This window comes from Methylobacterium sp. J-092 (assembly GCF_022829325.1).
In the GTDB taxonomy this organism is placed as follows: Bacteria; Pseudomonadota; Alphaproteobacteria; order Rhizobiales; family Beijerinckiaceae; genus Methylobacterium.
Genome location: NZ_JAKSXU010000170.1, coordinates 1 through 40,588, shown reverse-complemented (window position 1 = coordinate 40,588; position 40,588 = coordinate 1). Strand labels below are relative to the sequence as shown.

The following is a 40,588-nucleotide window of genomic DNA, read 5'->3' as shown; positions in this document are numbered from 1 at the left end:
AGCGCACCCATGCCTGGTTCAACCGTTTCCGACGCCTGCCCGTACGCTACGAGCGCCGCGCCGACATCTACGAGGCCTTCACCAACCTCGCCGCCAGTCTCATCACCCTCAACCAAATCAGGCGGTTCTGTTAGGCGCTCTAAGCCTAGATGGTGCGCTCGCCATTATGGTCAGCAAACTCGATATGGTTCTCAGGCGGCTGCCTTCTCGACCGTCTCGGCGAGCTGACTGGCGAGTTCGTCACCCTTGTAGATTTCGTCCACGGCCCGCTTCAGCTTGGCTGCGTCATCAGTGCGGCCGAGGGCTTTGGCGTAGGCGGCCGCAGAGCCGAAACCGGCGAGGCCATAATGCGACATGCGCTGATATTGGGCGATGATCTGAACATCACGCAGCTTGCCGTCGCTCGGCGCCTCCTTGATGCCGTGCTTCAGGGCCTCGGCCACGAGGCCCTCCATGCCCTTACAGTGCTCGGGCTTGGTCTCACCCCCGTTGGCTTGGATCAGGCTCTTGAGCACGTCGGTGTGCTTCTGGATGCCGCCTACCGATTTCTCCAGCATTTGCTTGAGCTTCGGATCACTCGCCTGACCGGTGAGCTGCTGTGCGGCCCGGACCATCTGATCGTTGGCTGACCACAGGTCCTGCATCTCGTCGAGATAGACTTCTTTCAGACTGTTGGGTGCCGACATCGTTTCCTCCATTTGGTTCTCAGTGCCTTGCAAACCAAAGGCACGTCACGACGTTCCGGCCGTCGGCATAGGCGCGTCGTTCCGTCTGAGGTCAAAGAGGGCGATGCAGCCGGAAACTCTCGACTGCCATCGAAGATTTTCCTTCAAGCCGCTGTCGTTCGCATCAAAATTTTCCACGCGTTCGAACGTTGGTGTTCGGTGAGGAGATACGCCGATGATCGATGAGGCTGGCCACATGCAGATGCGGCAGATCGTGGCCGGCCTGTCCGAAGGTGTGATCCTGATCGAGCCGGATCAGACGATCTCCTACGCGAACGCCGCCGCCGTGCTGATGCATGGGGTTGCCGATGCCGACGATCTCGGCGCCACCGTGTCGGAGTATCGCGCGAACTTTAAGTTGCACTACCGCAATCACCGGGAGATCGGCCCGCTACAGCATCCCCTCGACCGGGTGCTCGCCGGCGAGGTGTTCCGGGACGTCGTGGTGGAGTTGGTGCCGACCCGGGATCCATTACACAGGTGGATGCACCGCATTCGTAGCTTGGTGACCACCGATGTGGATGGCGCGCCGACGGGTCTTGCCCTGGTGATGCAGGATGTAAGTGAACGCTATCAGGCCGAAGCCCGGTTCGAGCGCATGTTCAACGCCAACCCGGCCCCGGCGATCATCTGCCGAATTGCCGATCTGCGCTTCGTGCGGGTCAACCATGGTTTCCTCGACCTCACCGGCTACCATCGTGACGACGTGCTTGGGCGGACCTTCTGCGAGATCGATCTTCTGCGCGAGGCCGAGCGGCGCGAGATGGCGATCCATCGCCTGCATGCAGGTCACACCATCCCGCAGATGGAAGCGCAGCTCGCCACCCCTTGCGGGAGAGGGCGCTACGTGATCGTGGCCGGGCACGCCATCGAGATGCCGGGGCCGGGCGGCATCGAGCCATGCATGCTGTTCACCTTCGCCGACCTGGAGGATCGCCGGAAGGCCGAGATGTCATTGCGCCATAGCGAGGAGCGCTTTGCTAAGGCGTTCGACCTCTCGCCGGTGCCAGGGGCGCTGATGAGCGCGGACGGGTTGGAAATCACCAGCGTCAACCAGGCCTTCGTGACCGCGTTCAGATACGCCTCCGAGGTTTTGGGCGGACGGTCGCTCGCCGATCTCGCGCTCTGGGTCGACCGTGCGGAGCAGCGCAAGTTCTCACGCGATCTCAAGCGGCTTGGCAGCGTCCGAAGCTTCGAGGCCGCGTTACAGGATGGGGCGGGCACCGAGATCGATTGCCTGATCTCGGCGGAGCGGGTGATCATCAACAACGAGGCCTGCGTGCTGTGCGTCCTGCAGGACATCACCGACCGCAAGCGCTCGGAGCGCGAGCTGATCACCGCGATCGAGGCGGTGATGGCCGACGCGTCGTGGTTCAGCCATGGGGTGATCGACAAGCTCGCAACGCTACGCAACCCCGCCCGCTCCGGCCGGCCATTGGTCACGGTCGAGAACTTAACGATCCGCGAGCGGGACATGCTCACGCGGATCTGTCAGGGGGCCACCGATCAGGAGATCGGGGCCGAGCTGAAGCTGTCGCCGAACACGGTGCGCAATCACGTCTCGGCGCTCTATCGCAAGCTCGGGGTCAACCGCCGCAGCGCCGTGGTGGTGTGGGCGCAGGAGCGTGGGATCGGCCCGAACACCCGGCACCTACGCTGAAGCGGGGAAAACCGTGACGGAACTACCAGTTCGGCTTGGTACAAATGTACTTTATGTAAATCGTCGGAACTTCGATCAGGACGCGTGATTACGCAGGGGTAGCTCTGCTCATGCGAGCATCTCGGAAGATCATCCCCTTGGGTTGATGTGAGGAGATCCGCTTGGCTGGGCGTCGGAAGGTGCTCTCGCCCGAACATATCCGAGCGCTAATCAAGGAAGCTATCGGTATCATCGAGGGCGACCACGCGATCCAGGCTGAAGCCGCCGCCGAGATCGCCGCCATCAAAGCTGCTCACACGTCGTCGACCCCTGAGCCAAGATCGAAGCGCCCGGCCCGCAGGTGATCCAGGGTCGCAAGCGAACGCACGCCGCAACCGGTGCTGCCAAGACCGGTCAAGACCGACACCACTAACCAAGACGAAAGAGTTTTTACGATGGCGTTATCCCCCGATACCACCCGTCGGACCTACGACCGCGACCTGCCCACCACGAGCCTGGCCACCCCGGCCGAGGACATGCGCACGATGGCGCTGCACTCCGTCTCTTGGGGAGCGGTCATCGCCGGTGCGGTGATTGCGCTCGTCGCCCAGGTCATCCTGAACATGGTCGGGCTCGGCATCGGACTGTCGACCGTCGACCCGGCCGGCAACGGCACGCCCACCGCCGGGTCGCTCTCGTCCGGCGCCGGCATCTGGTTCGTGATCTCCGGTATTCTCGCAGCCACCGCTGGCGGCTGGCTCGCCGGGCGCCTCTCGGGGAAGCCCGCCAACACCACCACCGCCTACCACGGGCTGCTCGCCTGGGCGGTCTCGACGCTGGTCGTCGTGTACCTGTTGTCCTCGGCCGTCGGCGGCATCCTCAGTGGCGCATCGAGCGCGGTGTCGAGCACGCTTGGCGGCGCCGGCAACCTCGTCGGTGGCTCGGTGAAGACTGCAGCGCAGGCTGCTGCCCCGTCGCTGCCGGGCATGGACAACCCGTTCTCGAACATCGAGGGCCAGATCCGCGGCACGACCGGCAACGATCCGGAGGCCCTGAAGAATGCCGCCGTCAGCGCCATGCGCGCCGCCGTGACCGGTGACGCCGCCCAGCAGAAGGACGCACAGGAGAAGGCCGCCCAGGCACTGTCCAAGGCTCAGGGCATCCCGGTCGATCAGGCCCGGACACAGGTCGCCCAGTACGTGAAGCAGTTCAACGACACGGTCGCGAAGACCAAGGAGCAGGCCAAGCAGGCGGCCGATGCCGCGGCGCGAGCCGGCTCACAGGGTGCGCTCTACGGCGCCCTGGCGTTGGTTCTCGGTGCGCTGTCGGCCTTCTTTGCCGGGCGTGGTGCCGCGGTCGACCCGGTGCTCACCCGAACCACCGTTGCCACCACGACTGAGCGTCGGGTCTGAGGATGAGCGACCCCGCCGCCATCGAGCCGCGTCTCCTCGGGACGCAGGACAAGCTGGCGGCGGAGGTCGCCGTCGGCGAGAGCGTGACGCTTCCGCTGATTGAGGAAACCGCCCGCATCGAAAAGCGGGCGGTGGAGACTGGCCGGGTGCGGGTCTCGACCCGAACCGAGACGGTTGACGAGGTCCTGCGCGAGACCCTGCGCAGCGACATGGTTGGCGTCACTCGGGTGCCAATCAACCGGACCCTGGCTGAGGGCGAAACGCCCCCGGTCGTCCGCGAGGAGAACGGGGTGACCATCGTCCCGGTCCTGGAAGAGATCCTCGTCGTCGAGAAGCGCCTCGTCCTGAAGGAGGAGGTGCACGTCCGCCAGACCACGACGGTCGAGGACGTCGAGGTCCCGGTGATGCTGCGCCGGCAGCACGCCGAGGTCGAACGCGTGGATCCGGAAGGCCACGCCAGCGAGCCGATCAATCCCCTACCAGCCCAGGAGCAAACACCATGACTCAGACAATCACCGCGCTGTTCGATCGCCCGGCCGAGGCGCAGGCTGCTCAAGCCAAGCTTCTCGCCGCTGGTATCCCGCAATCGGCGATCAAGCTGGTGCAGGGAGCGCAGACAGCCCGCACGAGTGGCTCGTACGACTACCGCAAGGACGAGGGCGGGTTCTGGGGTTCACTGAAGGACTTCTTCATGCCCGAGGAGGATCGCTACGCCTACAGCGAGGGTCTGAGCCGAGGCGGCACGCTGCTGACCGTGAGCGTCGAGTCGACCCAGACCGACACGGTCTACGACATCCTGGAGCAGAACGGTTCGATCGACCTCGATCAGCGCGAGAGCGCTTGGCGCCAGGAAGGCTGGAGCGGCTACTCGGCCGGTGGTGCAACAGCAGCCAGCTCGACCACGGGTACGACGGCGACCGGAACGTCGGCTACGGGCGCCGCGGCCCTCAAGGGAGCCAGCACGACCGCGGGCGAGACGGATTACATTCCGGTCGTCGAGGAGCGGCTCAACGTCGGCAAGCGCATGGTCGACAGCGGCCGGGTGCGGGTTCGTTCCTACGCGGTCGAGAAGGCTGTGAGCGAGAACGTAACGCTGCACGACGAGACCGTGCACGTCGATCGCCGCGTAGTCGACCGAGCGGTGACCCCGGGCGACGAAGCCCTGTTTGCCGAGAAGGTCATCGAGGCCACCGAGATGCGCGAGCAGGCGGTGGTGTCGAAGGAAGCCCGCGTCGTTGGCGAGGTCGGCATCCGTAAGGAGGCGACCCAGCACACGGAAACGGTGACCGACAAGGTCCGTCACACCGAAGTCGAGGTCGAGGACGAGCGCGGCAACGTCAGCCGCACCGGCACGACCGGCACCGCGACAACCGGGACCACTTCCGGCACCCGTAAGCCGGTCTGACCCACCTGAAGGCGCTGCCTGGAGCTTGGACGCACCAGGCAGTGCATCCTGCCGAGGGCCGACTTCATAGCGGCCCGTCCCCTTACCGCCCCCCATCAAACAGGCGTCGCCATGTCCTTGAGTCGCTCGTTCCTTCTTGTGTTGCCGTTGCTCGCGGCAGCACCTGCATTGGCGCAGACAACCGTCACCGGTCAGCCCGCGACGGGTGGTGCCTCCAGCGCGACCTCCGGTGGCCAGAACGCCGTGACGCGGCCGAACACCGATCATGTACACGACAACAAGGCAGCGGGCGTCGGCACGGGGACGAACGTCAAGCTGGAGCGGGGCGCCAACAGCTTCACGGAGAATGAGGCTCGCCGCCGTCTTGAGAAGGCTGGCTACCACGAGGTCAAGGACCTCAAGAAGGACGGCGACGGCATCTGGCGCGCCACTGCGACGGTGGATGGCAAGCCGGCCAGCGTCGGCCTCGACTTCAAGGGCAACGTCGCGGCCCAGTAGCTGGTCCCCTCGCTCGATCCGCCCCACTCAAACGTCCCGGAGCCATCCTATGACCACGCAGACCCTCTCAGCCCTGTACGACCGCTATGATGACGCTGCTGCAGCGGTAGCAAAGTTGGAGGCGGCCGGCGTGCCGCACTCCGACATCAGCCTCGTCGGCAACAACACGGAGACCAGCACCACTGGAACGAGCGATCCGGTGGACCATACTGCCAACGGCGCAGGGACGGGTGCCACGCTCGGCACGATCCTGGGCGGCGGCGCCGGCCTCCTCGCCGGCCTCGGACTGATGGCCATTCCAGGCGTTGGCCCTGTCGTGGCTGCAGGCTGGCTCGTGGCAACACTGACCGGTGCAGGCCTCGGTGCCGCAGCGGGCGGTTTGACCGGCTCGTTGACCGGCGCGGGCGTGAGCGAGACCGATGCGCATGCCTACGCCGAAGGCGTGCGTCGTGGCGGCTCACTGCTCACCGTGCGGGCTGATGAGGCCCACGCCGACGTGGCCTCGCGCATCCTGGAGGAGCATGGCGCCGTCGATCTCGATGCGCGTGCTCAGGGTTGGGAGAGCGAGGGCTGGCGCAGCAAGACGGCTGGCGAGCCGCGAAGCGATACCTCGACTCTGATCGGCTCGGATGCTGCCGCAGGCTCGATCGTGCGCGAGAATGATGCGGTCGGCACACCTACGGTCGGTACGGACACGCGGACGTCCGGCGCGCGTCGGGTGCGCGTCTACAATCACCCCGTCTGATCACCGAGATCCGTGCGTTTGCGCAGCCTCGAGTTCGACCAATCCGATCAACCCGGTCGAAAGGCCGCTTCAGGAGTTCAGGTCATGGGCCTACTCGACAGCATCATCGGCAGTGTGGTTGGCGGTAACGCCAATCAGCAGCAGGGCGCCGGCGCCAATCCCCTCGTGAGCGTCCTGATGAGCCTCTTGGCCGCACGGGCCGGAGGCGGCGGTCTCGGCGGCATGCTGGGCAACGCAGGCGGCAGCGGTCTCGGTGGCGGCCAGGGTGGCCTCGGGGGTCTGCTCGGAGGCGGCGGAGCTGGCGGACTTGGTGCCCTCGTCGAGCAGTTTACCCAGGCCGGCCATGGCGGTGCGATCAACTCATGGATCGGCCAAGGTCAAAACCAGCCGATCGCGCCGCACGATCTCGGAGCGGCACTCGGTCCAGAAACGGTTGGGCAGCTCTCGCAGCAGACCGGCATGGGCAGTTCCGACCTGCTGTCGCAACTCTCTCACCTGCTCCCGGGTGTGATCGATCAGCTCACCCCACAGGGCCGGATGCCGACCGAGCAGGAACACGCACACTGGTAGCCTGCGTTGCGCGGCGCCTACGAAAAAAGACGGGCGTTGCCTTCCAAACTGGGCCGCCGCAGCCGTGCTCGTCGATTGGTGAAGGCTCGCCTTGCCGACAGCCGGTGGCGCCAGCAGACCGCCTCGACGCTGCGACCGGCCTGAATGAGCTTGACGCTCTTTCGCTGCGGGTCGTCCCTCATAGGCTTTTCCTAGCTCTCACAGAGCTTCCCTCGCCGGCGGACCGTGATCCCGCCGGGGCAGGTTTCCCGCTCAGTGCCGCGGGCGGACCCGAGGACACTCCGCACGCCAGGTGAGACCTGATCCCATCTGGACGCGCCGGTCGACCCGACCGCAACAAGCACCGCGACGGTGCTGAACAAGGAACACAGCCATGGCCCAGAACGCACACCACGAGGCGGCCAAGCACCACGAGGCGGCTGCCAAATCTCACAAGACAGCGGCCGAGCATCACGAGAAGGGCGACGAGACCACCGCGGCCAAGCACTCGAAGGAGGCGCACGGCCATTCCGAGAAGGCACACGAGAGCTCGACGAAGGCGCACGGTAAAAGCAGCGCCAAGAAATAAACGGCGTTGAGCCACGGCTGGGCGCGCGGTCTCCGGGCGCCCAGCCACTCTCACTCAAGAAGCCGTTTTTGCCAGCGACAGCATAACATGCGGTGGGTTTGAAAATGGATGCGACGGTGAACGAAATCGAGCAGGAGATTGAGGCTGGGCGGGCGCGGCTCGAAGGCGTGCTCAACCAGCTCCAGGATCGCCTTCACCCCGTTGCGTTTGTCGAGGACGTGCTTGGGGCAGCAAGGCGCAACAGTGCCGGCGGCGATCTATATGATCTGTCCCTGGATGCTGTGCGGCGTCACCCAATACCGGTGCTGTTGATCTGTGCGGGTGTAAGTATGCTTTTGGCGCGGGTCAAACGACCTGCGAAGTTAACAGATGGCAGTCTGTCATCGACCTTAGCGCAGCGAGAAGGGCGGCTCCAACAACGCAGACGCGCGAGGATCTACTCGGGACCAAACTGAATTCGGGAGGAAGTCGCGACCGCTGATGGCTGATACCACTGATCGGTGGTTGCCACAGAAAAGGGGCATCTCCCTATTCGAGCCGTTGAACGCGCCAAGCAAATGCTTCGACGTTTTTTAAGTCAGATGCAGTGTAGGGCATGACCACGTTTCACAGCCAAAATCGTCGATGCAAAGGTATCGCGAAAACCGTGGTTTGAGCGACATATCTAGGGTCTACTTTCGGCTCGACTACCCCATTCGCAGTGAAGTTTGCCCTGTTCGGAAGCCGTCGTTCGAATCTTAGTTGCTCCAGCTACAGTGTGCCCGCAACAGCCGTTTTCAAGCCTTGATTAGCTTGCTTGCGGTCGGAGTACGGCGATGGCTGTGCGAACGCCGATAACTAGCAGGATGGCTGATCCACGCGCGGACAACGAAGCACACCAAAACTTGGTTAAGGAGCGCGTGCACCAGGCTCTGCGCCGCGCGTGCCGAAAGTCCGGATACCGGTCGGTCGAGTAGATCGTGCAGCGAGTGGAGCTTCTAGGCACGCTATACGTCCGCTACCGCTGGAATTGTTGGCTCGCCGCGGCCGAGCGTGGCCTTCGCGTAGGCGGCGTCGAGGTGACGCGTTAGCAGGGCTTGGCATGCGGCGGCTTTCATACCCCGTGGCATGATGCCGACGACCACGGTGTGCTGCTTTGCGAAGGGGCGTACCCGCTTGATGGCGCCTGTCCGGCGCGGAAGCGCGGCCTGCGGGTGCAGCGTGAAGGTCAGCGTCGGCGAGTACCCCACCCCGAAATCGATCGACTGAACGGCGAGCCACGGCACCAGCCGATCGAGCCCGGGCGAGGAGAAGCCCTCGGCGTCAAGGATCAGGAACGGCGTTCGGTAGCCGCGGAACGTTCGTACCGACCACAGGACCGCGAAGCCGAGACCGACAAGGCCGCCGGCGACGCAGGCTACCATCAGCTGCGCGGTCGGACGATCGAGAACCTCGTCGCGCAATGCGAGAACACCGGCGACCGTGAAAAACACCGAGAAGGTCGCCACGAGGCCAATGCCAGCTGCGACGCGGCCGTTCGATGGGTAGAGCACCTGCGCATCAGACCCAATCGCGTCTGCGGTCGCTCGGAGCCGACGCTGGTGCGCAGCTGCTCTGCTCTCCGCGGCCGTGCGGACGAGAGCGGTGATGTCGCCGCTGAGAGCGACCCAGTCGGCGAAGAGCGACCGGATCGCATGAAACTCCCCAGCCGCCACCGGCCGCGCGGCGCCGGCGAGGAGGGCGGCATCGGGTGTGATGCCCACCGCCTCAAGCCTCTGACGCGTGGTCGGATGAGTGTCGGTCGGGTGGGACAGGTGGTCGCCGAGATGGGGTGTCGGGTCGCCGAGCCCCTCGTGGCTGCGGACGATCATCGCGGCTGAGAGGTCGGGCGGCGCCGTCTCAGGCCGCGCGGCGATGCGGACGAGTTCAGCCCGGAGTTGCGCGCCGACCAACCCGTCGCGGATGAGTGAGGTGGCGAGCGCATTGGGCGAGCCGGCTTCTATCCCGGCCCGATCAGCCTCGAACTCACGCTGACGACTCCAGCCCTTCACGACGCCATCGAAGCGGTCGCGCGCATAAGCCGCAAGCGTCGCGTGGGGCATCACAGAGCGGGCGAGCTGCCGGTCAACCCAGCTTGAGCCGAAATCGACCGTCGAAGCGGTCGCCTGGACGTTCCGGCCGAGCGCAACGGCGACCGGTAAGAACTGCTCCGTGTAGGCAGTGTCCTCGCCGGAGAAATGCGCGAGTTCGTGGCCTAGCACGGTGCGGAGTTCGCCGAGGCTGAAGGTCGCGACGATCGGTAGCGGCAGATGCAACACCCGGCCGCGCGTCGTGTGCCCAGACGGTTCGAGCCGCCACGGAAAGGAGGTGACGAAGAACCCGTGTGCTGCGCTTGCGACGACAAGATCGGGCATCGCAGCCTGCTGGTCACACGCGAGCTCGCGGAGCAGCGCGAAAAGTCCAGGCGCCTCCTCCTCTGCGACCAGTCGCGCTTGGAGCGGCGCCGGGATGGGTGTGAACAGGGCGACCGTCCCGCGTAGGTTCCGCACCGTCTTGTATGCACCCCAGAGTGCGACCCCCATGTAAAGGATGCCTGCGAGCACAGCCTTGCCGTCGTTGGTATCGACGGTCTGGACGAAGCGGAGGCCGCCGAGTTCGAACAGGATCGAGCCGACGAGCCCGAGCGCGATCGCCACCGCCAATACCCCAAGCGCCGCCGGCAGCCCCCGCCGCACGGTCGCGAAGGTGGACACCAGCGCCGGCCGTGACGCGGTTCCCCGCCGCGCCGCCCGCTCCACGAGCCCGAGCCCGGCGAGCCCGGCCGCAGTCCCGACGATGCCGCACATCACCGTGACCCAGGCCAGCGGCATCCGCATCCGCGCCGTGAACAGCTCCTCGGCGAGTTCCTGGATATCCCCCTGCGCTGCGTGATCTAGCAGGGCTTGGTGCTCTGCAACCGTTCCTTGCCCGCGCCATACCTCCCAACTACCGACGCCAAAGAGAAGGAGCGGCAGAAGGACGATGACGAGCGGGAGACTGGGAGTGAGGTGAGCGGACGTAGGGCTGGGGCGTGCCGTCATGGTAGTGGCTCGGCGGACAGTTGCCGTCTTCGGCTAGCATTGTCTTCGAGCGGTGTCCGCAACCTGCGTGGCACATTCGCGTCTGGCCGAGCGTGCGGAAGGCCAGCCGTCACAATCAAAGATGTTCGAGAGTGGAGACCACAAATCAAGCGTCATCCGTCTTTCGGATGATCCGCTTCGGACGCTGCGCAGCCCAATCTCGCCCCGGGGGATGTTGAATGGCGGCGAGAGGTGTGATCCTACGACTTCGGCGAACTCATAGCTGGGAGAGCGAAATGGCAGCCGATGTGGAGGTTCAGGAACGCTCCTTCCCCTGGAGCGCGGGCATACTCATTGGCCTCGGATTGGGTGGTTTCTTCGACGGCATCGTTCTGCACCAAATGCTGCAATGGCATCACATGCTGAGCAATTGGTACCCAATTAAGTCACTTCAAAATCTTGAACTCAACACGCGCTGGGATGGGTACTTCCACAGTGCGACCTATGTCTTAGTGGCTGTTGGCATCTTCGTTCTATGGCGCCGCGCTCGCCTTCGCCATTTGTACTGGTCAAGTAAGCTTTTGGTCGGAAACCTCCTCATGGGCTGGGGCTTGTTCAACCTTGCCGAAGGCCTGATTGATCACGAAGTGCTTGGAGTGCACCATGTCAATGAGCTTGTGGCCCGAGAGTATTGGATCTACTGGGACATCGGCTTTCTAGCCTGGGGTGCTGGCATGTTCGCAGGTGGTTGGCTGCTCGTGAAAGCCGGGCAGGTTAACCAACTTGCGGCACCGGACGTCTCGGCGTGATCCCATGAGCACTCGGTACAATCGCATCCGGGTCATGCTTAGGCCCAGCCTGCCTTGGCTCGGCTTCGCCACAGCCTTAATTTTCGCCGCCATGCCTACGTGGCGACCCATAGTTTTCGGTATCAACTTCACAATCGATGATTTGCTGAGCATCCGCTGCTCCCCTTGGTAGCGTACGCCCGGCAGATATCGAATTCGCCACTGAACCGCTCGACGAAGCCGCAGAGCACGCCGGCGGGTGTCGACCCAATGCGGACGCTTACGCCAGCTTGTCACTACTCCCAACAGGGGACACAGCTTTACCTCCACGCGGAGTGATTGCGACCGCACCCGCCGTCCGAGGCCTTGCGAACGATAGATCGCGGTGTTGCGGGCTGGGATGGCGCACCTTCGAGACACGCCCTTCCGAACGCATCCGCTCCGCCGCCTCGTCCCAAGTTGGGATGTCTTCGGCCTCCTGGGTCCAGTGAGCGACGCTGGCTTCATCACACCAACCCAGGAGTTTCGGCATTGCTTTGCGATGAGCGCCGCTGATCATGTAGCGGCGCATGTCAGATTGGTCGGTCCAAAGCGTCAGCGTCCAAAACGTTCGCTTTCGATCTGCCAGGAGAGATCCACCGATGAAGCCAGGGGCTGCCTTCGTTTGAGACAACGATCGCAGCGTATCGACGACGAAGGGCGGCATGAAGCGCCACGAGCGGATGCGAAGTCGTGTGATGCTGATGAACGCCATGAGAACGCTTCCTGCGAACCAAGCCCAGCGATACCATAATTTAGAAATGTCAGGTTCGGCGCTTGCTACCCTCAAAGTGAGAGCTGGCGGCTGTGCAGTCCCGAGGTGAGTTGGGTTGGATCGTATTTGAAGCGGTCTGGATCGTCTGCCCAGGCCCGGCAGGTCGCTTCGTATGGCGTAAGGCCGCGTAGGGTCTTGAGCCGCCGAGCGAAATTGTAGGCATCCAGGAAAGTGGCGAGGTGTTCCCGCAGTTGATCGTGGCTGTCGTAATGGTACCGCTTGACCGTCGCCTCCTTGAGGGTCCGGTTCATGCGCTCGACTTGGCCATTAGTCCACGGGTGGTTTGGCTTGGTGAGCCGATGCTCAATGTCGTGTGCCCGGCAGATCTGGTCGAAGCGGTTGACGCGGTACAGGGCGGTCGGGCCGCGACGGTTCTTGGGCAGCTCGGCGAACTGGATGCCGTTGTCGGTCAGGATGATGTGCAGGCGGTAAGGGCAGGCTTCGATGAGTGCCTCCAGGAAAGCGCAGGCCACGGGCCGATCAGCGCGTTCGTGCAGCTGGGCAAAGGCGTATTTGGACGTCCTGTCGATGGCCACCCAAAGGTACAGCTTGCCTTCGCCGGTGCGAACCTCCGCGATGTCGATGTGGAAGAAGCCGATCGGGTAGGCCTTGAACGCTTGCTTGCCGGGCTTGTCGCCGCCGACCTCAGGTAACCGGCTGATCCCATGGCGCTGCAAGCAGCGAGGCAGCGATGATCGAGTCAGATGCGGGAGGGTGGCCTGGAGCGCGTAGAGGCAGTCGTCGAGCGGCAAGAGGGTGTGCCGGCGGAAGGCGACGATCACCGCCTCTTCCTCGCTCGTGAGCACGGTAGAGTGCGGTGTCTTCGGTCCCATCGTCGCGTCATGAACGAAGGCCCGCTTACGCCACTTCGCGACTGTCTTAGGGTTCAGTCCGTGCTGGGCGGCAAGATCTTTGAGCGGAGCTTTCGATCGCTGTAGCGCCGCTCTGACCGCGTGCGTGGTCGTGGCGCAGCCGTGAAGAACCTGTCCCATAACGCCTCCCAGAATGCAGCGACCTCAGCGAAACTGATGTCACCACACCGCGGGACTGCACAGCCTAGGGCGCGGCCGGCACCATCGATCCAGAAGAGAACAGCGGGCGCCGCGCTCAGCACGACCAGCCTCGGTAAACCGCAATTGCGGGTTGGCATTGACGCATTCCACGTACGGCGTACATGAGAAGGCATGAGGAACAACGCAGCCCGTCCCGCTCAGCAGCGTACGCGCGTCGGCAGCTTCGTCGCCGGCCTCAGCACCCTCGCGTCCATTTGGCCGGCGGTCTCACCAAACACGCGCGCCCCATCCCGCACGGATCTGGAAGCCTTGCGAGGCGATAGCGTGCGGATCGGAGACGACATGCGCCGTGTGATTGATCGCGAGCGTGCGCGTGTCGAGACGGCCCAAGGGTAACCCTCCGGCGCGGCAGCAGCCGTCCCAGGATCAGCAGCCTACAGTCATCGAGCGCAATGAGTTCTGGCAGGGGCCTTTGCCGCCGCCGATCGTGCTCGATCAGTTCCGGCAGCTCGTACCCGATGCCCCTGAGCGCATCTTCGCGATGTGGGAGCAAGAGGCGCAGCATCGCCGAGAGCTGGAAAAGGCCTCGCTCAATGGCAATCTCCGGACTGTTCGGCTCGGCCAATGGGCGGCTATCGCCTTCTCCCTGTCCGCCCTTGCTGTTGCTGCTCTTGCTCTTGCCCTGGGTTATCCTTCCGCGGCGATGGTCATCGGCGCCCTGGACATTGCGGCCGTCGTTGGCGCCTTCCTCTACGTCCGCACGAAGAACGGACAATAGCTCCTAGCGATGCATGAGAGCTTGAACCGGAGCGTGCCGGGGAACTGTGCCATTCCCCAGGAACATCTGGCCGCCGCAGGCCTTCGCCTAGCAGGTAGGACGGTGGAGAGCGCGATGGTTCAGGACAACGCAGAGATAACGGAGGCCACCGGCACCTTGCCTCCCGGTCACCCGCTCGATCCGGCCAAGGCGCCGGCGCCTCCGGCCGAAAGCGCCGGCCCCACCTCTCCCGGGCTGCCTAATCCAAAGCCGGGTCGTGCGCCCGAGAGCGGCGGCTACGATGGGAAGCCGCCGTCGACCGGCTCTAGCAACTCGAAGGGCGGCTACGGGGCAGGTTGAGCCACCCCCAAAGCCCGCCGCGGCCTAACGGCGGGCTCTGTGGTCCCCTCAAGCGGCCATGCGGCGAGGCCGATCTAGGCCGAGCTCGCGCGCCAGGGCTGATCGTTTTTCGGAGTAGCTCGCTGCGGTCATGGGGTAGTCGGCCGGCAGGCCGAAGCGTTTGCGGTAGCTGTGCGGGCCGAGCCCGTGACCGTTCAGGTGCCGCTTTAGGGTCTTGTACCGCTTGCCATCGAGGAACGAGATCAGCGCGTCTGGTGTGACCGACTTGCGGATCTCTGCCGGCGTCGGCAGCGCGACTTCCTCGTCCGAGGCGTTGGCACCATCGGTAACTGTCCCGCTGGCGATACTGTTGAGCGCCGAATGAACGGTGCTGATCAATCCCGGAAGCTCCACCGCCGGCATGTGATTGTTGGAGACGTAGGCCATCACAAGTTTGCTTACCAGCGCAGCCGTATCGGCGCTTTGCGATTGATTTTTATGCATCATCTGATTGTTCTTTCAGCTTTGATGCAAAGTATGATCGCTTGATATAAAATCCAATACAAGTCTCGCGCGTCAATAAACCGCACGAATCATTTGTGTTATGCATTCATACCACAAAGATCGAACAGCTTTGGTAATCGCAGTGGGAGGTAGGAGCCGGAGCGTCCCACCAAGGCGTCCTCGGCTACTTCCGCATCGCTCCGCGGCAGCGATGGCATCAGGCGGGATGCACTTGGCTGATGCCGGCATCTGCGCGGGTTTTTTAAGATCAACTCCTAGTTCGGCTCAAGGTAGAGATCTATGGCGGCGTTAAACACGCCTATATCCTGGCGCGGCGACTATAATTTACAAAGTTTGTGCACGCGGAACGGAGAAAACGAAGGTTCCGTGCACAAAACGTGTAAACTGAGGAAGTGACAATTCCGGAACGCCTATACCTCAACGGACCAACTCACTCAAAATTAGTTCGAAGATCCGGCTTGCATTATTGACCGACCCGAATCATGATTCATCGTCCCTGGTTCGCCGCGTGGGAGCCTTCTCCGCTTCCGTGCCAGAGCCAGGATGCTTGTGCGCGCCCGCTCGCCGGCTCCCTCATGCTTTAAATGGAAGGACGCGCCATGTCACAGGAACGCGAAGGTACAATCCCGTCTAAAAACGTTTCTGACATCCAAGAAGTCGAAGCGAGGCTCCGTCGACACAGCGATGCACAGAAAGTTCGAGAAATTACAAATGATGTTGAGGAACACAGCAGATTGCTCTATGTGTTCAATGACATATATCGCGATCTGGTTAATGTAAGAGCGAGCGATCTATTTGGGTGTAGATTAAATTCATCCGTACTAAAAAAAGATGATGAGTGATTTCCAAGAAGACGACTATCTAGATCACTTCATCGAAAATGAAGCTGACGCCTATGAGGCTGTGGCGATGTCAGTCGTACGGGATTTGTTGCAACTCGATCGGCCATCCGCAGAGCCGAGCCTCCGGCCGTCCAAGAGAGCCGAAGCTCGGGGGTGTACCAGCTCTACTGATGCGACCGCCCGCTCAGCGATGATGGCGGCGCTGTGTGAGAAGCCCCGGCCGCTCAAGCGGTCCGGGGCTCTCTGCTCGACCATGCAGATCGAGACTACCTGATGCTCAGCGGTGATGCCGGCGGTGATGTCGCCGCATCATCCGCATGCCACCCATCCGTCGGTTCATTATGCTGCCGGACCGAGCGCCGGCGTGCATTCCGCCCATACGACCGTTGCCGGTTGCCGCAGCGTCGCGATCGAGACCGTCGCCTGGGGCTGCGATGCTGGCCGTGTTCGCGCTGAGCAGGAGGCCGAGGGTCAGGGTCGCGCCGAGAATAAGCTTGTTCATGGAGAAGGGCCTTCTACGCTGTCATACGTAGGACCGGAACAGAGACCGTCACGCTAAGTTCCTGCGTGAACCTGCTTTGGGGGTGTTCTCACGGATTTATGAGGACACCCGATCGGCTTCAGTACTTTCCGCCCAGCTATGACTTGACGATCCGGCAAACCGCGTAGAGCGATAGGTCTCTTTCCGGGGAGGAGACTGCCGTGGACGAACAAGCCGAAGCTCAACCGACCGATTTTATCGAACTCGCTGCGGAGCTTGTCGCGGCCTACGTCTCGAACAACAACGTACCGGTGTCCGAGCTGCCGAACGTGATCGCTTCGGTTCACGCAGCATTTACCGGCCTTGCCAACGGAGCCCCAGCCGAGCCCGCCGGCCCGGAGAAGCCGACCCCGGCGCAGATTAAGAAGTCGATCACGCCGGACGCGCTGATCAGCTTCATCGACGGGAAGCGCTACAAGACACTCAAGCGACACGTGACCGTGGCCGGCCTGACGATGGATGAGTACCGGGCGCGCTACGGCCTGCCGTCGGACTACCCGTCGACTGCGGCGAGCTACTCCGCTCAGCGGTCCGAGCTGGCACGCTCCCTCGGCCTTGGGCAGCAGCGTCGCAAGGCATCTCCCAAGGCCACCACAGCGGACGAGACGGTCTCTGAGGCGCCCAAGTTCTCCAAGAGTAAGCCGAAGGCCGCAAAGGCGCCCCAGGCAGCCCCGAAGGCCAGCGGGCGCAAGAAGGTCGCCGAGACGGCCTGAAGCTGCTCAGCGCCTCGTCGTGGCGCGTTCTGACACTCGTTGCCGTGCGTCGGCTGCCGCTCGGAACACCCGAGCGGCAGAGAGGTTAGATCAGCAACACTGCCGGGCCTTGATCCCCCATCTTGCCTCCCGGCAATGTCGACTACGGCTCATCTCCCCGTGGTCGAGCGCGAATGTTCGTCAGAAACATTCGGACAAGAAAACGCGACAATGCGTCAGGATCCTGCGCGGATCGCATAGACGGGTGGTCGCGTTGCTCTAGCAGATTGCGTGAATAGGAGATGATCCTGATGAAACGTCTTGCACTCGCATCGACCGCGCTTGTTGCTGCTCTCGCTTTCATGCCCGCGAGCGCTGATGCCCGTGGCTTCGGCGGTGGCGGCGGCTTCCGAGGCGGCGGTGGTGGCTTCGGCGGTGGCGGCTTCCGGGGCGGTGGCTTTGGTCGTGGCGGGTTCGGCGGGGGGTTCCGCGGAGCTGGGTTCCGGGGTGGATACGGCGGCGGCTATGGCCGGGGCTTTTACGGTCGTGGATACGGTGGCCGGGGTTACGGTTATGGCCTTGGTGGCCTCGGTCTCGGGGTGGGGCTCGGCCTTGCAGCGGGCGGCCTTTATGGCGGATACGGCGGCTACGGTTACGGCTATGACGACGGCTACTACGGCGGTGGATACGCCCCTGTAGGCTACGGTGGTTACGGCTATGGCTATCGTCGTCCGCTCTATCGTTACGGCTACGGACCCTACGGTTACGGCTACTAAGCCGCGGCCTGCATAGAACCTGCGAATAAGATCAGGCTCGGCCGCTGCAAAGCGGCCGGGCGTTTTACTGATTACCCGCCTTGCAAGTTTCGAGTGATATGGTCTGAACCAGCATGAACGTTCAGATCGTTGCAGTTGGCACCCATGGCGACGTTCTTCCCATGGTAGCAATCGGCGTCGAGCTGGCGAGCCGCGGCCATGCGGTGACGCTCGCCGCGCCTGCTCCGTTTGCGGCCTCGACCGCGCGGGCAGGGCTCGTATTTCATGCGCTGTGCACCGAAGCCGAGTACGATCGCCTCATCGGTACACCGAACCTGTGGCGACCCTGGCGCGGCGTCCAAGCGATGTTCGAAGCTGTCGCCACGCTAGCTGAGCCGACGTATCGTTGGCTTATTACCGAACAGGCGATGGGCGGGGGCGTCGTGGTCGCTTCCACCCTCAGTCTCGGCGCCCCTGTGGCGCAGGACATGCTCGCGCTACCCGTCGTGGTAATCCACGTGACGCCGTTCCTAATGGAAAGCCGTTATGCGCCGCCGCACCTACCCGGCCTGCCGTTGCCGCGCCTCCTGCCGGCGAGGCTCCGCCATTGGATCGGCAGGGGGGCTGACCGCTACGTGATTGGCCCCGCAGCGCTCCCCACTCTGAACGCCTTCCGGGGCACCCTCAGCCTTCTGCCGGTGCGGCGGCTACGCCACTGGTGGAACCTCGCGCCGACCCTCATCCTGATGTTTCCCGGCTGGTACGCGCCGTCGCAGCCGGATTGGCCAGCACACGCCCTTCAGGTCGGGTTCCCGACTGCCGATCGATTTGGCGACACCCCGAAGCTTCCGGAGGAGCTTGTCGCCTTCCTGCGCGCCGGGTCGGCGCCGCTGGTCTTTACCTACGGTTCGGGCATGCGGCAGGGGCGCTCGTTCTTTGAGACAGCCCTGCGGATCTGCCGGCAGATGGGCCGCCGGGGCGTATTCCTGGCGCCTCAGACTGGGCAGGTCCCGCCAGACCTCTCGCCGGACGTGATCCACGTGCCCTATGCTCCTCTCACGGCCCTGCTGCCGCACGCTGCCGCCTTGATCCACCACGGCGGCATCGGCACCGTAGCATTGGGGCTCCGAGCTGGCGTGCCGCAGCTCGTCGTGCCGGTGGCGTTCAACCATTTCGATGAGGCGCACCGGCTCAAGGCGCTTGGTGTGGGCGCCGGTCTGTCACGGAGTCGCTTCACCCCTGCCCGCGGGGCGCGGGTGCTCGACCATCTACTTACGAGCCGCCATGTCGCTGCGGCATGCTGGTCGCTGCACATGCAGGCTGCGGCCGACGACGGCATTAGCGACGCCTGCGACGCGATCGAGCGTGCAGGCGGTTTTCGAGCTGCGAAGCGCTGACTTGCGGGGTGTGCCCCGATCCAGCTGTCCTATAGGCAGAGAGTACGTGGAGCATGAAGTTCGAGATGCGGACGCCGCGCTACACGACCTAAGTCAGCGAGCTGCTGACAGCGTACGAGTAGCCTATTAGCTCTTGATGGGGCAGATCAAATCGATTGAATCTTTATCGATCTGATCTCGGAATATCTCGTTCGTTCGCCAGTATCTTCCCTGGGGGTCTTTCTTCAGTAGATACTCACCGCAAGATTGCGTTCTACCATCAGGCGACGGGCATTTAATCGGACCGCATGGTCTAACAACTACCCACCCTTCATCGTAGCGGCCGGTATCCCTACCCCGGTTCATTACGAGAATGAACAGTGCGAGTAAGGCGAGGCCAATCAAGGGGTACCGAACGGATCGACCCTCCGCAGTGCCAAGCCAGCGGAAAAACGCGTTCATAAATTACGATCTCCTGCGACGGCTCGAAACCAGCCAGCGGAGAAGAGGCGGTGCGGTGAGCACACTCCGCGGGCGCATGGTACCGCTGGGAACAGCCACTCGTATCACCAGGTTGCCCGCGGCATACTAGGGAGTGACGAGATGCTGACGGGTGGCTTGCTGTGGCTGATTGGGGTTCCGATCCCGGTCATTCTCCTGGCGTGGTTCTTCTTTTTCCGTGGCCGGTAGCTGGTAGGATTAGGGACGAGGCGAACCCGGAGACGCACGCTCCCCTCCAAGGGGAGCGTGCGCGATCCTCAATAGGCGCGCGACCGGGGCGGCGGAGGCGGACCATCATCGTCGTCATCGTCCGGCGGAGGCGGTCCGCGGTGATGCGGAGGAGGCGGGGGCCTGTCGTCATCGAAGTCCGGCGGGGGCGGCCGGTAGCGGTGGGGTGGCGGCGGTGGCCTGTCAAAGTCCTCGTCCGGCGGGGGTGGAGGGCGCCGATCGTCGTAGGGCTGTGCCGAAGCGCCGGCCGCTGCGAGGACGAACAGAGCAGCGCCGGCAAGAAGTGCGCGCATGAGATCTCCATAGAACGGGCGCCTGGGAGCGCCGTCGCGGATGAACGATCAGCCAGGCCTCTAGGTTCGCTCAGAAGGCGCCCTCAGCCGTGAGATCGTGCTGTGGCTGACGTTGTAGCTCCGGCCGATCTCCGCGCAGCTCTCACCTGCCTCGCGCCGTGCCAGGGCTTCCCGCTGCTGATGCAGCGTGAGCTTGTGCTTCGGACCCGAGCGGATGCCGCGTTCCCGTGCCCGCTTCAGTCCCTCCCCTGTCCGTGCCCGGATCAGCTCGCGTTCGAACTCGGCTAGGCCGCCGAGGATCGTGACCATGAGGCGACCGTGTGCCGTAGTCGTATCGGCCCAGGCATCCGCTAAGGAGCGGAAGCCTGCGCCGCGCCGCGTGATCTCCTCTAGGACGTTCAGGAGGTCACGGGTGGACCGGGCAAGGCGATCCAGGCGGGTGACGATCAGCACGTCGCCCTCGGCAAGGCGGCCGATCGCGCGCTTGAGCGCGGCTCGGTCCGCACGCGACCCGCTGGCGGTCTCCTGAAAAACCTTGGAGCAGCCTTCGGCGGTCAGCCGCTCGACCTGTGCGGCGAGGCTCTGGTGGTCTGTCGAGACGCGTGCGTAGCCGTAGATCATGCCTCAGTCGTGCACAGGGATCGTGCACGAAAAATGAAGCGCGATCTCAGGGGCTTGGCTTTCGTGCACAATCCTTCAGTTTCGCACCACGAGTCCGCTTGCGACCCAACCCAGTCATTCCGGTTCTTTCAGGCGATGCCCGGAAGCGGACATTGAGCGGGCCAGCTTCGTACGGCTGGAGTTGGCCGAAAGTCGTCTAGCTGGTTTCAGTAGCGCGATGCTTTAAACCGGACACGCAAGCATCGCCGCTAGACCGTCAGAGGCGCACGTTTGCCCGACGTTTGAATAGCCGACACGGTTTACCGACAGAGCTGCAGCCATTTTTCGCCAGCAAACTGCTTTTTAATCGATCGCCGGAAAACGGTCGGATACCGGACACCTCTAAGCTATGCACTCTGCGCAGATGTCGCCTCCGCGAGGCGCGCCGGTTAAGGGTGCAGCTTGGAATGACCGGGTTGAGTGGATTTCTTCTGGTCCGCTCTCGGGTAGCCATGCATAACAGCGGACGCTACTGGTGCGCCCGCTCACGACCCGAGGCAGACCCTCGTTGACTCGATGGCAACATACTATCGGGACGCGCAGCAGGACTGGGCCTAGGATGGAAGCGTGATCCTGGTCTGTTACCGGCTACGCAACCCATTCAGCTTCATCGACTTCAGTTCGAGATGGGTCTGCTGGATGCCTCACCATCCTGTCAGCCTGCCGATTGCCAACCGAGGACCAGACACACCGCGCAGAGCATGGCGGGCGCGCCAGCATCACACAGGATCAGGCCGATGACGGATACACCCAATGTCGTGCCGATCCATGACCCGCTCGCAGCGAAGCTGAGTGGTGCAGATGATCGCATCCTGTTGAGCCATTGGCTGCCGCCACAGCAAGGCATCGTGCCTCGCATCCGCGTCGGACGGCGCTGGGTCAGCACTTTGTGGGCCTTGCCACTCGGCTTCGCCGCTCTCGTCCTCGTGGTCGCCCTTGCACAGAGCCTGCGAGAGTATCCGGACGTGAAGGCGTTCATCGTACGCCATCCCGGCATCGCGCAGAGTGCGCCTTCGGTGAACTCCGGCTTTCCCTGGTGGCTGCGGCTACAGCATTTTCTGAACATGCTGTTCATGATGTTCATCATCCGCGCCGGCATCCAAATCCTGGCAGACCACCCCCGGCTATACTGGAAACGAGATTGCACGCCAGGCACGGACTGGTTCCGCTTCCAGCGCCCGGTGCCGACCGGGCGGATCTGGACCGCCAAAGACGACTCCGTGACGCTGCCGAAGTGGCTCGGCATTCCAGGGTTGCGCCACTCCATCGGGTTGGCCCGCTGGTGGCATTTCTCCACTAACCTGCTTTGGACGGTGAACGGCGTCGTCTTCTACGTGATGCTGTTCGCCACCGATCAGTGGCGCCGCCTGGTGCCGCTGACTTGGGACGTGTTCCCAAGCGCGATCTCGACGGCGATCCAGTACGGGTCGCTGAACTTTCCGGTGGACCAGGGCTGGACCCGCTACAATGCTCTGCAGCAGCTGGCCTATTTCGCCACCGTGTTCATCGCAGCCCCTGTCTCCATTGCCACCGGCCTGCTGCAGAGCCCGGCGATCTCCAACCGCCTTGGCTGGACCGGGCGGGTGCTGAACCGGCAAGTGGCGCGGTCCATCCACTTTCTCTCCTTCTCGTGGTTCGTGCTGTTCATCCTGGCGCACGGCGTCATGGTGTTCGTCACCAGCCTGCGCGAGAACACCAACCACATGTTCGCCGGCGTGCAGAACGCCTCGTGGTCGGGTTTCCTGCCTTTCATGCTGGCGATGTCGGTGGTTGCCGGGGCTTGGGCGGCTGCCTCGCCGGTAACGATCCGCTACGCGCGGCAAGTGCAGCACGTCGGTAAGTTCATGATCGGCTGGATTAAGGGCCTGGCCGAGTGGTGGGACCCACGGTCCGAACTCACCGAGGCGGACATATCGCCTTATTTCTGGCCGAACGGCACCATGCCCGCCTCCGCCGAGTTCGACGCTCAGGTCGCCGGCAATTTTGCGGATTATCGGTTGCGGGTGGACGGGCTGGTCGATCGACCACAGGAGTTCTCGCTCGCGGACCTCAGGGCGATGCCGAAGCAGGAGCAGATCACCACGCATTTCTGCATCCAGGGATGGTCGGGTGTCGCCAAGTGGGGCGGCGTGCCGATGCAGCACATCCTTGATCTCGTGCAGCCCAGTTCCGAGGCCCGTTATGCCGTGTTCTACTCGTTCGCCGAGGGTGGCGAAGGGGGGCGTTACTACGACGCGCACCGGATGCACAACATGCACCACGCGCTGACCATCCTGGCCTACGAGATGAACGGTGCTCCGGTCAGTGTGCTGCACGGTGCGCCGCTGCGCCTGCGCTGCGAGAACGAGCTGGGCTTTAAGATGGTGAAATGGATCACCGCGATCGAATTCGTCCACGACTTCGCCGATCTTGGCGCTGGGCAGGGCGGTTACAACGAGGACCACGAGTTCTACGGCTATCGGATGCCGATCTGACAACAGGCTATTCCCTGGAAGTCACATGGGATGCCTGAGCGCTCGCTTCCCCGACATACGGGGAGCAGTTAGCCGTTAAAAGGATCGTGTGGTGGTCCAGCCAATGGCCGCTCACCACCCCGAGCCGAAGTTGCCGGACGGCCGAAGAATGGCTGCTTTCAGGAAGCGCCAATGGCCCACGGTACGTCTGTGTTGGGTCGCAAGCCGAATGGCCGCTTGGGGTGGGGAGCGGACCTTAGGCCCTGGTCCAAAAGCAGACGCTCAGCTTCCGATCCTTTGCGGACCTCGGATGCATACGGAGGCAAATCGCATAAGCACCTGAGTAGGGCCGGTCAGCCCTCCTTCGGCTTGAAGTCCATTCGCGGCGCAATGTCGGATCGCAGCGACCAGATGATGGCTCCCGAGGGGCCGGACAGCGACTCGGACAAAAGCTCCATGGTCGGGTTGGGGGCAGCATAGAGCTTCGCGAGTGCGATGGCATCGTCGGGGCTCTTGGCCTGGATTTCGCGACCGTCGATCGCGCAGCCCGCGCGGCCGTCCAGAAAGCGTAGAATGCATTTCAGGCGGTAGATTGGCACGTCAGTCTTCGGCGAGATGGCGGTGGAAGATGCCACCGTAAGTCATGCTCACGGCTGCAAGCTCACCCTGTAGCTCAAAAGCACGGACCCGATGACTTCGCGCCACAGCAGCGAGACCCTTGGCAATCAGTTCGTCGCCCAGGGCGCTCGCCTCCGCAGAGATAGCCCCAAGCTGGTCGGCACAAGCCTCCTCAGTCTCGATACCGCTCGCCAGAATGCACATCAGTTCAAGGGCGGCTTCATGCATCGCGGCGAGATAGGGCGTCTGCTCACGCGAGGGGAGAGGGTAAGCTACGTTGCACCGTTTTATGGCCGCAAGGCCCGCTTCCGAGCGAAGCAGACAATGCAGCCTTCTACCGCTTCGCCTCGATCATCGAACGGATGCGCGCGGCCATGGTCTCGATGGGGAATGGCTTGGTCAGTACCGCCATCCCCGGCGCGAGTGCCCATTGCTGAGTAGCGCGTTCTCGGCGTAACCGGTGACGAACAGCACCTTGAGGTCCGGATGCCGTCGAAGACCGCGCGCAGGAGCCGGCGCCATGGGCGGCCTGTGCTGGATGGCGCAGGCAGAAGCGGCGCAAGCACAGCCCACTCGGCATCGCTGAGGCTGGTTGCGTAAGGCAGGCTCTCGCGCGCAAGCTCAGCGCGGGCGGCGGGCGTCCACATCGGGGTTCCTGGGTGAGCGTCAGACACTCTCCCAACGCCCGCGATGCTCGCCGCTTACCCAAAAGCTAAGCTGTTCTGCCTTTTATGAAACGGGGTCTCCGTAGTGAACAACCGGACGCTAAACGCTCAGCCGCGCTCTCTGGTTTGTCGTTGTGAATGGCTTCGCAACAGCCCATCCCTTGCGCTATCTGTCATAGCTTTTCAAAGCTTCGCCTGAGTGCCTGTCCTTAATCGAAATATTTTATTAAATATACCGCGAACCAGCGCCAAAAAAATTTATACAAAAGCGGCGTAAGCTTTTTCGGCCTACTCACGAAGCAACAAGAACGAAGCTTGGGAGTATCCATCTATGGCCCTGCCGCGCCGCCTCGCGCGACGTCTGCGCTCCTCCCGCACCTGGATCGCCCTTGGCATCCTCGCCCCCGTCGGCATGGTGATCGTGTCGGGCCTGATGCTACTCGACCTACGACGCGACGCCTGGGCCATGGCGGAACAGACCTCGAAGAACCTGCTGAAGGTCATCGAACGTGACATCGCCCGCAACGTCGAGATCATCGACCTTTCCCTGAGGGCCGTTGTCGACAACCTCAAGGCGCCGGGCGTCACCGAGGCCACCCCCGAACTGCGCCAACTCATCCTATTCGACCGGGCCTCGACGGCACAGGACCTCGGCGTGATGCTCGTCCTCGACGAGAACGGCGACAGCGTCATCGACGCGTCGTCGGTGCCCCCGCGCAAGCTCAACAACGCTGACCGCGACTATTTTCGGGCACACAAGGCTGCCCCCAAGTTGGGGCTTGTCATCAGCAGGCCACTGGTTTCGCGCCTGACGGGGGCTCGTATCGTCGTGCTGAGCCGCCGCATCGACAAACCGGACGGATCGTTCGGCGGCATCGTGCTTGCTAGCCTGAATTTGTCTTACTTTAGCCGCCTCTTTGATCAGATTGGCCTTGGCAAGGGCGGCGCGATCAACCTGTATCTGCGCGATGGTACACGTCTGATGCGTCATCCATTCGTTGAAGAAGACATCGCCGCAAATATCGACGGCACGCCCAACTTCGACCGCTTCGTGCGCGAGCGCAGCGGCGCCTTCGTTGGGTCGTCCGTGCGCGACGGCATCGAGCGCCACTATGTTTTCACGAAAGTCGGCGAGTGGCCGCTGGTACTGAACGTCGCCCTCTCCACCTATGAGATCGAAGCTGCGTGGGGTGCCAAGGCGCTCGTCATTAGCGTCGTCGTGCTGTCCCTGTGCGGCCTGACCGTATTCCTGTCGCTTCTGTACGGGCGGGACCTACGCCGCCGGGCTGCGCTGCAGGCTGAACTCGCCGAACTGTCGCGCACCGACGCTTTGACTGGGCTTCCGAACCGGCGTCGGTTCGAGGAAACTTTTGAGCGCGTGTGGGTGGGCGCACAGCGAACCCGCCGGCCGTTCTCCCTGCTCGTCGTCGATGCAGATCACTTCAAGCGCTACAATGACCGTTATGGCCACGCGGTTGGAGATGAGGTCCTCAAGGGGCTCGCAGCCTGCCTGGGGGCCAGCGTGCATCGACCAGACGATCTCGTCGCGCGGGTCGGAGGCGAGGAGTTCGTAATTCTGCTGCCCGAAACCGATGTGGAAGGTGCCTTGCGCATCGCCGGCAAGCTTCACGCGGCCGTCTCGTTACTGGCGGTCCCGTCGGCCGGCATTGGCGCGGGAGCGGTAACCGTGAGCGTTGGCCTCGCCGTCGGACCGGCTGACGCCGCGTCACCGAACGACCTCTACCGAAAGGCGGACGCCGCTCTCTACGCCGCTAAGGAAGGGGGGCGCAATCAGACCCAATGCGCACCTGGGGCTCCAGAAGATACGGGTGCGGTCATCGCGCTCCGCTCGGTTCGCGCCTGATCCAGGTTGCCCTGGGGCATGCCGGGCTCAGGACGCATCACAAGAAACGTTCGGGCATTCGGCCAACGTCCGGTTCTGAGAACGCTGCGAACCTGCCTGTTCGGCGAAGTTGGGTCGACACCGGGTGGTCGGGTTCACGTTTCAGGAGGGCTCGCCAGCAGACGTTCAATGTCGGAAATACCGTCGTTTACTTGGCGTGGAAAATCCAAACGCGTTTGCTCTCGACGTGCACTTCGTGAGAGCGTTCCAGTCCGGCGACGTTGCGGGCTCACCTAAGCTGCTAGTGCTCTAAGGGGGATCGTTCGGGCTATTGAACGTGCAGGGTGAGCTTCATCTTTGGATGGATGCCGCACTGAATGATGAAGTTGCCCGGCTCTTTGAGCGTGAGCGTGGCCTGCTTGCCGGGCTCTTGATCCCCAGCATCGAATGCGAACCGATCGGCCTCGATGAAGGCGTGATGGATCGTGCTGTCGTCACCATTGACGAGGGTGATGGTGTCACCTCGACGCAGGAACAGATCGGTAGGATCATAGTGACGGCCCTTCTGAAGCACAATCCTGATGGCACTGGACAGTTCTGCGTGAGCCGCTCCGACCGCGGCGAGCGCGGTGGTCAAGGCGAGGACGGACATAGCGGTTCTGTAAGCGTGCATATCTCACCTCGTACTGCGGCAGGACGCATGCACGCAAGATGGTAAGAGAGCGGCCGTAGAATGCATAAAATTCAACTTATCTCCGCTGTAGCAGGTCTCGTTTGAGCAAAGCGTTAAGCAGGCGTCCTTATGAACGGGCGCGCAATCATCAGCGCTTGGTGAGAAGACTCTGTGCCCTTATTCAATGCCGATCTGCGCTCGCTCATGGCGGCAATCGACAGGTCCAGGGCTCGGATCGAATTCGCCCCCGACGGTACGGTTCTAGCCGCCAACGTGCTGTTCCTCGACCTGATGGGGTACGCCCTCGCCGAGGTGAAGGGACAACATCATACGCTTTTTGTCTCCCCTGGTGAGAGCGATGGCGACGCTTACCGCGTGTTTTGGGAGGGGCTGCGCCGTGGTGAAGCGCAGACCTGCGAGTTCAAGCGCATCGCCAAGGGTGGTCGTCAGGTCTGGATCCAAGCGACCTACAATCCTGTGCTGGATCGCGCGGGACGTGTCACCCGGATCGTCAAGTTCGCGACCGACATCACTGCGCAGGTGCTTCGTAACATCGACCACGATGGCCAGCTCGATGCTCTGCACCGCTCCCAAGCCGTGATCGAGTTCGCCCTCGACGGCACGATCCTGACTGCCAACCAGAACTTTCTTGATGCGGTGGGCTACAGCCTCGACGAAATTCAGGGCCGCCACCACGGGCTGTTCGTGGATCCCTCCGAGCGAGAGGGCGGGGCCTACCGTGAATTCTGGGCGAAGCTCGCCCGCGGTGAGTTCGCAGCCGGTGAGTTCCGGCGAATCGCCAAGGGCGGCCGCGAGATCTGGATCCAGGCCACGTACAATTCGATCTGTGATCGAGACGGCAAGCCGATCAAGGTGGTGAAGTTCGCTACCGACATCACTGCGCAGAAGTTGCAGACAACTGATGCGGCGGGTCAGCTGGCGGCGGTCAACCGGTCCCAGGCGGTGATCGAATTCGCCCCCGATGGTACGGTGCTGGATGCCAACGCAAACTTCCTCGCGACGGTCGGTTATCGGATCGAGGAGATCCGTGGGCAGCACCACGCCATGTTCGTCGAACCCGGCTACGCGCAGACTCCGGAATATTCAGCCTTCTGGGATCGCCTGCGCGGCGGCGACTTCTCCTCCGGCATGTTCCAGCGCTTCGGCAATGGCGGCCGCCCAGTGTGGATCCAGGCAAGCTACAACCCGATCTTCGACCCCAATGGCCGGCTGACCAAGGTCGTTAAGTACGCCACTGACGTCACAGCTAACATGGCAGCGCGTTCCGTCGCGGTGCAGGCGGCCGAGCGAACCCTCGACAACGTGCAGGTGGTGACTGACGCCGCTGAGACCATGAACGCCGCCGCGCAAGAGATCTCGCGCAGCATGACGCAGTCCAAGACGGCTGTAGATGACATCCACGGGCGAACTGGTGAAGCGGACGCTGCGACCGAGCGGTTGCGTGCGGCGGCGAGCGCGATGGGTGGCGTCGCCGCCGCGATCGCGGGTATCGCCCAACAGATCAACCTACTGGCACTGAATGCTACCATCGAGGCGGCGCGAGCGGGAGCTGCCGGACGCGGCTTCGCAGTTGTGGCGGCCGAGGTGAAGGATCTGGCCGGTCAGGCCGCTGCGGCCACGAACCGGATCAGCGGCGAGGTCACCGGCATGCAGACCGTGTCGGCGGAGGTCGCGACGACGCTGGCATCGATCACCGCGGCGATTGGAACGATCAGCGCGCATGTCGACGGCGTGAGCGCATCGATGGACGAGCAGACCCGGGCAACCGGGGAGATCCTCGCTAGCATGCGGCATGCGGCCGAAGGCGTATCGAGCATCAGTACGAGTCTGGATAACTGGACGGTGGGGATGGAAGAGCGGCGCAACGAGCGTCGGACCCGTGTCCTGCTACCAGCCAGCATCCATGTGCCTGGCAGCTGTATCGCCTGCTCGATCCGCGATTTGTCTGACGGTGGTGCGCGATTGCATATTCGGATGCACGCGCAAGTCCCCGAGCGGTTTGAGCTGACTGTTGATAGCGACGGACGTAAGTTCAGCTGCGAAGTCCGACAGCGGTCTGGCGCCAGCGTGAACGTACAGTTCCTGCAGACCGTAGAAGCTAGGATCTTACGTGTGGCTTTGTAAGGGCGCGGAGCGTGCGGCGGACTAGCTGTACAGTCCCGCGGTGAGGTGGCATCGGTTTAGCTGAAGCCGCTGCATGCCGGGAGGCATTATGGGACAGGTTCTTCACGGCTGCGCCACGACCACGCACGCAATCAGAGCAGCGCTACAGCAATCGAAAGCTTCCCCCAAAGATCTTGCCGCACAGCATGGGCTGAACCCCAAGACGGTCGCGAAGTGGCGCAAGCGTGCCTTCGTGCATGACGCGGTGATGGGACCGAAAACGCTGCGCCCGACCGTGCTCACGACCTAGCGGAGCGGATCATCGTTGCCTTCCACCGACACACCTTCTTGCCGATCGACGAGATCTCTACACGCTTCAAGCCCCATCCCGCACCTGACCCACTCGTCGCTGCATCGTTGTCTGCAGCGCCACGGGATCAGCGGTTACCTGAGGTCGGCGGCGACAAGCCTAGCAAGCAAGCCTTCAAGGCTTATCTGATCGACATCTTCCACATCGACATCACAGAAGTTCCCACCGGCGAAGGCAAGATATACCTCTGGGTGGCCATCGACAGAACATCCAACCACACGAGCACCGCGCGCAAGGATTGCTCCTCCGCAGTTGGAATGGATGATCGGCTCACCGACACAGAACTCATCCTCGGTTATTCGCGACCTCCCCCTTTTAACAAGCCACGAAGGAGGGCGGAACAACTGAGAGTATTTCTCGATCAGAACTAGTACTTCTAATAACTGTGTTAGTGTATAGAAATATTTTCCGTAACACCACATAGTCTGCATAATTGATAAAACATTATTCATTATGTACAATAGAAATGTATAATAGTTTAGGTATTATAATAGTTCGACAAGAATGAGGCGGATCCAACAAATGATGTCATAGCACGATTATTCAGAAAAGTACTTTTTATTAAAAATGATATATTCCTATTGACTTTAAAGATTTTTATGTCATTATGTATACGCAACAAAAAATTATATGCGGTAGATTTGATGCTGCGTATGTGCAATCGAGCAAAGCTTGATGGGGATGCCGAGCCCGAAAAATAAAAGGTTTACACATGTCGGCCATGGGACAATCGACTGTCCGCAATCGTTTGCTCAAGATAATAGATCCTAGCGACTTCGCGCTTCTGGCTCCACATCTCCGTGCAAGACCAATGACCTTCCGCCAAGTGCTCGTCGCTCCGGACGAGCGGATCGCTACCCTCTTCTTTCCGGAGGTCGGCATCGCCTCGATCACGTTCGAGGGGGTCGAAGTTGGGGTCGTCGGCCGCGAGGGTTTGGTTGGGGGGACGGTCGTACTCCTCGGTAGCGATACCAGCCCCTACAGCCACGTCGTCCAAGTGCCCGGCGCGATGCTCACCATTGATACCGAAGCGCTCCGTGGAGCGATCGCTGCGAGCCCTAGCCTCGGTCGCATGTTCCTTCACTTCGTGCGCGCGTATGTCATTCAAACATCTCATACAGCCTACGCGAACGCGAGCTACGGGATCGAAGCGCGCCTCGCGCGCTGGCTGCTAATGTGCCACGACCGCGTGGACGGTGACGAGATCCGGATCACGCATGAATATCTTGGGCAGATGCTGGGCATGCACCGGACTGGCGTGACGATGGCGCTTCAATCGCTGCAGGCTAATGGTCTCGTACGTGCGCAACGCGGAGGCGTCGTCATCCTGAGACACGCCGGCCTCGTAGCATTGGCCGGGGACAGCTACGGCGTGCCGGAAGCGTCGTACGCGCGGCTTCTCGGGAACGCCTGATGCCGCGCTACTTCCTGAACGTCCGCCATGGCATGCAAGCCGTAATCGTCGACCCGGAAGGCGATGAGGCGATCGACCTCGACGCGATTCATGCCCATGCCCTACGCGTTGGCCGTGACCTTATCCTACGCGCGCATTCCGTTGTCGTGCGCGATTGGTTCACCTGCACGTTCGAGATCACGAACGCGGAGGGCAGGCTCTTACTAACCGTTCCTTTTGGCGCGGACTTCGTCAACGCGCCCGAAGCCGCTGAGCGCTGACGGGCACGACGCCGCATGCCTCCCTTAGGGTGCGCCACACGCCTCGGCGGCCGTCTGGTCGTAGCGCCGCGGCTCGGCGACGAACCATTCCATCGCCGCCCGCGAGGCCTCCGCCAGCGGCATGGGCCGGCCCATGAGATATCCCTGGACCCGTGTCGTACCGAGTTCGCAAAGCATCGCGTACTCGGCCGCCGTCTCCACACCTTCCGCGATGACCTCGCAGCCGATGTCGCAACTGTAGGCGGTGATGGCAGCCGCAAGCGCACGCCGCGATGTGCACACGTCGATGTCGCGGATCAAGCTCTTGTCGAGCTTGATGAACTCCGGGGCAAGGTCGACGACGTGTCGAAACGATGAATGGCCGGCTCCGACATCATCGATCGCAAGCCGTAGTCCTCGCTGACGCAGGGGCGCGAGGGCTTTCCTCAGTGGCTCGTACTCCTCGATGACGGCGTTCTCCGTGAGTTCCAGCACGACTCGTTCGAGCGGGTACCTCGCCAAGGCCTGTGGAAGGTGCGGGCTCGTAACATGTTCCGGCGACAGATTGATCGTCAGGTTGATCGCAGGATCGAGCACGTCAAGCGCGACGAGGGCCTTGCTTATGGCAAGCAGTTCGAGATCTTCGCCCAGGCCAACGCCTGCCGCCTCCGCGAACCAAGCGTTCGGCGGCCGATGGGGTTCGAGGGCAAACCGTGCGAGGGCCTCGAAGGCGACGAGGCGACTGTCAGCAGTGCGATAAATAGGTTGGTAGACGATGTCGAATGCCTGGCGTTCAATGACGTCGGCGATCCGCACGCGACACTGTCTCGCGCTTACGTTGTCCTCGCGGCTCCTGTGCAATACCGCCTCGATGATTTCCCCGCAGAAGCGCAGCACCCCGAGGTCGTGCGATGTCAGGCCATGGCCAGGCCTGTAACTGAAGCAACACAGTGTGCCGTACACGGTGCCATCCCGATCCCGCAGGGGAACGCTAAGATGGGCGCCGATAGGGAAGGCGTGGGTGGCGGTCAGGCCCACCGTAACTGGATGCTCGGCGGCATCAGGCAGGAGACCCGGCACCAAGCCGCGCGCGACGTAATGGCAGAAGCTCGTCCCCAAAGGATCGCCGCCACCGGTCCGGATGCGCGAATCCTCGCCATCGATGTATCGGAAGACTCGGTCGCCCGCGACGAATTCGGATACGAAGCCAACGTCCATCGCGAGATGGCGGCGCACCGCTCGCAGGATGCTCTGCACTTGTTCCCCCACGCCGCCAGCACCGACGGGGATGAGCGCCGCCAACGGCATCTCGCGTACTCCTGATCAATCGCTATGGAAGTCGCTCGCGCAGGTCGCGCAGCCTTCAAAGAGGCGGGAACGAACCCCTGAGCCCCGAGGATGCCCTCTGTCCGCGTGGCGGGGCCGAGGCCCTCGGCGGCGCCGAGTCCCTGGGGAGATCCTTCCGCTTCAGGTCGTCAAGCTTCTGATCCGTGGACGCGAGGCTGCGCTTCATGACCTCGATTTCCAGACGTCGTCGTTCGAGTTCCAGCTCGTAGAGTTTGTTGCAGTCCATCCGGCTCGGGGACGCGTCGAGGGACATCGAGAAGCGGGCGTAGACTCCGCCGTTCTTCTGCGTTGGCTGCTTGGTGGCGGTGGTGGATCCATACGGGTAACTGTAGCTGTAGGCAGACCCGTAGAGGTTGTCGCCGCCGGCGCCATACGAACCGACCTCCATCCGCTTCATCCCGTCCATCGTCGTGCGGCAGCTTGTGCCGTCTGCCGCGTGGAACTCGTCCTGTCCCGCGCTCGTCGGTGACGAAGGTAGATAGAAGCCCGCCTGCGCCTGCGCGACCGTGCACCCGGCGACGATGAGGGCCAGGGAGGCTAGCACTCGAACGATCATTGCAGCCTCCGGACGATGAGCTTCGAGCACACGCGGGTGTTGACCGAGGTCGAAGCCGCGCGAAACGGGTCGCGGCGCGCGACCGATTTTGTGCACACGCGGACGATGCGCTCCGGCTTCCCGTCGAGGTCGACCATGACGGTGATGCGCCTCGGCGCTACGCCGGTAAATGCGTTCGCCGCCGACGGGACCGTGACACGGTCCGGGGATGCGACCGCGTAGCGCGTCGGCATCCAGGTCCCAAAATCAAACAGCTCGACGACGTATTCGGACACGTCCTTCCGGTCGTTGACGGCCTGAAAGTAGGCGATCCCGCGCTCACCGGCCGTCAGCACGACCTGCTGACCGGGGAACAAGGCGTGAGCGTCGGCGATCTGCGCCGGGAGGAGGACTGCGGCAAGCGCGATCAATTGACGGCGCATGTCACCGTCGCCTGTACCGTGTAGGAGCCGCTTTTGAACGTGTCCGTGCCCTGTGCGGTGAGATAGACAGAGACGACCGAGCTACCGAGAAGCGAAAGCGTGCCCGAAGCAGCGCCCGAGGTGCCGGTAAGGTTCAGGACGTTCGCGCCCGTAAGATTCGCTGTCATGGAGAAGGTCGTTGCCGGCACGTTGGCTGGGGATGCGGTCCAGCTCGTCGGCTTGGTGACCGTCAGCGTCGCCGGGGCGGTGTTGATGGCGGTGATCGTCGCGGGCGTGGTCGTCGTCCAGTTCTGCAGGTTCGACGAGAGCGAAAGCGTGCCATCGGTTGGCAAGCTCAGTGTGCATGCCGAAACGGCGATGCCGCGAAAGTTAAGCGTATCCGCACGGACTGTTGATACAAAAACAACGCCGAATCCTAAAAACAATACTAAGCCTATAAGCGTATAGATACTATCAAAAACGAATGAATTTTGATGACAAGAGCTATCGTACGTCTTGTCGATACTTGTAATGAGCTTGCATCTGCACATCGAGATTGCTCATAAAGACCAGGTTGTAACCGCCCCCTTGTTCACCTTCTGATGGTTAATGATAGAATAAAAAATGATGGAAATGGCCAGTTTTAGCAACCTAATGTATGCTGCCTTGCAGCATGGAACGCCCACGTGATGGGGCACAGCGCCCTTATGTCTTGAAATAGACCAACCTCAGGTCTGGTTTCAGACAAACACATTGCGGCAGGGGTTTGAACGAATCGCCATCCTGCAATGATGGGCGCGCCCAGGCTGAAGCCCGGTGAGGGGCGGGCCATCCACAAAGGGGGGCGGTGACTGGTTCGAACCCAACCGACCGAGGCAAGCCGGGAACGAAGCGCCACCTCGTCGTCGATGCCCGCGGCACGCCGCTCGGCATTGTCCAGACCGGGGCCAACACTTACGACAGCACCCAACTCGTTGCTACGCTCGACGCGATCCCGCCAGTGCGCTCGGGCCGCCGTGGACGCCCACGCCGCAGGCCCGGCAAGCTGCACGCCAACAAAGCCTACGATCACCGCTGTTGCGGCCGGGAATGCCGGGCCCGCGGGATCGGGCCGCGTATCGCGTGCCGGGGGGGGCGAGAGCAGTCAGCGCCTGGGCCGCCACCGGTTGGGTGGTCCAGCGCACGCTGGCGGGGCTCGCCCGCTTCCGCCGTCTGGCCATCCGTTATGAGCGCCGTGCCGACATCCACCTCGCCTTCACCACCCTGGCCTGTGCCCTCGTGACCCTCAATCAATGCAGGTGATTCTGTTAGACGCTCTAAAACCGAGTCTGTACGCGCGAACGGTATAATCGCTAAGTGGTTTAGGCTGCGTGGGGCGCAGGCGACCTCGCTTCCTGCATCGTTCCTCGCTGCGGCCGCGATGCACAATCTGACGATTTATTTTATTATGTCTCAACCATGGTGTGAACTCGGTCCGGTTGCAAAACAGTCGTTAGTAAGCCTGCGTTAAATTCTGAAATTGACGGCCGCACGCTGACCTTTCGACTGAGCTGACCATGATCCGCGTTCTTGACTGCGTCGCGCAGCAGCACGACCTGCGCCTTGTCGCGTTATCGGCTGTGATCTGCGCCCTTGGGTGCTTCGCCACCGTCACCCTGATGGCGCGAACCGACGCCCGGGGACGCGTGCTCGTGCGTACCCTGCTACCAGCTGCGATCATCTTCGGCGGCAGCATTTGGGCGCTGCATTTCGTGGCCATGCTGGCATTCCGGCCCAGTGCTCATGTCGCCTACGACCTTGGATACACCGCCGCCTCGATCGTTGTGGCTATCGTAGGGACCCTAGCTGCCCTAACGCTATGGTCGCGCTTGTCCGCCGCCCCGCTCGGGATCGCACTTGCTGGGATCCTTCTTGGGCTGGCAATTACCAGCATGCACTATCTCGGCGTCGGCGCAATGCGCGCCTCCAGCCTGGTCATGCTCGACCCCAACTATGTCGTCGCCTCGATCCTGATCAGCGTCGCGTTCTCCGCTCTGGCCTTGGCGCGTGCGGGTGCGCTGACGAGCCTTGGTCGCCGCGTCGAGGTCACCGGCTGGCTCGCGCTCGCAATCTGCGGCTTGCACTTCACCGGCATGACGGCCGTGACCGTCGCGCCTATCAGGCTGCAAGACGGCGAAAGCTATGTGCTTGGCTCGACCCTGCTAGCGCTCGCCGTCGCCGCCATCAGCCTCACCGTGCTCATCGCCGGCCTCGTGGCGCTGGCGATGCAGCAGCACCTGTCCCAGCGGGCGTTGCGTGAGCTCGACCGCATGCGCCTGCTCAGCAACCTCGCGCACGAGGTGCTGTTCATCCATCGCGACGGCCATGTCGTGGAGGTCAACCAAGCAGGCACGCGCCTGTTCGCGATGCCGGCCGAGCAGATCATCGGCAAGCCCATGCTCGCCCTGTTCGCGGAGGCCGACGCCCCGGGGTTATTGCGGCGCACCCGTTGCCGCTCCGAGGAGCTGCGCCCCGAGGAGTTTGAGATCCGCACCGCCATCGGCACCCATGTGCCGGTCGAGCTGTCCTGTCGTACGATCGAGTTCGGCGGAAGGCCTGCTACCGCCGTTGCCCTGCGCGACCTCACCGACCGCAGGCGCGACGAAGCGCGTATCCGCCACCTCGCCCTGCACGACGCCCTGACCGACCTGCCCAACCGCTACCTGTTAGAGCAGCGCCTCGGCCCAGCTCTCGACGCCGCCGCCTTGGACGGAACCGGCGTCGCAGTGATCTACCTCGACCTCGACCGGTTCAAGGCTGTCAACGACCGGCACGGTCACGCCGCCGGCGACGCGCTCCTGGTCCAGGCGGCTAAGCGCATGCTGACCGAGCTGCGCCCGACCGACACTCTGGCCCGGGTCGGCGGCGACGAGTTCGTGGTGGTGCTCTCTGGCACGCGTGCGCCCCAGCAGGTTGCGGAGGTTGGCAGCCGACTAATCGCAAGCCTGCGCCGGCCGTTTCAGCTCGATGACCATCGCGTCGAGATCGGCGCCTCAGCCGGCGTCGCGCTCTACCCGGGTGACGGCAGCACTGCCGAGACCCTGCTGCGCGCCGCCGATACCGCCCTGTACCAGGTCAAGGACGAGGGCCGGGGTGTGGTACGGTTCTTCGAGGCGGCGATGGACGCGCAGCTGCAGGCGCGACGGCAGCTCGAACACGAGCTTGGTGGCGCTATCACCCGCGACGAACTGCAACTGTTCTACCAGCCAATTGTCAACGCCCGCACCGGCGAGATCGAGACGTTTGAGGCGCTGATCCGCTGGCAGCACCCGGAGCGTGGCTTCATCTCCCCGGGCGAGTTCATCCCGGTGGCGGAACAGGCCAACCTCATTGGGCAAATCGGGGAATGGGTGATCGACACTGCCTGCGCGGCGGCGGTGGCTTGGGCGCAGGCGTGGCGCGTGTCGGTCAACGTCTCGCCGACCCAGTTCCGGCAATCCGACGTGCCTGCGATCGTCGCGGCGGCACTGGCGCGGCACGGGCTCGACCCAGCGCGGCTGGTGGTCGAGATCACCGAGAGCGTGTTCATCCAGGATGCAACGAAGGCCGTGCAGGTCCTGACCGACCTGCGCGGGCTTGGCGTCCGTTTGGCCCTCGACGATTTCGGGACCGGCTATTCCTCGTTAAGCTACCTGCAGCAGTTCCGGTTCGACAAGATCAAGGTCGATCAGTCGTTCGTGCGCCGCCTCGGGCAGAACGTGGACACGCTCGCGATCGTGCGGGCGATCGTCAACCTCGGGCACAACCTTGGCCTGCAAGTCACGGTCGAGGGGGTCGAGACGATCGAGCAGCTGGCGATCCTGCGTGATCTGCGCTGCGAACAGATGCAGGGCTACCTGTTCGCGCGTCCAACTCCGGTGCTGGCGACGACCGAGCTGGATCGGGCACGGCTACGGGCGCTGTTTGCTGCCCCGTCGATCAAGGCGCACGCTTGAGACTGCGACGAGCCCCCGAGGCGCATCGCCATGGCCGCTCCGGGGCCCACCTCAGCGTAATGCCCAATCGGCCTCACCCGGTCGTGGAGGATGCCGCGACACCGCTGGGTTCGGCCTCAGCGCTGTGTCGGACAGGAGCGATCCGGGCCATCGACTGCACGAGCTGGATGCTGCGTTGACGGGCCACCCTGTCGCCGATCGCAAAGTAGGCTTGCACCAGTGCCATCACGGCCAATGCTTCCTCCCCGGGGGCATCCGCCGGGCCACGCAAGCGATACGAGGTGTAGAGCTCGGTGATCGGCACGCCGAGTTGATCGGCGATACGCGCGAGCAGACGTGACCGGTCCATTATGTCTTGACGGTGATCATCAGCCATCGGGCGAGCCTAAAGCGACCTAGAAGTTGCATGGTTTACCCATAAAACACAACCTATAAGGGAAGTCACCTCGCTTTAGGGTTGTCTCCTTCTCATCGTGCGCGTGATGCTTCGAGGCCACACCGATCCGGTGTCCGTAGGTGAGACGGAGCCATTTCTGGCTAGGTTTGAGTGGCGCCTCAATGCGAAGGAGAGCCTTATCGTGATCGGACAGCGCTTGAAGCCGTCTGGGACGTCGAGCCGAAGGAGAGCCACCGGTACTCGCTCGGGGACAACCCATAGTGGCCACGGAAGCGGCGACTGAAGTGCGATTGGGTGGCAAAGCCGCAGCCGTACGCTAGCGCTCCAATCGTCAGATGGGCATGGCCGGGATCCATGAGCCGCTGCGCCGCGACTTCCAGACGTCGGCGCCAGATCCAATCGGCGACGTTGCGGTCGTGCTGGCGAAACAGTTGCTGCAGGTAGCGTAACGACACGCCTACGGCAGCTGCAAGGGTGGGCGGATCCAGGTTCGGATCGCCGAAGTGGCCCTCGATGTAAGCCATGGCACGCTGGACGATGAGCGTGCCTTGCAGGTCTTTGGGCGTTTCACGGGCAAGACGCTCCGCAAGGCTGGCAATGAGAAGATCGACCCCGATCGAAGCCATCCGTGCCGTCGTATCCAACGGGAGTCGTGCGTAGGTGCGAACCAGTTCCTGGAAGAAGGTGGTGACCAACGAGGTGCTGGCTTGATCCATCCCAAGGGTCAGCGCCGTGTAACGACGTGTCGATCCAAGCGCCTGTTCCAAACGTTCACGAGGCAGCTCGACAAACAATGTCCGGCTGTCGGCGTCGGTGGCCATGACGGTCGGGCGCCGATCCAGCACCACAATCTCACCGGGATGCTGGACTGAGGTGCGATCATCCTGCGCGCTGAACACTACACCGTGCAGCGCAATTGCGACGTTGAGCGTATCGTGCTTGCCGTGCCGGCGGATCGTATCCGCCGTCGCCTCGGTCCTGATCGCGCTTTGCGTCAGGCGGGTGATCACCAATGGACCGACGTCGGCAGCCTCCATCGTACCCTAGAATGCCCCAGCATCGGCGGGCGTCAGTTCGACCGGGACAATCCGCTCGAAGACCGTTTCGCGCCAGCGCCGAAATCCATTCTTGGGCTCTTCGTCTGCGGTCGAGAACAAAGTCCTCATGATTTGACCAAACGAATGCTTCTATACACACGTGAAAATAAGCACCGATGCGCGCTCATGCAAACCGTAGCACGCTCTCAGGCAAGCGCAATGCGGCGTATCAACCTAAGAGTGTATTTCGGCCTCCGAGGAGCTGTGTGCGTGTACCCACCAATCTCCGCCAACGCCCCGTCTGCGATCGAGCTGACGTCTGAACTCGTTGCTGCATACGTTGCGAACAATCCAGTTCCATCCGCCGAGCTTCCAGGATTGATCGCGCGCGTGCACGTTATGATCGCTGGTCTGGCGTGCGGTATGCACACGGTCGAAGACGGGGCGCCTGCCCGTGATGCGGTTGAAACACCGAGCTCGGCCCAGATCCGCGGATCGATCCAGCACGAAGGCCTTGTGAGCTTTATCGACGGCAAAACCTACAAGACGCTGAAGCGGCATCTGACAGCGAATGGGTTCAATCCGCACAGCTACCGCGCCCGGTATGGCCTGCCGGCGGACTACCCGATGGTCGCTGTGAGCTACGCCGAACATCGCTCCGCCCTCGCCAAGGCGATCCACCTTGGCCGATCCGGCCCCTTGACCGAGCGCGAGCGGAAAGACCGCAGGGTTGCCTGACGCGAGCTCCTCCACGGACAGGTCCGATGGAATATCATGAGTGAGTTCGAAGAGCAGCGTGATACCTTGCTGAGCAACCTCGCGAAGCATGCTTGTACGGCGCGAAGCCGATTGAGGTTGTCCCTAGCTGACGCGGCACGCTTGGCTGACCTCACACCTGACGTCGTCGGAGCGATCGAGACCGGTGCTGATTGCACACTTCCGCTCCCTGCGCTCAGGCAGTGGGCTATGTTTCTCGGTCTTACCAAGTGTGGCCTTCCGCGCCCGTGTCCGGCCGGGATGCAGTAGCGTCCGATCACGAGGCCTCGACCCAAGAAACTTCCGCTGGCGCACCCGCGTAGAACGTGGTGATGAACACATTCGATGATGACCCCCGAACCGCGTAAGCGACGTTGGCCGCTGAGGTCCGTGCAGCCCGTAGCCGCGGGGCCTATGCGATCGAGACCTTGGCGGAACTCGCCCGGGTCAATCCCATGGTGATCCATGCGCTGGAAGACGGCGCGACGATTACCGACTCATTGGCTCGGGATCGCGTGCTGGACGTGCTCGGCCTGCGGCAGGGCAACCCGCGACGCGCGAAGATGGTACGCGATCTTACCCGCCCCCGGGGCAGCGTCGGATAGGTCCCTGCCAGTACGATCGCGACCGGAATCGCTTGTTTTCAATTGTATACAATGGGTTGCGACCAGCTGGAGAACGCGCGCTCTGTTCCGTAACGCGCCCGTTATGCGAACAGGCCTACTGTCAGCAAATGGTCGTTTTCTGACTGCTGTGCAGCGACTCGCAGTTTGGCGCTGACCGCCGCCACCGAGCTGTGGCGCCAGGCCGAGCACCTAAACGCCGAGAGGAGCCGCGTGCTGGCTTCGCGCGGCGCCGCCTGAGGCGGGGCCGGAGGGGGGCGCGGTGGAGGCCGGGGTTCGGGAGGCGCGTTCGCGTAGGGCGGAGGGCAGGCCCGCGAGGCCGGGAGGGGCGGCCGGTCGCGAGTTTGCCATACACAAGCGGTGGCAACCAGGGG

Annotated in this window: 37 protein-coding genes and 5 pseudogenes; 25 read left to right on the top strand and 17 right to left on the bottom strand. The window is 62.9% G+C overall.

What is annotated here, in order from left to right:
• Positions 1–134, top strand: a pseudogene (locus MKK60_RS20370) (IS5/IS1182 family transposase); the annotation flags it as partial.
• A 57-nt stretch (positions 135–191) separates the two neighbouring features.
• Here MKK60_RS20370 and MKK60_RS20365 read toward each other — a convergent pair.
• Positions 192–686, bottom strand: a complete 495-nt coding sequence (locus MKK60_RS20365; protein ID WP_243988373.1) for a ferritin-like domain-containing protein — start codon at positions 684–686, stop codon at positions 192–194.
• Between the two features lie 214 nt (positions 687–900).
• Here MKK60_RS20365 and MKK60_RS20360 point away from each other — a divergent pair, with 214 nt between their 5' ends.
• The 8 genes from MKK60_RS20360 to MKK60_RS20325 all read left to right on the top strand — a co-directional run bounded on the left by MKK60_RS20360 (position 901) and on the right by MKK60_RS20325 (position 7,562).
• The gene (locus tag MKK60_RS20360) at positions 901–2,385 is read left to right on the top strand and encodes a PAS domain S-box protein (RefSeq protein ID WP_243988372.1); all 1,485 of its coding nucleotides are present in this window, start codon (positions 901–903) and stop codon (positions 2,383–2,385) included.
• 434 nt (positions 2,386–2,819) lie between these two features.
• The gene (locus tag MKK60_RS20355) at positions 2,820–3,776 is read left to right on the top strand and encodes a PhnA-like protein (RefSeq protein WP_243988371.1); all 957 of its coding nucleotides are present in this window, start codon (positions 2,820–2,822) and stop codon (positions 3,774–3,776) included.
• Between the two features lie 2 nt (positions 3,777–3,778).
• A complete protein-coding gene (locus MKK60_RS20350; protein WP_243988370.1) occupies positions 3,779–4,279 on the top strand; it encodes a YsnF/AvaK domain-containing protein in 501 nt (166 codons plus the stop codon).
• On the top strand, positions 4,276–5,181 hold the full coding sequence (locus MKK60_RS20345; protein WP_243988369.1) for a YsnF/AvaK domain-containing protein: 906 nt from the start codon (positions 4,276–4,278) through the stop codon (positions 5,179–5,181). The genes MKK60_RS20350 and MKK60_RS20345 overlap by 4 nt, the downstream gene beginning before the upstream one ends.
• A 111-nt stretch (positions 5,182–5,292) precedes the next feature.
• Positions 5,293–5,679 (top strand): hypothetical protein, encoded by a 387-nt coding sequence (locus MKK60_RS20340; protein ID WP_243988368.1) that lies wholly within the window; start codon positions 5,293–5,295, stop codon positions 5,677–5,679.
• A 49-nt stretch (positions 5,680–5,728) separates the two neighbouring features.
• Positions 5,729–6,424, top strand: coding sequence for a hypothetical protein (locus MKK60_RS20335; RefSeq protein WP_243988367.1), 696 nt, complete (start codon positions 5,729–5,731; stop codon positions 6,422–6,424).
• A gap of 84 nt (positions 6,425–6,508) precedes the next feature.
• Positions 6,509–6,994: a YidB family protein gene (locus MKK60_RS20330; protein ID WP_243988366.1), complete on the top strand. Its 486-nt coding sequence runs from the start codon at positions 6,509–6,511 to the stop codon at positions 6,992–6,994.
• Between the two features lie 373 nt (positions 6,995–7,367).
• Complete coding sequence (locus MKK60_RS20325; RefSeq protein ID WP_243909024.1) at positions 7,368–7,562, top strand: hypothetical protein; 195 nt, start codon at positions 7,368–7,370, stop codon at positions 7,560–7,562.
• Between the two features lie 50 nt (positions 7,563–7,612).
• Here the strand turns inward: MKK60_RS20325 and MKK60_RS20320 are convergent, their stop codons facing one another.
• On the bottom strand, positions 7,613–7,759 hold the full coding sequence (locus tag MKK60_RS20320; RefSeq protein WP_243988365.1) for a hypothetical protein: 147 nt from the start codon (positions 7,757–7,759) through the stop codon (positions 7,613–7,615).
• Here MKK60_RS20320 and MKK60_RS28735 point away from each other — a divergent pair.
• Positions 7,730–8,017 carry a hypothetical protein gene (locus MKK60_RS28735; protein WP_409567432.1) on the top strand — a complete coding sequence of 96 codons (288 nt, stop codon included), beginning with the start codon at positions 7,730–7,732 and terminating at the stop codon, positions 8,015–8,017. The genes MKK60_RS20320 and MKK60_RS28735 overlap by 30 nt on opposite strands.
• Positions 8,018–8,548: 531 nt before the next feature.
• On the opposite strand, the gene MKK60_RS20315 is transcribed toward MKK60_RS28735, so the two are convergent.
• Positions 8,549–10,621 (bottom strand): M48 family metallopeptidase, encoded by a 2,073-nt coding sequence (locus MKK60_RS20315; RefSeq protein WP_243988364.1) that lies wholly within the window; start codon positions 10,619–10,621, stop codon positions 8,549–8,551.
• 275 nt (positions 10,622–10,896) lie between these two features.
• Here MKK60_RS20315 and MKK60_RS20310 point away from each other — a divergent pair, with 275 nt between their 5' ends.
• The gene (locus MKK60_RS20310) at positions 10,897–11,409 is read left to right on the top strand and encodes a DUF2243 domain-containing protein (protein ID WP_243988363.1); all 513 of its coding nucleotides are present in this window, start codon (positions 10,897–10,899) and stop codon (positions 11,407–11,409) included.
• Positions 11,410–11,668: 259 nt separating this feature from the next.
• Here MKK60_RS20310 and MKK60_RS20305 read toward each other — a convergent pair whose 3' ends face one another.
• Entirely contained in the window at positions 11,669–12,142 is a 474-nt protein-coding gene (locus MKK60_RS20305; RefSeq protein WP_243988362.1) for a DUF3291 domain-containing protein, read from the bottom strand.
• A 71-nt stretch (positions 12,143–12,213) separates the two neighbouring features.
• A complete protein-coding gene (locus MKK60_RS20300) occupies positions 12,214–13,194 on the bottom strand; it encodes an IS481 family transposase (protein ID WP_243988361.1) in 981 nt (326 codons plus the stop codon).
• Between the two features lie 376 nt (positions 13,195–13,570).
• Between MKK60_RS20300 and MKK60_RS20295 the strand changes: the two genes are divergently transcribed.
• A complete protein-coding gene (locus MKK60_RS20295; RefSeq protein WP_243988360.1) occupies positions 13,571–13,993 on the top strand; it encodes a DUF2335 domain-containing protein in 423 nt (140 codons plus the stop codon).
• A gap of 387 nt (positions 13,994–14,380) precedes the next feature.
• Here MKK60_RS20295 and MKK60_RS20290 read toward each other — a convergent pair whose 3' ends face one another.
• Positions 14,381–14,818 (bottom strand): MucR family transcriptional regulator, encoded by a 438-nt coding sequence (locus tag MKK60_RS20290; protein ID WP_243988359.1) that lies wholly within the window; start codon positions 14,816–14,818, stop codon positions 14,381–14,383.
• 1,562 nt (positions 14,819–16,380) lie between these two features.
• Between MKK60_RS20290 and MKK60_RS20285 the strand changes: the two genes are divergently transcribed.
• The 3 genes from MKK60_RS20285 to MKK60_RS20275 all read left to right on the top strand — a co-directional run bounded on the left by MKK60_RS20285 (position 16,381) and on the right by MKK60_RS20275 (position 19,063).
• Positions 16,381–16,932: a MucR family transcriptional regulator gene (locus MKK60_RS20285; protein WP_243988358.1), complete on the top strand. Its 552-nt coding sequence runs from the start codon at positions 16,381–16,383 to the stop codon at positions 16,930–16,932.
• A gap of 281 nt (positions 16,933–17,213) precedes the next feature.
• Complete coding sequence (locus MKK60_RS20280; RefSeq protein WP_243988357.1) at positions 17,214–17,687, top strand: hypothetical protein; 474 nt, start codon at positions 17,214–17,216, stop codon at positions 17,685–17,687.
• Positions 17,688–17,800: 113 nt separating this feature from the next.
• Complete coding sequence (locus MKK60_RS20275) at positions 17,801–19,063, top strand: glycosyltransferase (RefSeq protein ID WP_243988356.1); 1,263 nt, start codon at positions 17,801–17,803, stop codon at positions 19,061–19,063.
• Positions 19,064–20,124: 1,061 nt separating this feature from the next.
• Here the strand turns inward: MKK60_RS20275 and MKK60_RS20270 are convergent.
• On the bottom strand, positions 20,125–20,685 hold the full coding sequence (locus MKK60_RS20270) for a recombinase family protein (RefSeq protein ID WP_243988355.1): 561 nt from the start codon (positions 20,683–20,685) through the stop codon (positions 20,125–20,127).
• Positions 20,686–21,461: 776 nt separating this feature from the next.
• Here MKK60_RS20270 and MKK60_RS20265 point away from each other — a divergent pair.
• Entirely contained in the window at positions 21,462–23,198 is a 1,737-nt protein-coding gene (locus tag MKK60_RS20265; protein ID WP_243988354.1) for a molybdopterin-dependent oxidoreductase, read from the top strand.
• A 332-nt stretch (positions 23,199–23,530) separates the two neighbouring features.
• On the opposite strand, the gene MKK60_RS20260 is transcribed toward MKK60_RS20265, so the two are convergent.
• From MKK60_RS20260 to MKK60_RS20250, 3 genes and pseudogenes are all read right to left on the bottom strand, one after another.
• Complete coding sequence (locus tag MKK60_RS20260; RefSeq protein ID WP_243988353.1) at positions 23,531–23,776, bottom strand: hypothetical protein; 246 nt, start codon at positions 23,774–23,776, stop codon at positions 23,531–23,533.
• A gap of 1 nt (position 23,777) precedes the next feature.
• The gene (locus tag MKK60_RS20255; RefSeq protein ID WP_243988352.1) at positions 23,778–24,023 is read right to left on the bottom strand and encodes a hypothetical protein; all 246 of its coding nucleotides are present in this window, start codon (positions 24,021–24,023) and stop codon (positions 23,778–23,780) included.
• Between the two features lie 254 nt (positions 24,024–24,277).
• Positions 24,278–24,442: pseudogene (locus MKK60_RS20250) on the bottom strand (IS5/IS1182 family transposase); the annotation flags it as partial.
• Between the two features lie 349 nt (positions 24,443–24,791).
• Here MKK60_RS20250 and MKK60_RS20245 point away from each other — a divergent pair.
• Positions 24,792–26,324 carry a sensor domain-containing diguanylate cyclase gene (locus tag MKK60_RS20245; RefSeq protein ID WP_243988351.1) on the top strand — a complete coding sequence of 511 codons (1,533 nt, stop codon included), beginning with the start codon at positions 24,792–24,794 and terminating at the stop codon, positions 26,322–26,324.
• 307 nt (positions 26,325–26,631) lie between these two features.
• On the opposite strand, the gene MKK60_RS20240 is transcribed toward MKK60_RS20245, so the two are convergent.
• Entirely contained in the window at positions 26,632–26,955 is a 324-nt protein-coding gene (locus tag MKK60_RS20240) for a hypothetical protein (RefSeq protein ID WP_243988350.1), read from the bottom strand.
• A gap of 225 nt (positions 26,956–27,180) precedes the next feature.
• Between MKK60_RS20240 and MKK60_RS20235 the strand changes: the two genes are divergently transcribed.
• The 4 genes and pseudogenes from MKK60_RS20235 to MKK60_RS20220 all read left to right on the top strand — a co-directional run bounded on the left by MKK60_RS20235 (position 27,181) and on the right by MKK60_RS20220 (position 31,144).
• Complete coding sequence (locus MKK60_RS20235; RefSeq protein WP_243988349.1) at positions 27,181–29,121, top strand: PAS domain-containing protein; 1,941 nt, start codon at positions 27,181–27,183, stop codon at positions 29,119–29,121.
• An 88-nt stretch (positions 29,122–29,209) separates the two neighbouring features.
• A pseudogene (locus tag MKK60_RS20230) lies at positions 29,210–29,682 on the top strand (IS481 family transposase); the annotation flags it as partial.
• A 599-nt stretch (positions 29,683–30,281) separates the two neighbouring features.
• Positions 30,282–30,884, top strand: a complete 603-nt coding sequence (locus MKK60_RS20225) for a Crp/Fnr family transcriptional regulator (RefSeq protein WP_313901139.1) — start codon at positions 30,282–30,284, stop codon at positions 30,882–30,884.
• Positions 30,884–31,144 carry a DUF6894 family protein gene (locus MKK60_RS20220; protein WP_243988347.1) on the top strand — a complete coding sequence of 87 codons (261 nt, stop codon included), beginning with the start codon at positions 30,884–30,886 and terminating at the stop codon, positions 31,142–31,144. The genes MKK60_RS20225 and MKK60_RS20220 overlap by 1 nt, the downstream gene beginning before the upstream one ends.
• A gap of 24 nt (positions 31,145–31,168) precedes the next feature.
• Here MKK60_RS20220 and MKK60_RS20215 read toward each other — a convergent pair whose 3' ends face one another.
• Genes MKK60_RS20215 through MKK60_RS20200 form a run of 4 tightly spaced genes read right to left on the bottom strand, consistent with a single transcriptional unit; the run spans position 31,169 to position 33,978 of the window.
• On the bottom strand, positions 31,169–32,431 hold the full coding sequence (locus MKK60_RS20215; RefSeq protein WP_243988346.1) for an EAL domain-containing protein: 1,263 nt from the start codon (positions 32,429–32,431) through the stop codon (positions 31,169–31,171).
• Positions 32,432–32,486: 55 nt separating this feature from the next.
• Positions 32,487–33,026, bottom strand: a complete 540-nt coding sequence (locus tag MKK60_RS20210; RefSeq protein WP_243988345.1) for a hypothetical protein — start codon at positions 33,024–33,026, stop codon at positions 32,487–32,489.
• A complete protein-coding gene (locus MKK60_RS20205) occupies positions 33,023–33,448 on the bottom strand; it encodes a hypothetical protein (protein ID WP_243988344.1) in 426 nt (141 codons plus the stop codon). The genes MKK60_RS20210 and MKK60_RS20205 overlap by 4 nt, the downstream gene beginning before the upstream one ends.
• Positions 33,433–33,978, bottom strand: a complete 546-nt coding sequence (locus MKK60_RS20200; RefSeq protein ID WP_243988343.1) for a hypothetical protein — start codon at positions 33,976–33,978, stop codon at positions 33,433–33,435. Before MKK60_RS20200 ends, MKK60_RS20205 begins: the two co-directional genes overlap by 16 nt.
• A 284-nt stretch (positions 33,979–34,262) precedes the next feature.
• Between MKK60_RS20200 and MKK60_RS20195 the strand changes: the two are divergent.
• Positions 34,263–34,729, top strand: a pseudogene (locus tag MKK60_RS20195) (IS5 family transposase); the annotation flags it as partial.
• 254 nt (positions 34,730–34,983) lie between these two features.
• The gene (locus MKK60_RS20190) at positions 34,984–37,401 is read left to right on the top strand and encodes an EAL domain-containing protein (RefSeq protein ID WP_243988342.1); all 2,418 of its coding nucleotides are present in this window, start codon (positions 34,984–34,986) and stop codon (positions 37,399–37,401) included.
• Positions 37,402–37,474: 73 nt separating this feature from the next.
• On the opposite strand, the gene MKK60_RS20185 is transcribed toward MKK60_RS20190, so the two are convergent.
• Both MKK60_RS20185 and MKK60_RS20180 read right to left on the bottom strand, forming a co-directional pair.
• Positions 37,475–37,777, bottom strand: a complete 303-nt coding sequence (locus MKK60_RS20185; protein ID WP_243988341.1) for a hypothetical protein — start codon at positions 37,775–37,777, stop codon at positions 37,475–37,477.
• A gap of 197 nt (positions 37,778–37,974) precedes the next feature.
• Positions 37,975–38,964, bottom strand: a pseudogene (locus MKK60_RS20180) (helix-turn-helix domain-containing protein).
• Between the two features lie 141 nt (positions 38,965–39,105).
• On the opposite strand from MKK60_RS20180, the gene MKK60_RS20175 reads away from it, so the two are divergent.
• A complete protein-coding gene (locus MKK60_RS20175) occupies positions 39,106–39,573 on the top strand; it encodes a MucR family transcriptional regulator (protein WP_243988340.1) in 468 nt (155 codons plus the stop codon).
• Positions 39,574–40,019: 446 nt separating this feature from the next.
• Entirely contained in the window at positions 40,020–40,196 is a 177-nt protein-coding gene (locus MKK60_RS20170; RefSeq protein ID WP_243937890.1) for a hypothetical protein, read from the top strand.
• Positions 40,197–40,588: the final 392 nt, after the last annotated feature.

Coding starts and splice junctions, on each gene's coding strand:
- MKK60_RS20355 (WP_243988371.1), top strand. CDS start 2,820: ATGGCGTTATCCCCCGATACCACCCGTCGGACCTACGACCGCGACCTG.
- MKK60_RS20235 (WP_243988349.1), top strand. CDS start 27,181: ATGGCGGCAATCGACAGGTCCAGGGCTCGGATCGAATTCGCCCCCGAC.
- MKK60_RS20245 (WP_243988351.1), top strand. CDS start 24,792: ATGGCCCTGCCGCGCCGCCTCGCGCGACGTCTGCGCTCCTCCCGCACC.
- MKK60_RS20330 (WP_243988366.1), top strand. CDS start 6,509: ATGGGCCTACTCGACAGCATCATCGGCAGTGTGGTTGGCGGTAACGCC.
- MKK60_RS20335 (WP_243988367.1), top strand. CDS start 5,729: ATGACCACGCAGACCCTCTCAGCCCTGTACGACCGCTATGATGACGCT.
- MKK60_RS20360 (WP_243988372.1), top strand. CDS start 901: ATGATCGATGAGGCTGGCCACATGCAGATGCGGCAGATCGTGGCCGGC.
- MKK60_RS20365 (WP_243988373.1), bottom strand. CDS start 686: ATGTCGGCACCCAACAGTCTGAAAGAAGTCTATCTCGACGAGATGCAG.
- MKK60_RS20350 (WP_243988370.1), top strand. CDS start 3,779: ATGAGCGACCCCGCCGCCATCGAGCCGCGTCTCCTCGGGACGCAGGAC.
- MKK60_RS20340 (WP_243988368.1), top strand. CDS start 5,293: ATGTCCTTGAGTCGCTCGTTCCTTCTTGTGTTGCCGTTGCTCGCGGCA.
- MKK60_RS20185 (WP_243988341.1), bottom strand. CDS start 37,777: ATGGCTGATGATCACCGTCAAGACATAATGGACCGGTCACGTCTGCTC.
- MKK60_RS20240 (WP_243988350.1), bottom strand. CDS start 26,955: ATGTCCGTCCTCGCCTTGACCACCGCGCTCGCCGCGGTCGGAGCGGCT.
- MKK60_RS20220 (WP_243988347.1), top strand. CDS start 30,884: ATGCCGCGCTACTTCCTGAACGTCCGCCATGGCATGCAAGCCGTAATC.
- MKK60_RS20200 (WP_243988343.1), bottom strand. CDS start 33,978: ATGTGCAGATGCAAGCTCATTACAAGTATCGACAAGACGTACGATAGC.
- MKK60_RS20225 (WP_313901139.1), top strand. CDS start 30,282: ATGACCTTCCGCCAAGTGCTCGTCGCTCCGGACGAGCGGATCGCTACC.
- MKK60_RS20325 (WP_243909024.1), top strand. CDS start 7,368: ATGGCCCAGAACGCACACCACGAGGCGGCCAAGCACCACGAGGCGGCT.
- MKK60_RS20265 (WP_243988354.1), top strand. CDS start 21,462: ATGACGGATACACCCAATGTCGTGCCGATCCATGACCCGCTCGCAGCG.
- MKK60_RS20280 (WP_243988357.1), top strand. CDS start 17,214: ATGATCCTGATGAAACGTCTTGCACTCGCATCGACCGCGCTTGTTGCT.
- MKK60_RS20270 (WP_243988355.1), bottom strand. CDS start 20,685: ATGATCTACGGCTACGCACGCGTCTCGACAGACCACCAGAGCCTCGCC.
- MKK60_RS20255 (WP_243988352.1), bottom strand. CDS start 24,023: ATGCATGAAGCCGCCCTTGAACTGATGTGCATTCTGGCGAGCGGTATC.
- MKK60_RS20205 (WP_243988344.1), bottom strand. CDS start 33,448: ATGCGCCGTCAATTGATCGCGCTTGCCGCAGTCCTCCTCCCGGCGCAG.
- MKK60_RS20345 (WP_243988369.1), top strand. CDS start 4,276: ATGACTCAGACAATCACCGCGCTGTTCGATCGCCCGGCCGAGGCGCAG.
- MKK60_RS20315 (WP_243988364.1), bottom strand. CDS start 10,621: ATGACGGCACGCCCCAGCCCTACGTCCGCTCACCTCACTCCCAGTCTC.
- MKK60_RS20190 (WP_243988342.1), top strand. CDS start 34,984: ATGATCCGCGTTCTTGACTGCGTCGCGCAGCAGCACGACCTGCGCCTT.
- MKK60_RS20210 (WP_243988345.1), bottom strand. CDS start 33,026: ATGATCGTTCGAGTGCTAGCCTCCCTGGCCCTCATCGTCGCCGGGTGC.
- MKK60_RS20300 (WP_243988361.1), bottom strand. CDS start 13,194: ATGGGACAGGTTCTTCACGGCTGCGCCACGACCACGCACGCGGTCAGA.
- MKK60_RS20275 (WP_243988356.1), top strand. CDS start 17,801: ATGAACGTTCAGATCGTTGCAGTTGGCACCCATGGCGACGTTCTTCCC.
- MKK60_RS20310 (WP_243988363.1), top strand. CDS start 10,897: ATGGCAGCCGATGTGGAGGTTCAGGAACGCTCCTTCCCCTGGAGCGCG.
- MKK60_RS20290 (WP_243988359.1), bottom strand. CDS start 14,818: ATGATGCATAAAAATCAATCGCAAAGCGCCGATACGGCTGCGCTGGTA.
- MKK60_RS20215 (WP_243988346.1), bottom strand. CDS start 32,431: ATGCCGTTGGCGGCGCTCATCCCCGTCGGTGCTGGCGGCGTGGGGGAA.
- MKK60_RS20305 (WP_243988362.1), bottom strand. CDS start 12,142: ATGGCGTTCATCAGCATCACACGACTTCGCATCCGCTCGTGGCGCTTC.